The following is a 57,671-nucleotide window of genomic DNA, read 5'->3' as shown; positions in this document are numbered from 1 at the left end:
GTGTGCGCCGGGGGTTGCGGGCCCGGGCGTTCTAGCGTTCTGCGATGCGATCTGTCCCCACGTGGGCCCTGTTCTCCGCGGTGTGCGCGCCGGTCCTTCTCGTCGGGGGCTGGGCGGTGTCAGGACGGCTTCAGGGGCCCGGCTACGACCCGGCCTCGACCACGATCAGCGTCCTCGCCGCCGACGGGGCCGGCGGTTACTGGGTGATGACGTCGGCCCTGCTCGCCCTCGGCGCCTGCCACGTGGTCACCGCCTGCGGACTGCGTCCGGCCGCGCCCTTCGGACGGCTGGCGCTGGCGGGCGGGGGGCTCTCGGCGATACTGCTCGCGCTGTTCCCGGCGCCGCTGAGCGGCGGCTCGTTCGCGCACGGGACCGTGGTGGTGGTCGGATTCTCGCTGCTGGCGATGTGGCCGGTCCTGGCCGTGCGTCGCGGCGCCCGCGCCTTACGGCCGCTGCCCGGGCCAGCGGCCGTGCGTCGCGGCGCCCGCGCCTTGCCGCCGCTGCCCGGGCGAGCCGCTCCGCTCCCTGGCAGCACCGCACCGTGGGGCCTGCGGCCCGGGCCGTCCGCCGCTGCGACGGCACTGATGTGGGCCGGTGGCGCCTGGTTCCTGCTCGCCCTCTTCCTGTTCGGCACCGCCGGAGCGGCCGAGCGCGTCCTCACGTTCGCGCAGTCGTTCTGGCCTCTCGTCGTGGTGGTCTCCTGCGCCCGGGGCTGAGGCGGACCCCACGGCGACGGGGCATGCCCCCGCCCCGCGCAGGGCCGGACACCCGGCCCCGGCGGGCCGGGTCATCCGTCACCGGTGCCGCCTCACGGGGCGTACTGTCCGATGCCCCGCGGCACGTACACCCCGTGCCCCGGCTGCCCCGCGTACGCGCGGTTGTCGATCACGGGCACCCCACGTGACAGCACGGTCTCGACCCGCCCTCGCACGCGCTTGCCCTCGTACGCCGAGTAGTCGACGTTCATGTGGTGCGTACTGGCCGAGATGACCTGCTCGGCATGCGGGTCGTAGATGACGATGTCGGCGTCCGCGCCCGGCGCGATCGTGCCCTTCCTCGGATACAGGCCGAACATCCGGGCAGGCGCGGCGCACGCGATCTCGATCCAGCGGCGGCGGCTGATGTGCCCGTCGACGACGGCCTGGTGCAGCAGGTCCATGCGGTTCTCGACGCCCGGCATGCCGTTCGGGATCTTCGAGAAGTCACCCCGGCCCTTCTCCTTCTGCCCCTTGAAGCAGAACGGGCAGTGGTCCGTGGACACCACCTGCAGATCGTTCGTCCGCAGCCCGCGCCACAGTGCCTCCTGGTGCTCCCGGGGGCGCAGCGGCGTGGAGCAGACGTACTTGGCGCCTTCGAAGTCGGGTTCGGCAAGGTTGTCGGTCGACAGGAAGAGATACTGCGGGCACGTCTCACCGAAGACGGGAAGTCCCTCGTCCCGGGCTCGCGCCAGTTCCGCGACGGCCTCCTGGGCCGACACGTGCACCACGTACACGGGGCATTCCGCCACCTGGCTCAGTTTGATCACCCGGTGCGTCGCCTCGGCCTCCAGGAGCGCCTTGCGGACCTCGCCGTGGTAGCGCGGGTCCCTCTCCCCGCGCGCCAGCGCCTGCTCCACGAGCACGTCGATCGCGAGACCGTTCTCCGCGTGCGTCATGATCAGTCCGCCGTTCGATCCGGCGCGCTGCATGGCCCGAAGGATCTGGCCGTCGTCGGAGAGGAAGACGCCCGGGTACGCGGTGAAGAGTTTGAACGAGGTGACCCCGGCAGAGACGAGCCCGTCCATCTCCTTGAGCGAGGACTCGTTCACATCGGACATGATCATGTGGAAGGCGTAGTCGACGGCACACTTTCCGTCCGCCTTCTCGTGCCAGGTGTCGAGCCCTTCGGCGAGCGATCCGCCCTTGGACTGGATCGCGAAGTCGATGATGGTGGTCGTGCCGCCCCACGCCGCGGCCCGGGTGCCGGTCTCGAACGTGTCGGAGGCGAAGGTGCCGCCGAACGGCATCTCCATGTGGGTATGCGCGTCGACCCCGCCCGGGATGACGTACTTCCCGGTGGCGTCGATGGACCGGTCGGCGCTCCAGGCCGCTGCGGCATCGGTGCCGTGCGCGGCGAGTGCGACGACGCGGCCGCCGTCGACGAGTACGTCGGCGTGCATCTCGTCGGACGCGGTGACGACGAGGCCGCCGTGGATGACGGTGCGGCTCATGTGCCCCTCCTCACTGTGGCGGAATGGGTCTACGCACGTAGACGGGGTGCGTGGTGAAGACCGTAGAAGTGGGTTACCCACTGTGGCAATACCGCTGCCGCCCACCCCCGAAGACGTTCCCGTTTCACCCGCCCGGCACCCGCCCAGCCCAGCGCGGGCGCGGCGCCGTCCTCCGCGCGGGCACCCGCGCGGGCACCCGCGCGCGGAGGATGCGGGACGCCCGGCGTCGGGGTGCGGTGGCCCGGACCACCGCACCCCCGCCCTCACCCCACCGAGCGCAGCGCTTCGGCGAGGATCGCCGCGCCCTCCTCCGCCTCCGGGATGGACAGCGAGAGCGGCGGAGCGATGCGCAGCACGCTGGTGTCGTGGCCACCGCCCTTGCCGATGAGCAGGCCGCCCTCCCGGGCGGCTTCGAGCACGGCCGCGGCCGCTTCGGGGTTCGCTTCGTCCGTGCCCGGCTTCACCAGTTCGACGCCGATCATCAGGCCGCGCCCGCGCACCTCCCGTACGCACTCCGAGGCCGCGCCGATCGCGCGCAGCCGCTCGATGAGCAGACCGCCGACGCGGCGGGCGTTGCCCTGGAGGTCGTGTTCGAGGAGGTACGAGAGGTTGGCGAGGCCGGCGGCCATCGTGACCGGGGATCCGCCGAACGTCGAAATGGAGTTGGCGTCCAGGCAGTTCATGACGTCGGCCCGGGCCACGACACCGCCGATCGACATGCCGTTGCCGATCCCCTTGGCGAACGTGAGGATGTCCGGCGGTCCGTTCCGCCCGTGTGCCTGCCAGCCCCAGAAGTGTTCGCCGGAGCGTCCCCAGCCGGTCTGCACCTCGTCGGAGATCCACAGGATGCCGTGCCGGTTCAGGACTTCGCGGAACGCCGCGTACAGGCCGTCGGGCGGTGAGGTGAACCCGCCGACGCCCTGGATGGGTTCGGCGATCAGCGCGGCGGGCGACCGGGCGTGGCCGAGCAGGTCCTCCAGGTCCGCGACACAGGCGGCGATGAACTCCCCGTCGCCCAGGTGCGCGTACGGTCCACGGCTGCGGACGCCCCCGTGCACGTACAGCGTCTGGAGCGGCGACAGGCTGGTGGGCGACCAGGCGCTGTTGCCGGTGACGGAGACCGCGGAGAAGGACCGGCCGTGGTAGCTGTTGCGCATCGCGAGGATCTGGTTCGACCTGCGGTACGTGGTGGCGAGCAGCAGGGCCGTGTCGTTGGCCTCGGTGCCGGAGGTGGTGAAGAAGACCCGGGCGTCCGGAATGCCGGAGAGCGTCGCGATGCGCTCGGCGAGCTCGACCATCGGCCGGTTCAGATAGAGCGTGGAGGAGTGAATGATCCGCCCCGCCTGCTCACTGACCGCCTTGGTGACTTCGGGCAGGGCGTGGGCGGTCATCGTGGTGAGAATGCCGCCGAAGAAGTCGAGGTAGCGCCTGCCGTCGGCGTCCCAGACGTGGCGCCCCTCGCCGTGGGTGATCTCCAGTGGGTGCCGGTAGTAGAGCGCCAGCCAGTCGGGGCTGACGGCGAGGTGGCGGTGGTGCAGACTGCTCACGGCTCCACCAGTCCTTCGTACGCGTCGGGGCGGCGGTCCCGGTAGAACGCCCACTGCTGTCGGACTTCTTCGATGAGGCCGAAGTCCAGGTCGCGGACGAGGAGTTCCTCGGCCTTGTCACTGGCGACCTCACCGACGAACTGACCGCGCGGGTCGACGAAGTAGCTGGTGCCGTAGAAGTCGTTGTCGCCGTACTCCTCCTGGCCGACGCGGTTGATCGCGGCGATGAAGTACTCGTTGGCGACGGCGGACGCGGGCTGTTCCAGCTGCCAGAGGTAGCCGGAGAGGCCGCGCGAGGTCGCGGACGGGTTGTACACCAACTGTGCCCCGTTGAGGCCCAGTTGACGCCACCCTTCGGGGAAGTGCCGGTCGTAGCAGATGTAGACGCCGACCTTGCCCACCGCCGTGTCGAAGACCGGCCAGCCGACGTTGCCGGGCTTGAAGTAGTACTTCTCCCAGAACCCCTTGACCTGCGGGATGTGGTGCTTGCGGTACTTGCCGAGATACGAGCCGTCGGCATCGATCACGGCGGCGGTGTTGTAGTAGAAGCCGGACTGCTCGACCTCGAAGACCGGGACGACGATCACCATGCCGGTCTCACGGGCCAGCTCCCGCATCCGCCGCACGGTCGGGCCGTCGGGCACGGCCTCCGCCCAGCGGTAGTGCTCGGGCTCCTGCACCTGGCAGAAGTAGGGGGCGTTGAACACCTCCTGGAACCCGATGATCTTCGCCCCCTGCCGGGCGGCCTCGCGAGCGTGTTCCTCGTGCTTGGCGATCATGGATTCGGTGTCGCCGGTCCAGGTCGCCTGGACGAGTGCGGCGCGTACGACGTGGGACATGAGCTGCTCCTTCGACGCGGCGTCAGAGAGCCTCTTCGCGTTTCTACGCCCGTAGACACGTGCGTAGGTGAGAACGTAAGCCCCGTCACACAACGGGGCAAGACCATCGCCGTGAACCAGCTGAGTCGATCATGTTTCACACCCGTGCGGTCCAGCGCTCGGGGTGGGCCGGATGGCCTCCGGAGCCCCGCTCGCCTGGCGTGCTCCAGACGATCGCGCCCCAGGGCGCCTGACCCTTTCCGCCGGAGGTCGTGGGCGCGCGGCGCGCCGCCTCGTCGACCTCCTGGACGGGCGGGTGGGGGGCGCCCTTGCGCCGGGTGAGTCCGCCGATGGTTCGGCGGGCGCCGAACCATCCGGCCGGTAGCGTGCCCGGTCCGGCGCGGGAGAGTCCCGCGCCGGTGACGCAGGAGGCATACCGATGCCGGAGACAGACCTCGGGCGACAGCTCGCCGAGCGGTTCCGCGAAGTCAACGGCGACCATCCGATGACCGATGCCGACGACGCATACGTCAGCGCGCAGTTCGTGGCTCTGGAGGAACTGTGCACCGCCCAGGGCCGCGATGCCGATGCGGTGCGCCGACTGATGCTGGCGGGGCGTCTGCCACTTCCGGGATACCTGCGCTCCGACGGTGCGGAGATGGTGCCGGCCGACCTCTTCGCTCTCGCCGACACATCCGGCGGCGTGGAGCTGCTCGAAGCGTGGTTCACCGCGCACTGGGCGGACCCGGATACGGGAAGGGCGGAGTGGAACGCGTACGTCAGCGGACAGTACGTTTGCCTGCGCTCGGTGACCCCGGCCACCATCCAGCGCAAGGACCACCTCACGAGAGCGATCACTGCCGCGGCGAACGAGGCGGATGCCGGTTCCGCGCGGGGCTCCGGGCGGCTGCACGCCCTGATCGACGAACTCGACGCGCTGGAACCGGCGTTCACGGAATACGACCGCCTTCGGTTCGGCGGGCCCACGTCCCGGGACACCTGCATCGACGCCATGCGCGCTCGATTCCCCCGCCCCTGACCCGGTGCCGCGGCCGACATCCGCCGGACGGCCGAGGGCGTCGGCTGCGGAGCGCGGTCGGCGGAGCCCGGCGTGCGCCGCCTGAGGCCCGCGCGCAGGAAGGGGCCGGGGCGAGCGGGAGCAGGGCCTTTCGCCCACTTCGCCCCGTCGCCGTCGGACCGTGCGGCATGATGGCTGCCATGCGTGGAGGGCTGGCCGGGCTGCACCGACTGTGGTCATGGCGCGGGCGCGGGCAGGCGGCGCTCGCCAAGACCGATGTCGAGATCACCGATTTCGTCGGCCTCGCGCAGCCGGGCACGCGCGACCGGGTCCGCCCGCAGCCGCGCGAGGCCGGGCACCGCGCGCCGACGCCGGCGCGTGGACCCCAGCCGCAGATCAGCGGTGAGGACGGAAGCGGCGAGCAGACGCATCACCTGACAATGCCGCCGTACCGCCCGGCCGTGATGGTCTTCTCGACCCACGGGCGGGCACCGGTCGCCCTGCGTGTCGTGGGCAGGAAGGGACGCTCCTCACGCCTCTACCGGCTGTCGGGCGACGGCGCCCCCGTACCGCTGCCGGACGCGACCAAGACCATCGGGTTCCGCGTCTCCGCTGCCGGCGACCCGGAAGCGTGGACGGCGACCGCGGCCCCCCTGCGGGAAGTCCCGCGCTTCCACGACGAGATCAACGGCACCGGGTCGGATGTCGTCCACTACCGAGGGCAGGCGGGCCCGGGCACCCTCCACTACGCGGGCCCGGGCCAGATCCAGTTGGAGTCCCTCGACGACCGCCTTGCCTACGGGCTGACGGTGGTCGAGGGCCGCGCCGGGGAGCACACGTTCCGGTGGCCGGGCCGCGGCTACTACCAGGTGCGCTCCGCCGGGGCGTGGACGCTGTCCGCCGCGTGAGCCACTGAGGGGACGCCGCCGGCGCCCGAGGGACTGCCGGGGCCCCCTCAGGCCGGTGGCTATGAGTGTGACGGCGTGGGAGGCCGGTGCGGGGAGCGGAGGACGAGGAGGGTGATCTCGCTGGGGGCGAACACACGGAACGGCGGGCCCCAGAAGCCGGTGCCGCGACTGGTGTACAGGAGGGTGCGGGCGCCGTGGCGGCTGAGACCCGCGAGGGCGGGCTGGTCGATGCGGACAAGGTGGTGGAAGGGCCAGATCTGGCCGCCGTGGGTGTGGCCGGAGAGCTGGAGGTCGACGCCGTCGGCTGCGGCCCGGTCGACGAACTTCGGCTGGTGTGCCAGGAGCAGGACGGGCAGGTCGGGGTCGGCGCCGTTCAGGGCTCCGGCGAGGTGGGCGCGGTGGCCCGCCAGGCCCGACGACTCCGCGGTGACGTCGTCCACACCGGCGACCACCAGGGTGTCCCCGCCGCGTTCGAGCAGCAGATGGCGGTTGCGCAGCGGCTCCCAGCCCAGTTCGTCCATCAGGTCGACCCAGCCCTGGGCCTCGCTGTAGTACTCGTGGTTTCCGGTGACGTAGACCCGGGCCCGGGTTGCCCGCACGGTGCCGAGCGGAGCGGCCTGGGCGCGGCGGCGTTCGGCTGTGCCGTCCGCGATGTCGCCCGTGTGGCAGACCAGGTCGGCCTCCAGGCTGTTGACCTTCGCGCAGACCCGCTCCGACCAGCGGGCGCGGTCGAGCGGACCGTAGTGGGTGTCGGTGAGGAGGACGACGCGGGTGCCGTCCAAACCGGCGCCCAGGCGCGGGAGTTGCACGTCGAGTCGGCGCACTCGTGGCACGCGGCGGGCCTCGGCGTACCCCCAGGCGAGCAGCACGGCGCTCACGCCGAGGATCGCCCAGGTGACGATCCGGGCCCGGTCCTGCCCGTCGCCCGCCCCGGCCACGGTCAGGGCGAGGCGCAGCAGGACACCGAGCAGGACGGACCAGGTGAACAGTACCCAGCCGGCACCGAGGAGGGTGTCCCCGACGATCGCCGCCCGGTCCTGCTGCCGCCGGCCGTGGCCGCGCGCCATCGCGAGCGGCATGGCGATCAGACCGAGGGCGAACAGGGCGGTGCCCCCGAGCGCCACGGGCAGCGGCCAGTGCTGGCCGGCGTACAGCAGCACCCAGCAGGGCACGGTCCACAGCAGGACGGGGGCGATCAGGGGGATGTAGCGCATCAGGCGGCGCAGTCGACTCCGCTGGGTCGCATGCGCCGCACCGTCCGCGGATCGGGCTTCGCTGGTGTCGGTCACGCTTCCCCTCCTCAAGTGGCCAGACTGCTGACGCGCGCACTGTACCCGGCCGTCCTGGTAATACTCCGCGCGCGTTCGTGGAGGGCGGCCGGTTGAACGCCTGCACCCGCTCCGGCCTAGGGGTCACGCTGTTCGGATCAATGAGACGCCCCGTGCACGTGTGCCGAAAGCCCCGCCACCCGCAAGGCGTGCACGATGTCCCGTTCCCGCGCCTCGGACACCGCTCTCGCCGCCGCCAGCAGGGGCGGTACGAGGTGGCGCGGGTCGCTCTCCGCCATCCGCGCCGCGTCCTGAGGTGTCCGTACGCGGACGAAGGCGCCGAGCAACGCCTGTGCCTGAGGACCGCGGCCGGCCCGCCCCAGGGCGGTCACCGCGGCGGCGATCTCGGCGGCCGGCCGCGCCACGCCTTGACGCAACAGGTGCCCGCAGTCCTCCGCGCGCCCCGCCCCGGCGAGTGCGTCCGCCGCTGCCGCGAGCTCGGCCGGAGGCCGCGAGGACACCTCCCACAGCAGAGTCGACCAGTCCGCACCGAGCCCCGCCCGGTGCAGTTCGACGGCAAGGACCGGCAACAGCTCCGCGGGCCTGCCCGCCGCTTCGCAGAGCACTCCATGGGCCTCACCGCTGCGACCCTCGGCCCGGAGCCGGATCAGGGTCGCGACGGTGACCCGTGCGGACCGCGACGCGGCCGGGTCCTGCGCCACCACGGCAGGCTCGGCCGGGCCGCCCTCCGTGCCGGGAGCGCCCCCGAAGCGGGCTCCCCGGGGCAGGGCCGCCGGCGCGGACGGTTCGGGCACGGCGGCCACGGGGACCTGCTCCTCGGCCTCCAGCCCGGCGAACCGCGCGCCCCTCGGCTTCCTCCGGACGGGGACGGCCGGCAGTTCGGGGACGGGTTCCGGTTCGGCCTGCGGGGACGCGGCCGCGACCGGCCCGGCGGGCTGTCGCGCAGCCCGAACAGCCGGCTCCTCCTCCGTGCGGGGCCAGTCGGCCGGCGCCGCCGTCGCAGCCAGCCTTCCGCGCAGTTCGCTGCAGCGGGCAGATGCCCGGGCGTGGTCGTCGCGCGCCCAGTCGGCCGCCTCCGCGCCGACGGAGCCCGGTTCACCGCCCGCCCGGGCCATGCGGAGCCGATGGGCCGCGTCGGCCTGCTCCCGCAGCATCAGCTCCAGCCGCTCCACGAGTTGCTGCCGCCCGCCGGGGCGCCGGTCGTGGGCGACGGCGGAGGCGGCGTAGAGCGTCGCGGCGCGCGCCGACTCGCGCTCCGCGAACGCGGCTCCCCGCAGCGCGGCAAGGTCGATGAGGAGCGACTCCACCACGTCCCAGGGTGGGATCTCCGCCCCCGCCAGGCATGCCCGCATCCCTTCCGGGTCACGCCGGCAGAACAGTCCGTACCAACCCCCCGCGGGATCGAGCAACGCCGTCATCCCCCGCAGATAACGCGCGAACTCACTTACTGGTTCAGCATGCTGATGCACCGTCATCGTCGCCCTCGGCCGCCGTCGACTGGAACCTTCCGGTCCGCAGGCATTCGACCGCAGTCGTGTTACGGGACGGCTACGCGCAGTTTTCGCCCCGGGTCCGAGAGGCGCACACCCCACCCCGCGAGCACCCCCGCGACGCGCCGCCAGGGGCCAGAACGTGAGGGGGTCAGAACGTGAAGGGTCAGAACGTGATGGCGATCCCGGTCTGCGGCCGCTTGCCGAGGCGGACGATCATCGCCGGGTAGTCGAGCAGCCAGTACTTCCACGTGTACTTGCGGGCGATGGCCCGGCGCGCACCGTTCGTACCCTGCTCGTCGAGCAGCCTGCCGGTCCCCTCGGCGCTCGGGGCGCCCTCCGCGATCCGCCCGCGCACGTCGCAGACGGTGACGCGGACGCGGCTGTCGTTGCGCAGCCGCTTGACCTTCCACGAATCACTCTTGGTCCAGACGAACAGCTCGTTCCCCTCGACCGCGGCCCACACCGGTGTGGCGACGGGCGTGCCGTCCTTCCGGTAGGTGGTGAGACTGACGTACTCGCTGCGGGCGAAGTCCTGGAGGCTCATGCCCCCAACCCTACGTCGGACGATCACCCCCTCTCCCACTATCCAGCCAGCTGGACGGAGTTGGGCTCCGGCACGCAGCGCAGGAGCAGTTCGTCCATGGAAAGGCCGAGGGCCGCGGCGAGCGCCGCGACGGTGAAGAAGGCGGGGGTCGGGGCGCGACCGGTCTCGATCTTGCGCAGCGTCTCGGCCGAGATTCCGGCGCACGCCGCGATGTCGGCCATGCTGCGGCGACCGCGCGCCTCGCGGAGCAGCCGGCCGAGCCGTTCGCCTCGCAGGCGCTCTTCGGGGGTGAGGGGCGTTCGTACCATGCCGTCATTCTAATACCGCTCGGACCGGTATAGTAATTGGCATGGTGCAGCTCAAGACAGACACATCCATCGAAGCCATGCGCGAGGCCGGCCGGGTCGTCGCGCAGGTACTGACAGCCGCGCGCGAGGCGGCAGCGGTCGGCGTCACACCGCGCGATCTCGACGAGGTGGCCCGCGGGGTCCTGCGCGAGGCCGGCGCCGGATCACCGTTCCTGAACTACCGGCCGCACTTCGCGCCGACCCCCTTCCCCGGCGTGATCTGCGTATCGGTGAACGACGCGATCGTGCACGGCATCCCGAACGGCGTGCGGCTGCGCGACGGCGATCTGGTCAGCGTCGACGCGGGCGCCCTGCTCGACGGCTGGGCCGGGGACTCGGCGATCAGCTTCACCGTCGGCCGCGCCCGGCCGGCGGACACCCGGCTGATCGAGACGGCCTTCGAGGCGCTGGAGGCGGGCATCGCGGCGGCCGTCGTCGGCAACCGGATCGGCGACATCGCGCACGCGATCGGCACGGTCTGCCGCACGGCGGGTTACGGCATCCCGGAGGGCTTCGGCGGGCACGGCATCGGCCGGGCCATGCACGAGGACCCGGGCGTTCCCAACGAGGGGCGCCCCGGTCGCGGGATGCCGCTGCGGCACGGCATGGTGCTGGCCATCGAACCGATGCTCATCGGCGGCGGCAAAGACGCCTACCACCCGGACCCGGACGGATGGACCCTGCGTACGACCGACGGCAGCCGGGCCGCGCACGCCGAGCACACGGTGGCCATCACGAACGACGGCCCCCGGATCCTGACCGCCCTCTGACCGCCCTCCGACCGCCCCGTCGAGGCGCCCTCAGTTGTCCCGCAGGAACGTCCCGGCGAGGGCCTGACCGGCGGCGACCGCCGCGCTGCGGCTCTCGATCGGCGAGACGACGGAGTCCTTGAAGAGGATGTACGTGACGCCGGACCCGACGCCGCCGGTCCTCGGGTCCGGGTCGATCCCGAGCGCCTCGGCGGTGGCGTACGAGGCCTCACCGATGACGCCGGCAGGCCCGGTGTCACCGACGACGGCGTACACCACCTTTCCCGCGTGGACGACCGCGACGACGCCGCCGCCCTTGATGCCCGCGCTGCTGAAGTCCCAGAGGGAGCTGCGGCCGGGCACCACGACGTACGGGAGTTCCTCCGCGTTCAGCGGGCGGTCGTCGGAGGTGCGGAACGCGGTGTCGCCCTGGAACCACGGATCGGTGCGGCTGTTGCAGGCCTTGGTCACCTGTCCGTCGCAGTCGGTGTCCAGGTCGGCCCGCCAGAACACGGCTCCGTTCATCCCGCACACCGGCACGGAGGAAGGAGCCCCCGCGTCCGTACGGTAGAAGCCCTTCGAGACACGCTTGCAGACCGAGACCTTGGCCAGCAGCTCGCCCGCCCCGACCGCGCCTTCCTCGCCCTCGGCAGGGACAGGGGCAGGGGTGCGGACGGGGGCGGAGGCGGGTGTCGCGGCCGAGGGGGCGCCGGCCGGTCCGCCCTCGGGCGCCGTGCGGGCATAGGCGGCAGGAGTGAGGTGCGCCGGAGCAGGGCGCGCCTGACCCACCTGTGTGAACGCCTCGGCCCGGAAGGCGGAGCCGGCCCGGGCGGCGGGCGCGAGGGATCCCGCCGCGAGCAGGGCGGCGCCGGAGACCGTGGCCAGGGCAAGCGTTCGCGTACGCACCGTGGAGGTGCCCTTCTGTGAGGGGTCTCTTTCTTGCTGACATCAGCCAAGACACCCCCCCCATGCCTCCGTCGAGGCGGCGGGACCGGCCCGGGGCAGGGCGCGCCCGCGCCCGACCCGGCCCCTCCCGTACGGCTACTGACGTGCCGTCACCTGCGTCCGGCCGGCCACACCACCATGGCCGAGCCGCCGCCCCGCCGCTCCGTCTCTGCGGCCGCGAGCCACCGGCCGTCCGGCAGCCGCTGCACACCCGTCGCCGCCCCGATCTCCGGGTTGAGCTTGAAGACGTGCCCCAGGGCCTCCAGCCGGGCCCGTACCGGGCTGTTCCACAGCCCCGGTTCGAGCTCCGTGGCCGCCGCGTTGCGCTGGCTGGCACGGGGCGCCGCGATGGCGTCCACCAGCGGCAGGCCACGGTCGACCGTGCCGATCAGCGACTGGAGGACGGTCGTGATGATGGTGGCGCCGCCCGGCGACCCCAGGGCGAGCACCGGCTCCCCGTGCTTCAGCACGATGGTCGGGGAGATCGACGACCGCGGCCGCTTGCCCGGACCCGGCAGATTCGGGTCGTGGACGGCCGGGTTGGCCGGCGCGAACGAGAAGTCCGTCAGCTCGTTGTTGAGCAGGAAGCCGCGCCCCGGCACGGTGATGCCGCTGCCGCCCGTCTGCTCGATCGTCAGGGTGTACGCGACGACGTTGCCCCACTTGTCGGCGGTCGTCAGGTGCGTGGTGTTCTCGCCCTCGTACGTCGTCGGGGCGGCCGTCCCGGGGCCGGCGCAGTCGCCGGGGTGGCGCGGGTCCCCCGGGGCCAGCGGGCTGGTGAGCACCGCGTCGTCCTTGATCAGGCACTCCCGCGAGTCGGCGAACCGCTTGCTGAGGAGCTCCTTCGTCGGCACGTCCTCGAACGCCGGGTCGCCCACCCAGCGCCCCCGGTCCGCGAACGCGATGCGGCTCGCCTCGATGAAGCGGTGCAGGTACTGCGCCTCGCTCACCTTCGAAAGGTCCGTGGACTCGAGGATGTTGAGGGCCTCGCCCACCGTCGTACCACCGGACGAGGACGGTGCCATGCCGTAGACGTCGAGCCCGCGGTAGCCCACCTTCGTGGGCGCCTGCCGCAGCGTCCGGTAGGAGCGCAGGTCCTTCGTGGTGAGGTCGCCGGGACGGACCACCCGGGTCGCCGCCGGGTCGACGGGCGGATTGCGTACGGTCCGCACGATGTCCTCGGCCAGCTTGCCCCGGTAGAGCGTGTCGACCCCCTCGCGGCCGACCTCCTCGTAGGTGCGGGCCAGATCGGGGTTCTTGAACACCGAGCCGACCACCGGGAGTCCGCCGCCCGGCAGGAAGAGCTTCCGGGTGGCCGGGAAGTCGGCGAACCTGGCCTGGTTGCCCTCCGTCTGCGAGCGGAACGTGCTGTCGACGACGAAGCCGTCCCGGGCCAGGCGCTCGGCCGGCTTCAGGACCTGACGGAGCGACTTGCTGCCCCAGGCGTCGAGAGCCGCGTCCCAGGTCGCGGGGGTGCCTGGCGTGCCGACGCCGAGACCGCTGGTGACGGCGGAGTCGAAGGCGAGGGGCTTCCCGTTCTCCAGGAAGAGCGAGGAGTCCGCGCTGCGCGGCGCGGTCTCGCGGCCGTCGATCGTCTCCACCCGGTGGGTGCGGGCGTCGTAGTGGACGAAGTAGCCACCGCCGCCCAGCCCCGCCGAGTACGGCTCGGTCACTCCGAGGGCCGCCGCGGTGGCGACGGCCGCGTCCACCGCGTTGCCGCCCTTGCGGAGCACTTCGATGCCCGCGGCCGTCGCGTCGGCGTCGACACTGGAAACCGCTCCCCCGTACCCCACCGCCAAGGGCGACTTGGGCGGCGGCGAGGTCGGTGGCGCGGAGGACGACGGGGCGGCTGCCCCGACCGTCACCACGGCGGCGAGAACGACCGACAACGACCCGTTCCGCACAACGGAACGCCTCATGCGCACCTCCAGTGAAGGATTGTCCGCGCAGGGTAACGCCGCTCAGGCCGCCCCGTCAGGAGCGCCTCGAACTTGCGGCCGAATGCCCGCTAACATGCCCGCCCATGACTGACGACGTACGAAACATCGTGCTGGGCGTGATAGCCGCCGGTCTCAGCGCCGCCCTGGGCTGGCTCGCGCGCACCTATCTCTGGCGCCGCAAGCTCCGCCGCAAGCAGGCGTTCTTCGGGCTGCCGGGGAACTCGGAGTGCCTGCTCGTCGTCAACCGCGACGCGGGCGGCGACGGAGCCGTCCACCGCCACGACGTCTTCGCCCTGCTCGAACTGTCCGCGCTGATCAAGGACTGCTCGGCGCACGCCCAGATCCTGTCGCACGACATCGCCCAGCAGGGCTTCGGGAAGCGCACCGAATTCTGCGTCGGCGGCCCGGTCTCGAACCGCCGGATGGCCGCCCACCTGCAGTCCCTGCTGCCCGGGGTCCGGGTCAACACCGACCCCGAGCCGGGCCCGGACCGCAACGCCTTCCAGATCGGCTCGGAACGGTACCGGGTGGAGAAGGGCGTCGCCGAGTACGTGCTGCTGGCGCGCCTGACGGCCGGTCAGGATGCCCGGCCGGTCTTCCTGTTCTGCGGCCAGCAGGCCATCACCAACCAGGCGGCGTCCCGCTACCTGGCCCGCAACCACGAGCGGCTGGCGCGCAAGCACGGCAACAGCACCTTCTGCCTGCTGCTGAAGGTGGTCAACTCCCAGGCGTACGGCCCCGACGTGGTCGAGCTGGTAGGAGACGTGACCCGGGCCGCGCAGTCCCCGGCCCCCGCCCCGCGCACCTCGCACCGCGCCTCCGGCTGAGCGCGGCCGGGGTGAGCCGGCGCCGTCGCACGGGCGCCGGGCGGCCGACGGCCTCGCGGCCCCGGGGCGAGCGCGTCGGCGCTCGTCGTCCGGGTGCACGCGCGGCCGCCGGATCCCGCGGCCGGCTACCGCACGGTCACGGTGACCGGTGAGTGCACGGACCGGCTGGGGAGCGTGACGGTGAGGACTCCGGTGCCGGCGTCCCAGTGGTAGGCGTCCGGGGCGAGCCGCACCCCGCGCGCGGTGACCTCGGTGGGTGCGTGCGTGGTGCCCAGCAGGGAGAGCGTCCACCGGCGGTTCTTCACCTGGCCGTCGAAGGATCCCTTGGCCCCGCCGATCGACACGGTCCGGCGCGAGCCCTTCTCCTGGTACGTCACGGTCGTGGTGGCGCTCCGGTCCTTCCGCGTCGTGGTGCCGTCGTCCTCGTACAGGCGGTACGAGCCCGGGGCGCCGCCGGCGATGGACAGGCTGACGTCGGTGAGGGGATTGCGGTCGTTGTCGGTGACGTCCTGGGTACGGGTGGGCATGATGCCGCCCGCCTTGATGAAGACGGGCATCGTGTCGAGGGTGGTGGTGACGGACTGCGTGGTGCCGCCCTGGTAGGTCTTGCCGGTGAAGTAGTCGGTCCACTGCCCCGGCGGGAACCACACGGAGGTGGTGGCGGTGTCGCCGGGCGTGGTCACCGGGGCGACCAGCACGTCGGAACCGTAGAAGTACTCACCGCCGGCCGCCGCGTACGCCGCCGGCTCGTCGGGGTATTCAAGGTAGGTCGGGCGGACGATCGGCACGCCGGTGCGGTTGGCCTCCTCGGCCAGGGTGTAGGTGTAAGGCACCAGGTTCTCGCGGAGGTTGAGGAAGGCGTCCGCCGACTTGCGCGCCGACGGGCCGTACTGCCACGGGAGCCGGTCGCTGTGGTTGCTGTGCAGGCGGTCGATGGGCTGGAAGGTGCCGAACTGGACCCAGCGGGCGTACAGGTCGTCGGGGAGCTTGTGCGTGCCCTCCTCCGAACCGGGTATCCCCGTGGTGTCGTTGTGGCCGCCGATGTCGTGGGTGATGGACGCCATGCCGGTCGCGGCGGACTCGCCCGGGGTGTATCCGACCTCCAGACGGAGGGTGCCCCAGGTGGAGGCGGTGTCGCCGGTGAAGTGGACGGTGCTGCGCTTGTCCGCCCAGGGGCCGGTCGGCAGGGCCTGCTGGCCGCTGTACCCGCCGGCCTGGAGCGAGCCGTAGGCGCGGGAGAGGACGAAGCCCCGGCCGATGGCCTCGGCGGACTTGTCGGCGTAACTCTGGTTGATCCACGCGTCGGGCGTCACGCCCTTCAGCGAGGACTGCGAGGAGTCGCAGCACCAGTCCAGCCACCAGAAGTCGTTGCCCTGCTGGTCCATGGTCCGGTGCAGGTCCATATACGCCTTGAGCTGGTCCGGGTCGCCGAAGTCGAAGACGTAGCAGTCGTCGCCGCAGCCCCCCTTGACCAGCTTGCCCTTGGCGGTGGACTGCGCCTGGGCGAACTGGGGATCGGAGGCCCGGATGCTCGGGTGCACGTTGAGCGTGTTGTGCAGGCCCTGAGCCTGCGACCAGTCGAAGAAGCCCTCGGGGTCGGGGAACTTGGCCCGGTCGATCTCCCAGCCCCGCCAGGTGTCACCGGCCTTGAAGTCGGTGTCGGTCACCAGGACGTCGAGGGGCACGCCCTCCGCGCGGAACGCCGGCAGGATCTCGTCCTGGTAGTCGGCGGCCGTCCGGTCGATGTACTCGGAGTACCAGACGCCGTACGCCCAGGTGGGCAGGAGTGCGGGCGGCCCGGTGAGAGTGGCGAGGTCGGTGAGGCCCTGCTTGTAATCGTGGCCGTAGCCGAAGACGTATCCGTCCTGGTAGGGGGCGCCGCCGTGACCGGGGCGGGGGCGCACCTTCTTCGCCCGGGTGTCGTAGAGGGCCGACGGGGAGTCGTCGAGCAGGTACCAGCCGTCCTGGCTGAGCAGGCCCGGTGTGGTGACGGGGGCGGCGCCCTGGCCGGTCACGCCGTCCAGGCCGCGGCGGTATCCGCCGAGCGCGAGGTGCGGTTGCGGAGCGGCGTCCTTCGGGGCGGCCAGGGAGAGGGTGTCCGCGTTGATGTGACAACTGTCCGGGTCGGGGCAGCCGAGGGAGACGTCGTTCGCGCCCGCCTTGAGGGTGACGGGGACGGCGGCCGTCTGCCAGTCGTCCCAGTCCTTCGTCGCGGGGAGTTCGAGGGTGGTGGCCGGTGCTCCGGCCGCGGTCGTCACGGTGGCGGTGCGCGTCCGGTGGAGGCCGTCGCCCCCCTGCCCGTTGGCGTAGCGCACCCGGAGCGTGTAGGTGCCGTCGGCGGGCACGCCTACCAGGTGGGCCGTCAGGCTCGCACCCCTGTTGAGCTCGGCGACGAAGCCGTTGCCCGCGTACCCGGGGTGGTCCAGGGCGCCGGTGGCCGTGCCGCCGATCCGCGCCGCCTCCGCCTCGCAACTCGTCCCGAAGAGGCAGTCCTTGATCGCGGTGTCGGCGGCGGACGGGTACGTGTCGTCGTCGGGCCGGAGCAGGGCGACGCTGTCGACGTTCACCGATCCCGAGTCCGAGGCGGTCCGGGTCAGCGCGAGGGTGTGCGGCCCCTTGCCGAGTTTCACCTCCGCCGAGGCCTTCGCCCAGGTGTCCCAGTCCGCCGTGGCCGGCAGGTTCACCTTCTGCGGAGCGCCGCCGTCCACCGAGAGGGACAGCGTGCGGGTCTCCGTCTTGCCGTCCCCGCCACGGGAGTTGGCGTAACGCAGGGCGAACCGGTAGGTGCCCTCAGCTTTGACATCGATGTCAGTGGACAGCGAGCTGCCGGTGGCCTCGAAGCCGGCGGCGAAGGCCGCCCCGGTGTGGTCCCGGTGGTCGGAGGCCGTGCCGAGCCCGTCGAGCCGGAGGTCCTCCGCCTCGCACAGCGCGCCGAGCGCGCAGACGAGCCGCTGCCAGGGGGCCGCGGTCACCGGCGCCTTTCCTGCGGCGAGCCGGACGGAGAGGTTCTGCGCGTCGAAGGGTCCTGAGCCGACCCGGTAGCGCAGGGTCATCGCACTCGTGGAGACGGTCAGCCAGCCGTCCTTCGTCCGCGCGGTGTAGGCGGTCGGAGTGAACCCCTCCCGCCCGATCGCGTTGAACGTCGGGTCGTCGGTGAACGTGCCGTCGCCGGCGTACTCGGTGCGGATGAGGGTCGGCGAGAGGATCTCGAAGCGGGCGTCCCCGGAGGTGACGGTCGGGATCCGATGGCCGTGACCGCTTCCGGCGGAAGCGGTACCGACGCCGGTGAGGGTCGTCGAGGCGGCCACCGCGAGGGCGGCGGCGACGCCCACTCTCCGGCGCACACGTCGGGGATTCCTGCCACGGCTCATCGCTGCGGGTTTCACACGCAACTCCGTTCTCCTGTACGCCGGCCGGCGGCGGTGCTCTGCCGACAGGCTTCTTCCAACGTTGCAAATCACCTGCTCGGCACGTAGGAGACCACGCCGTCTCGCCCGGTGTCCATAACGGTGCGGGAAACGAGGCCGGTTCGGTGATCGCGACGAACGCCCCGTGCCCGGGAAGCGGGCCGCCGCCCGCGCGAAGCGTCGGGGTCGCGCCCGCCCCGGCTCGTGGGCGGGTGACCTGCCCGGCGACGGCACACGCGTCGGCACACGTTAGGCGGTGGCCTTTGCGGGTACCGATGACCGGTCGGTGCAGCGGGCGCCGCCGGGTGCTGATCGGGAGGTACGCGTGGAGACTTCGGTCGACCGGATCGCGCAGCCGTGGGGAAGCCGTACTCCGTACGCCCGGGGCGGGACATGGCCGTCCCGGGCCGACACCCATCTGGCGGAGGGTGTGGCACCCGAGGGCGTGGAGCGGTGGGTGCAGGCCGCCTCGATCCTGCATTCCGACGGGGACGCCATGGACATCGCGGTCAAGGACGGCCGGATGGTGGGGGTGCGCGGCCGGGTGGTGGACCGGGTCAACCGTGGCCGGCTGGGGCCGAAGGACGTCTTCGGCTGGCAGGCCAACGCCTCCGCGGACCGGTTGACCAGGCCCCTGGTCCGCCGTGACGGGCAGCTGACCGAAACGGACTGGGACACCGCGATGGAGCTGGTCGCCGCCCGTTCGCGAGACCTGCTGGAGCAACGCGGGCCCGGATCGATCGGCTTCTACACCTCGGGGCAGCTGTTCCTGGAGGAGTACTACACGCTGGCGGTGGCGGCACGGGCCGGGATCGGCACCAGCCATCTGGACGGCAACACACGGCTGTGCACGTCCACGGCGGCCGAGGCGCTCAAGGAGTCCTTCGGCTGTGACGGGCAGCCAGGTACGTACGACGACATCGACCACGCCGACGTGATCGCGCTGTTCGGCCACAACCTCGCCGAGACGCAGCCCGTGCAGTGGATGCGCATCCTCGACCGGCTGGAGGGAGGAGATCCGCCGCGGCTCGTCTGTGTGGATCCCCGGCCCACACGGGTCGCCCGGGCCGCCGCCGTGCACCTTGCTCCGCGCATCGGGACCAATGTGGCGCTGCTCAACGCGCTCCTGCACGAGATCATCCGTACCGACCGCGTCGACCACGCCTACATCACGGCTCACACCGTGGGCTTCGACGAACTGGCGCAGCAGGTCGCGGACTGCACCCCCGAGTGGGCGGCGCGGATCTGCGACGTCCCCGCCGCGCGCATCGTGGAGGCCGCCGAGGTGCTCGGCACGGCCGACCGGCTCCTGTCCACCGTCCTGCAGGGCGTCTACCAGTCCCACCAGGCCACGGCCGCCGCCGTGCAGGTCAACAACCTGCACCTGCTGCGCGGCATGTTGGGGCGGCCGGGCGCCGGTGTGCTGCAGATGAACGGGCAGCCCACCGCGCAGAACACCCGGGAGTGCGGCGCCGACGGGGACCTGCCCGGCTTCCGGAACTGGCAGAACGACCAGCACGTGGCCGACCTGGCCCGGGTGTGGAACGTCGACCCCCTGACGATCCCGCACTACGCACCGCCCACCCACGCCATGCAGATCTTCCGCTACGCGGAGCAGGGCTCGGTCCGCATGCTGTGGATCAGCGGCACCAACCCCGCCGTCTCCCTGCCCGAGCTGTCACGCATCCGCTCGATCCTCTCCCAGGAGCGGCTCTTCGTCGTGGTGCAGGACCTGTTCCTGACGGAGACCGCGCAGCTGGCGGACGTCGTCCTGCCGGCGGCGACCTGGGGCGAGAAGACGGGCACCTTCACGAACGCCGACCGCACCGTGCATCTCTCCGACAAGGCCGTCGAGCCGCCGGGAGAGGCCCGGCCGGACCTCGACATCTTCCTCGACTACGCCCGGCGCATGGACTTCCGGGACAAGGACGGCGGACCGCTGGTCTCCTGGCACGACCCGGAGTCCGCGTTCGAGGCGTGGAAACGCTGCAGCGAGGGCCGTCCCTGCGACTACACCGGCCTCAGTTACGGAAAGCTCCGCGGGGGCAGCGGGATCCAGTGGCCGTGCCACGAGCGGGCCCCGGAGGGAACCGACCGGCTGTACGCCGACGGTATCGCCTGGGCGGCCCCCGACGTGTGCGAGACGTACGGCAAGGACCTCGTCACCGGCGCGGCGGTCCCGGCGGTCGAGTACCGCTCGCTCAATCCGGAGGGCAAGGCCATGCTCAAAGCCGCCGAGTTCCTCCCGCTCCACGAAGCGCCGAGCGACGCCTATCCGTTCCAGCTGACGACCGGCCGCACCCTGTACCACTTCCACACCCGCACCAAGACCGGCCGCACCCCCCAGCTGAACGCCGCGGCCCCCGACGTGTGGGTGGAGATGTCCACCTCCGACGCGGGGGCCCGAGGACTCGACGAGGGCGACCTCGTGGAGGTCGCCACCCCGCGCGGCGCCCTCCGGGGCCGGCTGCGGATCACCGACATCCGGCCCGGGCTGCTGTTCGTCCCCTTCCACTACGGCTACTGGGACACGGCCTCGGGCTCCGGCCCGGACGCCACGACCCCGCCGAGGGCGGCGAACGAGACGACGGTCACCGACTGGGATCCGGTGTCCAAACAGCCCCTGTTCAAAACGGCGGCGGCCGCGGTCGCCCTCGTGGAGAAGAGCGGGGGAAAGCCCGCGCCGGCCCCCACGACCACCGCGTCCGCGCCCTCCCGCGCGGGCGGCATCCGGCCCACCGAGGGCGGCGCCGCGGCCAGGGTCCTGGAGTCGACCGGCACGTACGGGGACGACACCGTGGGAGGCACCCGGTGAACGGCATCACTCTCACCCTGCGCGCGCTGCACCACGGAGAGCGGCAACTGGCGAGGGAACTGGTCGTCATCGCCGAGCGCCACAGCACCGAGCACGAGGTCCACCACGTCGCCAAGGACCTGGTCACCTGGTCGAACGAGCACTGCCTGCGCCTGGCCGAGGCTGCCGGCCACTACGGCCTGGACCTCGACGGGCCCTCGCAAAAGTCCGCGCCGGGGCTCATGCCGACGATCCAGGAGAAGGCCGCCGAAGCCTTGGGCAACCGACCGGAACCAGGTCTCCTCCTGCTGCGGGACCTGCGGGAACTGCACCTGGGCGCGGTCGGCAATTCCCTGTACTGGGAAATGCTCGCCCAGGCCGGACAAGCGGCGAAGGACGCCCGCCTGCTGGAGCTTGCCGCCTCCTGCCACCCGCAGACGCTGCGGCAGATGCGCTGGACCAACACCATGATCAAGAACTTGTCGCCCCAGGTGATCACGAGCCTGTGACACGGCCCGGCGGACAGGGAGAGCACATGACGGCGCTGGGCGAGCGGACGGGGGCGGCGCAGGAGGAGGGAGGAGGAGAGCGGGAGGGGACGGAGCGGCGGCTGCGCCAGGGCAGGAAGCTGCTGGGCCTGTTGTCGACCACCGATCACAAGGTGATCGGGAACATGTATCTGGTCACCGCGTTCGGGTTCTTCCTGTTCGCCGGGCTGCTCGCGATGCTGATGCGCGCCGAGCTGGCCCGCCCGGGCCTGCAGATCGTCTCGCAGGAGCAGTACAACCAGTTGTTCACGGTGCACGGCACGGTCATGATGCTGCTGTTCGCCACCCCGACGTTCACGGGCTTCGCCAATGCCGTCATGCCCTTGCAGATCGGCGCGCCCGACGTGGCGTTCCCCCGGCTGAACGCCTTCACCTACTGGGTCTACCTGTTCGGCGGACTGCTGGTCGTCTCCGGGTTCCTCACGACGAACGGCGCGGCGTCGTTCGGCTGGTTCGCGTACGCGCCGCTGAACAGCGCCGTGCACTCCCCGGGGACCGGCGCCGATCTGTGGGTGATGGGTCTGGTGGTCTCCGGGCTGAGCACCATTCTCGGGTCGGTCAACTTCATCGCCACCATCGTCTGCCTGCGTGCTCCCGGCATGACCTTGTTCCGCATGCCGATCTTCACCTGGAACGTGCTGTTCACGTCCATCCTCGCGCTGCTGGCCTTCCCGGTGCTGACCGCGGCGCTGCTCGCGCTGGAGGCCGACAGGAAATTCGGTGCGCACGTCTTCGACGCCGCCAACGGCGGCGCGCTGCTGTGGCAGCACCTGTTCTGGTTCTTCGGGCATCCGGAGGTGTACATCGTGGCGCTGCCGTTCTTCGGTGTCGTCAGCGAGATCCTGCCGGTCTTCAGCCGCAAGCCGATCTTCGGCTACCTCGGCCTGGTCGGCGCCACGATCGCCATCACCGGCCTGTCCGCCACCGTCTGGGCGCACCACATGTTCGCCACCGGCGGGGTGCTGCTGCCGTTCTTCTCCCTGATGTCGTTCCTGATCGCGGTGCCCACGGGGGTGAAGTTCTTCAACTGGATCGGGACCATGTGGCACGGTTCCCTCTCGTTCGAGACGCCGATGCTGTGGTGCGTCGGGTTCCTGGTGACCTTCCTGCTCGGTGGCCTCACGGGGGTGCTGGTCGCCTCGCCGCCGCTGGACTTCCACCTGACGGACAGCTACTTCGTCGTCGCGCACCTGCATTACGTCCTGTTCGGCACCATCGTGTTCGCCACGTTCGCCGGGTTCTACTTCTGGTGGCCCAAACTGACCGGCCGGATGCTCGACGAGCGGCTCGGGAAGATCCACTTCTGGACGCTGTTCGTGGGCTTCCAGATCACCTTCCTCGTCCAGCACTGGCTCGGCGAGCAGGGCATGCCCCGCCGGTACGCGGACTACCTGGCCGCGGACGGCTTCACCGCGCTCAACACCGTCTCCTCCGTCGGGGCGTTCCTGCTGGGCCTGTCGACGCTGCCGTTCCTGTTCAACGTCTGGAAGACGCACCGGTACGGCGAGAGGGTCACCACGGACGACCCGTGGGGCTGGGGCCGGTCGCTGGAGTGGGCGACGAGCTGTCCGCCGCCCCGGCACAACTTCCACGCCCTGCCGCGCATCCGCAGCGACTCCCCCGCCTTCGACCTGCACCATCCCGAGGTGCGGGTCGAAGGGACGCACCCGGACAGGTCGGCGGGCCATCACACCACCGCGGACCCCGGGACCACGCGGGAGGTGACGGGATGAAGGGCGAGGCCTGGCTGTTCACCGGTGTGGCCCTCTTCTTCGCGGTGACCTGCGCCGTGTACGCGGCCTTCGCGCCCGATCCCGCGGGCTTCGCGGCCCTCGCGGTGTCCGGTCTGATGTCCGCGCTGATCGCCGCCTACCTCTGGTGGGGTTACGGACGTGTCGGGCGCCGTCCGGAGGACCGCCGGGACGCGCGGGTACGGGAAGCCGGCGGGACACGGACGTTCTTCCCCGCGCGCAGCTACTTCCCCGTCCTCACCGCGGCCGGGGCCGCGCTGCTCGCCCTGGGTGTCGTCCAGGGGCTGTGGCTCTTCCTCATCGGGGTCGGTGTGCTGATCCCCGGCGTGTACGGCTTCGCCTTCCAGAACGCCGGCCGCGAGGACTGACGCGCGACGGCGACCGGGCGCCCCGTCAGTTCGCGTCGTCCGTGCGGTCCGGGGCCCTTCCCGGCTCGTCCGGGCCGGCCAGGACCGCCTCGATCTCACGCCGCTGTTCCGCGCTCGTGGGCGGCTGTACCCGGTCCCGGTAGTACCAGTGGCTGAGCGAGGACCGCAGCCGCGCGGCGAACCGCCTGTGGGCCGGGGCACGCCGGTCCGTACGGTCCTCCAGCGGCCGGGGCAGGTCCCGCGCCAGCAGCTCGTACCGCTTCTGGAGGGGCAGCCGTTCGTGCTCCGGGTGGTAGCCGCCCTGAACCGACTGGCGTACGTCGCCGGTCTCCTCGCCCTCCTCCAGCAGGTCGCGGTCGCGCGCCTGCAACGCCAGGCAGAGCCGTCCCGTCAGCCAGCAGGCCGCGCACGGCAACGCGAAGAGCGCGATGCGGAACGTCCAGGTCAGCGCGTGTACGGGGACGTCGAAGGTGTACGCGATCACATCCTGGGCACCGGCGAGCAGCAGCACCGCGTACGCCGTCAGCGCCCCGGTACCCAGCCCGGTGCGCAGCGGCCGGTCGCGCGGACGGTCGCACAGGTGGTGCTCGCCGGAGCCCCGGGTGATCCAGCGTTCGAAGAAGGGGTAGGCGTACAGCACCAGGAAGAGCGCACCCGGCAGCAGCACGCCGGGGACCAGCGGGTTCCACATCACGGTGTGGCCCCACAGCCGGGTCTCCACGCCGGGCATCAGGCGCAGCGCACCCTCCAGGAAGCCGACGTACCAGTCGGGCTGGGCGCCCGTGGAGACCTGGTCGGTGCGGTACGGGCCGTAGTCCCACACCGGGTTGATCTGCGCGAGTGCCCCCAGCACGGCGAGGGCGCCGGAGACCATGAAGAACAGCCCGGCCGATTTCGCGGCGTACTGGGGGAAGAACGGCTTGCCGGCCACATTGCGGCCCGTTCTGCCGGGGCCGGCCCACTGCGTGTGCTTCAGGTGGACGATGAGCATGAGGTGGAGGCTGATCAGGGCGAGAAGGAGCCCGGGGACCAGCAGGATGTGCACCGGGTACAGCCGGGAGACGATGTCGTCGCCCGGGTACTGACCGCCGAACACGAAGAAGCTCAGATACGTGCCGATGACCGGCAGGGACAGCATGATGCCCTGGGCGGTGCGCAGGCCGGTACCGGACAGCAGGTCGTCGGGGAGCGAGTAGCCGGCGAAGCCCTCCACCAGAGCGAGCAGGAACATCGTCACCCCCACCATCCAGTTCGCCTCCCGCGGCCTGCGGAACGCTCCGGTGAAGAAGACCCGCAGCATGTGCGCGCCGATCGAGGCCATGAACACCAGCGCGGCCCAGTGGTGGATCTGGCGGACCAGCAGTCCGCCGCGCACGTCGAAGCTGATGCGCAGGGTGCTGGCGTACGCCTCGGACGTGCGGATCCCCCGCAGCGGAGCGTACGAACCGAGGTACACCGACTCGGTCATCGACGGCTGGAAGAACAGCGTCAGGTAGGCCCCGGTCAGCATCAGCACGACGAAGCCGTAGAGCGCGAGCTCGCCCAGGAGGAAGGACCAGTGGTCGGGGAAGGCCTTGCGGAGCAGGGCCCGGCCGGACTCGGCCAGGGGGAGCCGCGCGTCGACGGCGTCCGCCGCTCGGCCTGCCGCGCGCCGCGTCCTGCCCTTCGGGCGCGCCTTCTTCTTCGCCAGCAGCATCGGTGTGCTCGCTCCCATCGGCCGGTCGTCGAAGAGTCGGAAGTGCGGGCTGCGCCTGCCACGGTGACGGTCCCGCAGCGTGGTTCCCCCGTGCCCTCGGCTCGGCGGGGAGCGGCCGCGAACCCCCCGGGCGGCGGAGTCAGCGTCCGGTCAGCCGCCTGGCCGCCCAGGTGCCGCCGAGGGCGGCCCCGGTCAGGAGGGCCCCCGCGAGGGCCGAGTGGTGGGAGAACCACAGTTGGGGGGCGCGGGCGTGGGACCGGTCGTCGAAGGCCCCGTGGGCGCCGTGGTCGTGCTCGTCGTCCACGGGCTCCCAGAGATTGTGGCGGCGGTCGTGGTGGTCGGGCCGGTCGGTCTGCTGGGAGTCGTATCCGGTGCGCGCGAGATAGCGGTCGAGGAGGCCGGGGGCGATCTTGTTACCCAGGATGGTCGCGACGGTGCTGGCGCCGACGTAGTACTGCTTGCGCCCGGGGTGGTCGGCCGCGTACAGGACGCCCCGGGCCGCGATCTCCGGCTGGTAGATCGGCGGCACCGGCTGCGGGCTTCTGCCGAGGCGGGAGAGGACCCACGAGAACTGGGGGGTGTTGACGGCCGGCATCTGGGCGAGGGTGATCCGCACCTTGCTGCCCTGGTGCATGAGTTCCGTGCGCACCGACGAGGTGAAGCCGTTGACGGCGTGCTTGGCGCCGCAGTACACGGACTGCAGGGGGACGGACCGCGAACCGAGGGCGGAGCCGACCTGGACGATCGTGCCCCGGTCGTGGGGCAGCATGTGGGCGAGCGCGGTCCGGGTGCCGTTGACGAAACCGAGGTACGTCACGTGCGTGACGCGCTCGTACTCCTCGGGGGTGATCTCGGTGAAGGGTGCGAAGACCGAGGTGAAGGCGCAGTTGACCCACACGTCGATCCGTCCGAACGCCGCGGCCGCGGTGTCGGCGGCGGCTTCGACCTGCTGGTGGTCGGACACGTCGGTGGACAGGACCAGGGGGTTGCCCCCGGCCGCCTCGACCTCGCGGGCTGCGGCTTCGAGCCCGGCGCTGCCGCGGGCGAGCAAGGCGACGTTGGCGCCTCGGGCGGCGAACGCCCTGGCGGTCGCGCGGCCGATGCCCGCGCTGGCTCCGGTGATGACGACCGTTTCGGGCGATGTCTCAGGCATGTGTTCCTCTTTCAGGGCCGGGGGGCGGGTGGGGGCGCGTCGCTGAGCCGCGTGGCGGTTTCGAGCATCAAGGCGTGCACGAAGGCCTGCGGCAGGTTGCCGCGCAGCTGGCGCTGCCCGATGTCGTACTCCTCGGTGTAGAGGCCCGGGGGACCGCAGGCGGCGCGGTTGCGCTCGAACCAGCGCAACGCCTCCTCCTGGTTGCCCTGCTGGTGCTCGGCCAGGGCCATCACGTAGCCGCACAGCAGGAAGGCGCCTTCCGCCTCGCCCAGCGGGCGTTCGTCGTGGCGGAAGCGGTAGGCGTAGTGGTCGTCGGTCAGTTCCCGGGTGTAGGCGTCCAGGGTGCGCAGCGTTCTGGGGTCGTCGGCCGGCAGGGCTCCGCGCAGCGGGGGCAGCAGCAGGGCGGCGTCCAGGCCCGGGTCGTGCGGGGAGCGCTGCCACCGGCCGCTGGGGTGGGTGCTGGTGGCCGCGGTCTCGGCGACGAGGGAGTCCGCGAGCTCGGTCCACGCGCGGGCGCGTCGCGCGGGGGCGGCCGGGGCGAGTGAGCGCAGTCCGGCCGCGCAGATGAGCCGGCTGTGGGTCCAGGCGCGGTTGTCCAGTTCCCAGATGCCGGCGTCGGGTTCGTGCCGGCGCCGGGCGATGGCGTCGGCGGCAATCGCGGCGGCGCGCCGGCCCTCGGCGTCCAGCCGGCCGTGCCGGTGCGCCGCGGTGAAGAGCAGCAGTGCCTCGCCGAACGCGTCGAGCTGGAACTGCCGGTTGACCCAGTTGCCGATGCGGTCGTAGCCGCCCGGGTAGCCGGGCAGGTCCAGCGTGCTCTGGTCGGGGACCGGGCCGCCGGTGGCCGTGTAGGCGGGGGCCATGTGCGGGCCGTCCTGGTGCAGGCGTGCGGAGACGAACCGCACCGCGTCGTCGAGCAGCGGGTGGGGCCCGGCGGTGGCCACGGCCTGACCGGCGTAGCACTGATCGCGTACCCACACGTACCGGTAGTCGTAGTTGCGGCCCGCTTCCGCGCGTTCGGGCAGGCTCGTGGTGACCGCGCCGACCATGCCGCCGGTGGAGCTCGTCAGCCCGCGCAGCACGGTGTACGCGTGCCGGGAGTCGCCGGGAGCGAGGTTGTTCTCCAGGGCGGGCACCTCGCGGCGCCATGCCTCTTCGGTGGCGCTCCACTCACGGGAGGCGTCCGGCTTCCCGGGCAGCGGGTCCGTCGTCAGTTCGAGGACCAGGTCGTGGGACTCCCCCGGGTCCAGGCTGAGCTCCGTGGTCAGGCCGGTGACGTGGCCGGCGTGGTGCCGGGGGCGGGCGGCGGGCGCTCCGGACCAGCGCCACCGCAGGTCCCCGCTGCGGCCGCACCAGGCCCCGTCCTCGTCGCGCCGCACGTCCCGGGGGCTCGCGGAACCGTAGTCACCGTGCGGCTCCAGGCGGACCGTGAGGCCGGCCCCGCCTTCGACGGCGGTGATGCGTCGCAGCAGCACGGCGCGGCGCGGGTCGCCGGGGAAGGCGAGGGCCTCCCGGCTCTCCACGATGCCGCTCCCGGTGATCCAGCGGTTGCGCCAGATCAGGGTGCCGTCCTCGTAGGAGCCGCCCCAGACGAACCGGCCTCGGGGGGTGACCGTGTAGTGGCCGCGGCCTCCGATGAGGGAGGAGAAGAGGGAACCGGAGTCCCAGCGTGGGGCGCAGAGCCAGACGATGTCTCCGCGCGGGCCGACGAGGGCGCCGCGCTCTCCGTCGGCGATGAGCGCGTACTCCCGCAGAACGTGTGGAAGGGGCTCGTCGGGTCGCGCGGGGGGACGGGTCACTCGGTTCCCCTTCCGGTCGCGGGTGGCTGCCGGAGCCGGACGCGGTAGCGTTCGGCTGCTTCCGCGCGGAAGGTGAGGCCCAGGCCGGGGGCGCCCGACGCTCCGGGCCGGACGACGCCGCCCGCGGGATCGAGAACGCCGTCGAACAGGAGCCGCTCGACGCGTACGTGGTCGTGGAACCATTCCAGGTGACGGAGGTTGGGCACGGCGGCGGCCGCGTGGGCGTGGACGTGCGGAGCGCAGTGGCCCGAGATCTGCAGTCCGGCCGCTTCGGCGAGCGCGGCGGCGCGCAGCCACACGGTGATGCCTCCGCACCGTGTGGCGTCGGCCTGCGGACAGTCCACCGCGTCGGCGTCGAGCAGCTGCCGGAAGTAGGGCAGGGAGTACCCGTACTCGCCGGCGGCCACGTCGGCGGTGACCGCGGCCCGGACCTGTGCCAGGCCCGTCAGGTCGTCGGAGGAGACGGGCTCCTCGAACCAGGTGACGTCCTGCTCCTGGAGGTGTGCTGCGAGGCGGACGGCCTGTTTGCGGGTGTAGGCGCCGTTGGCGTCGACGTACAGTTCCGTCCGCGCTCCGACGCTGCGGCGGGCGCGGGCGATCCGGTCGCGGTCGCGGGGTTCGGCCCGTCCCCAGGACTCCCCGATCTTGATCTTGACCCGGGGGATGCCCTGCTCTTCCACCCATCCGCGCAGCTGACGGTCCTGCTGCGCGTCGTCGTACGGGGTGAAGCCGCCGCTGCCGTAGACGGGCACGTCACCGCGGCACGCTCCGAGCAGCCGCACGAGGGGGAGGCCCAGCAGCCGTGCCTTGAGGTCCCACAACGCGATGTCGACCGCCGAGAGCGCCCCGGCGACCAGACCGGGGCGGCCGGCGTTGCGGACCGCCCGGCTCATCGCCTCGTTGGCCGCCGGTACGTCCCAGGCGCTCCGGCCGGTCACGACGCCGGCGAGCTGCCGCTCGACGACCTGGGCGGCGGCCGCCGCGCCGTACGTCCAGCCCAGCCCCGTGGTGGCGCCCGACCGCGCCCGGACGAGCACCAGGGTGGTGGACTGCCACGTCAGCGTGCCGTCGCCCTCCGGTGCGTCGGTGGGGACGGTGTACGCGGTCGCCTCGACCGTGTCCACGAGGGGCTCCGCCCCTGACGCGGCGGGTGGGGTCACTTCTTGCCCGGGGCGTCGTGGCCGTGGTGCCCGGGGAGGAACTCCTGCACCTTGGCCTTGATCCCCTGCTTGATCATGCCGCCGCGGTCGCTGTCCCCCTTGAGGATCGAGGACACCACGGCCTCCGCCTGCTCGCGCGTGGCGTGCGGGGGGATGGGCGGGACGGCCGGGTCGGTGCGGAAGTCGATCACGAAGGGCCGGTCGGCCGCGAGCGCCTGCCGCCAGGCCGCTTCCACCTGGTCGGGCTTCTCCACCCGGATGCCGCCGAGCCCGATGGAGCGGGCGAAGTCGGCGTAGGGGACGTCCGGGATCGCCTGGGAGGGCAGGAACTGCGGGGCGCCGGACATGGCGCGCATCTCCCAGGTGACCTGGTTGAGGTCCTGGTTGTTCAGTACGGCGACGATCAGGCGCGGGTCCTGCCACTCCTGCCAGTACTTGGCCGCGGTGATGAGTTCGGCCAGGCCGTTCATCTGCATCGCCCCGTCCCCGACGAGCGCGAGGGCCGGGCGGCCCGGGTGGGCGAACTTGGCCCCGATGACGTACGGCACTCCGGGGCCCATCGTCGCCAGCGTGCCGGACAGGGAGCCGCGCATCGCCCCGCGCATGCGCAGGTGACGGGCGTACCAGTTGGCGGCGGAGCCGGAGTCCGCGGCCAGGATCACGTCGTCGGGCAACAGCGCGTCGAGGCTGTGCACGACGTACTCGGGGTTGATCGGGTCGGCCTCCACGGCGGCGCGGCGTTCCATGACGTCCCACCAGCGGGCGGTGTCCTTCTCGATCTTCTTGCGCCAGGCGCCGTGCTTCTTCCGCTTCAGCAGGGGCAGCAGCGCCTCGAGGGTCGCCTTCGCGTCCCCCACGAGGTTGACCTCGAAGGGGTAGCGCATGCCGATGTTGTGCGGATCGATGTCGATCTGGACGGCGCGCGCCTGGTCGAACTCGGGCAGGAACTGGGTGTAGGGGAAGCTGGAGCCGACCACGAGGAGGGTGTCGCAGTCCATCATCAGCTCGTACGAGGGCCGGGTTCCGAGGAGGCCGATCGAGCCGGTCACGTACGGCAGGTCGTCGGGCAGGGCGTCCTTGCCGAGAAGGGCCTTGGCGACTCCGGCGCCGAGCAGGTCGGCGAGTTGCCGCACCTGCGCCTGGGCGCCTCGCGCGCCCTGGCCGATGAGGACGGCGACCTTCTCGCCCGCGTTCAGCACGTCCGCCGCGCGGGCGAGGTCCGGGCCGGCCGGGAGGGGTGCGTAGGAGGACATGCCGAGGCTGGAGGGCACCATCTTGAAGGCGTGCGCGGGCGGCGAGTAGTCGAGTTCCTGCACGTCGGCGGGGATGATGACGGCCGTCACCGTCCGCCGGGCGTAGGCGGTGCGCAGGGCCCGGTCGATGACGTTGGGCAGTTGTTCCGGGACGGTCACCATCTCGCAGAAGTCGGAGGCCACGTCCTTGTACAGGCTCAGCAGGTCGACCTCCTGCTGGTAGGAGCCGCCCATGGCGCTGCGGTTGGTCTGGCCGACGATCGCGACCACGGGGACGCGGTCCAGTTTCGCGTCGTAGAGGCCGTTGAGCAGATGGATCGCTCCGGGGCCCGAGGTCGCCGCGCACACGCCCACCTTCCCGGAGAACTTCGCGTAGCCCACGGCCTCGAACGCCGCCATCTCCTCATGGCGGGCCTGGACGAACCTGGGCTTGTCCTCGGCACGGCCCCACGCCGCGAGAAGACCGTTGATGCCGTCGCCCGCATAGGCGAAGACATGGTCGACCTCCCACTCGCGCAGGCGCTGCAGGACGTAGTCGGACACCTTCATCGACACGGGGATTCCTCTCGGTTCGACCGATGTGCTGGGCATGGCGTGACTGCTGTCGTTCGTGCGCCGGAGGGCGGTCCGGCCGTGGGCGGAGCGCGGGTGCGACCGCTCCGCCCGCCCCCGGCCGCTCAGTTCCGGTTCGTCCGCCGCAAGGCGGCGTACGTGGTCGCGGCCGTCGCGCAGGCGGCCGCGGCCACGGCGGCGGTGACCAGGCGCGCGTCGCGCTTCGGGGGCGCGGGACGGTCGGCGGCCTTCTCCGGGTGCTCGGCGGCCAGGGCACCGTCCAGACCGAGGGCCAGGGCCTCGGCCACGTGCATGGCGCGGCGGCCGGTGTCCCCCTGCTCGATCTGCGTACGGCAGCTGAACCCGTCGGCGAGGACCATCGAGCTGGGTGCGGCGTCCCGTACGGCGGGCAGGACGCCCTGCTCACCGATGGTCATGGATACGTCGTAGTGCCCGCGTTCGAAGCCGAAGTTGCCGGCGAGACCGCAGCATCCGGCGTCCAGGACGTCGGCGTCGATGCCCGCGCGGCGCATCAGTTCCCGGTCGGCGTCGTACTTCATCACCGCGTGCTGGTGGCAGTGGGTCTGCACGGTCGCCGCCCGGGCGAGCCGGGGTGGTCGCCAGCCCTCCGGCGCGTCGTTCAGCAGCAGCTCGGAGAAGGTGCGGAACTGTGCGGACAGCCGCTTGACGTCCTGGTCCTCGGGCATCAGCTCCGGGGCGTCGCTGCGGAAGACGGCGGTGCAGGAGGGTTCCAGGCCGACGACCGGGGTCCCGGCCTCGATCCAGGGGCGCAGGACGTCCAGGGTGCGCCGCAGCACCCTCTTCGCGGTGGCCAGCTGGCCGGTGGAGATCCAGGTCAGGCCGCAGCACACGGCGTCCAGCGGTACGGCGACCCGGAAGCCGGCGTCCTCCATCACCCGCACCGCCGCCCTGGCGACGGCGGGGTGGAAGTAGGTGCTGAAGGTGTCGGGCCACAGCACGACCGTGCGCGGGTCGGCCGGATCGGGCTCCGGCAGTCCGCGCGCCGCCCACCACTGGACGAAGGACTCCTCGGCGAAGACCGGAGCGTCCCGTTTCCCGGCCACACCCGCCAGCCGCTTCCCCGCACGGGCGAGCCCCGGTGCCCCGAGCGCGGCGTTGACCAGGCGGGGGGCGACGCGCGACAGGCGTGCCCACAACGGCAGCCAGCCCATCGAGTAGTGGGCCGCGGGGCGCAGGCGGCGTGCGTAGTGGTGGGAGAGGAACTCGGCCTTGTACGTGGCCATGTCCACGCCGACCGGGCAGTCGGACTTGCAGCCCTTGCAGGACAGGCACAGGTCGAGGGCGTCCCTGACCTCGGTGGAACGCCATCCGTCGGTGACGGCCGAGTCGGCATGGCCTCGGAGCATCTCGAACAGCAGCCGTGAGCGTCCGCGGGTGGAGTGCTCCTCCTCGCCGGTGGCCCGGTAGGAGGGGCACATGACGCCCCCTTCGAGGGTCCGGCAGTTGCCGATGCCGACGCAGCGCATGACCGCCCGGGTGAAGGAGTGGTCGTCCTCGGGATAACCGAACTCGGTGTCGTGGCCCCGGGGGCGCCACAGCGGTCCGAGCCGGAGGTTGTCGTCCACTCGGTGAGGGGCCACGACCTTCCCGGGGTTCATCCGGTCGTCCGGGTCGAAGAGCGCCTTCACCTCGCCGAACGCGGCGACCACGGTCTCGCCGAACATGCGCGTCAGCAGTTCCCCGCGGGCCTGACCGTCACCGTGCTCCCCCGAGAGGGACCCCCCGTAGGAGACGACCAGGTCGGCCGCGCGGAACAGGAACGTCCGGAACTGCTCCACCCCCGCGGCCGTCCTCAGGGCGAACGGGATACGGGTGTGCACGCAGCCCTGGCCGAAGTGCCCGTAGAGCGAGGGGTGGTCGTACCCGAACTCCGCGAAGAGCTTCCGCAGGTCACGCAGGTAGTCACCGAGCCGTTCCGGGGGTACCGCGGAGTCCTCCCAGCCCTCCCAGGTCTCCCGGCCGTCCGGGGGCCGCGCGGTCACACCGAGCCCCGCCTCCCGTGCCCGGAGCATCGACCGCTCGCGCCGCGGGTCGTCCGAGAACGCCACCGTGCCGTCGTCCTCGCTGCGGCCGAGAGCGCGCAGCAGGTCGTGCGCCTGCGCGTCGACCGCCTCCTGGGTGTCGCCGCTGAACTGCACCAGCAGCCAGCTCTCGCCCTCAGGGAACCGGTCGAGCGAGGAGAGGTAGGCGCCTTCCTCCCGCATGAGCTGCGCCATCCGCCCGTCGATGGCCTCCAGCAGCTCCGGCCGGCCGTGCTCGAGCAGGCGCGGCACGTCGTCCGCCGCGCTGCAGATGTCGCTGTATCCGAGCACGACCATGGCTTCGCACGGCGGGACCGGCACCAGGTCCAGCTCCGCGCGGAGCACCGTGACGAGCGTGCCCTCGCTGCCGACGAGCGCCCGGGCCAGGTCGAATCCGTTCTCCGGCAGCAGCGAGTCGAGGTTGTAGCCGGAGACCCGCCTCGGAATGTCGGGGTAACGGCGCCTGATGTCACCCATGGAGCGGTCCACGATGTCCTTGAGCCCCTGGTACAGCTCGGCCCGGCGGCCGCCCTCCGCCACGACGGCCTCGAACTCCTCCCGGGAGGTGGGCCCGACCCAGCAGCGTGTCCCGTCGTAGGTCAGGATCTCCAGGCGCCGCACGTTGTCCACGGTCTTGCCGTAGGCCTGGGCGGAGGCACCGCAGGAGTTGTTGCCGATCATCCCGCCCAGCGAGCAATGGCTGTGGGTGGACGGCCTGGGCCCGAACTTCAGCCGCTCGCGGGACAGCCGCCGGTTGAGTTCGTCCAGCACGATGCCCGGCTCCACCACGCAGACCCGGCGCTCGGCGTCGACGGACACCAGGCGGTTGCAGTACTTGGTCCAGTCGATGACGACCGCGGCGTTCGTGCACTGCCCGCCCAGACTGGTGCCGCCGCCACGGGACAGCACCGGCGCCCCGAACTCCGCGCAGACGGCGACGGCCTCCGCCGCGGCGTCGGCGTCGCGGGGCACCACCACCCCGATCGGCACCTGCCGGTAGTTCGAACCGTCCGTGGAGTAGGCGCCCCGGCTCCCCGCGTCGAACCGGACCTCGCCGCGCACCCGGGCACGCAGAGCCTCCTCAAGGGCGCTGACGTCCACCCGGGCAGGAGGTGCGGCCCCCTCGCCGCGCCGCGCGGCCTCCGGCGCTGGTTCCGGACTCATGGGCTCCTCCTTCGGTCGCACGTACCGCGCCCACCTGGCCGGTGGAGCACGGGCGGCGTACGGTGCCGGGCGCTCCCGGCGCCGGGACCCGCGCGTGATGTCATCCGGTCCCGTCAGCTGTGCTTCGCGACTTCCCTTCGAGGTCGCACCCGTGACGAGAAGCGCGTGAGTCCCGCCTGACCGTCGAGCGCGCGGGGAAACGCGGGCGGCGGGTAATAAGGTGGCCAAAACCTTCGCCCCGGGCCCCGGCGGTCGCGGACGGGCTGTCCGGGCACGCCTGCGACCGTCGCGCCCCACGCACCTCGTGGGGAGACGCTCCGGGGCGCGCTCGCACCTTCGCGCCCGCTGCCTTTCCGCGCGGGAGAGATAGCCGGACGGCCGACGGATGAAACATCGCGCACGCCCGTTCGGCGGCCCGCCGATGGAGGCAGGCGGGCGCGGACCGCGACCGGGTCCGACGGCCGGTCACGGCGCCGCCCACCACGCCCGCGGCCCGGTAGGGCGGGGCGGCGACGCGGTCAGAGGGAGCAGTGGGCCGGTCCGATGACGCCGTCGGTGCCGGTCACCGTCACGGCCTCGGTCCGGTCGGCGGTCCGGGCCTGGGCGGCGGTGCAGAAGAGCTGCTGGCGGGCCGGCTCGGACAGCCGGGTGACGGGGACGTCGACCTCGACCCGAACCCCCTGCGCACTCAGCTCGATGCCCATCTTCACCCGCGTCTCGGGCAGTTCGGAGCGCAGTCCGGCCTCCCGCTCCATGCGGGTGGGACCGGCGAAGAGCAGGTCGAGGGCTCTGACCGCTCCACCGCCCGTCTTCTCCCCGTCGGAGGCGGCGCCACTGCCCTCCTGCCCGTACTCGGTGTGGCGCACGACCGGCATCAGCCGGGCCGCCGCCGACGAGGACACGAAGTACAGCACCGTGCCGAGCTGTCCCCGAGGCTCGACCGCCACGATCGCCGGTTCGCCGGCCTCGACGACGTCCGTCGCCCGGATGCCGCAACCGGTCGCCAGCAGCACCACGGGCAGGAGAGCGCCGATCGCGCGCCCGCCCCTCACCGCCCCTCCAGCGGCAGTTCCACGGTGAAGACAGCGCCGCCCGACGGGCCGTTCGCGGCGTGGACCGTGCCACCGTGCAGCCGGACGTTCTCCCGGGTGATCGCGAGACCGAGCCCGCTCCCCGCCGACCGGGTGCGGGCCGCGTCGGCCTTGAAGAACCGGTCGAAGATGTGCGGGAGCACGGCGGCGTCGATGCCCGGGCCACTGTCCTCCACCTCCGTCACCAGCCGGGCCGCCCCGTCCCGCTGCCCGGTCCGCACCCGTACGACGACGGGCTCGGCGCCGTGTCGCAGGGCGTTGCCGACCAGGTTGGCGACGACCACGTCGAAGCGGCGCGGGTCGAGGGCCGCCCGCACGCCGTCGGGGAGTTCGGTGCGTACCCGGTCGTCCCAGTGACGGGCCTGGAGCGTCTTGCGGATGGTCTCGGCCACGTCGACCTCGTCGCTGTGGAGATCGACGGCCCCCGCGTCGAAGCGGGAGATCTCCATCAGGTCCTCGACGAGCGTGGCGAGCTTGCCGGTCTCCGCGCTGATCAGCCGGACGGCCGCCGCCGTGTCGGGGCGCAGCCCGGCGGCGTCCTCGTCGAGCACCTCCGTGACGGCGAGCATGCCGGCGAGCGGGGTGCGCAGTTCGTGCGAGACGTCCGAGGCGAAGCGCCGGGCCCGCTCCTCGGCCCGGCGGAGCTCCTCGACCGACTCCTGCAGCTTGGTCGACGACTCGTTGAACGTCCAGGCCAGTTCGGCGATCTCGTCGGAGCCGCGCACGGTGATCCGGGTGTCGAGTTCGCCCCGTCCGATGCCCGCGGCGGCGCGGCGCAGATCGCGAACCGGTCGAAGGACGCTGCGCGCGGCGAGCAGCGCGGGGACGAGGGCGATGAGCAGGGCGGGCAGGGCTCCGTCGCGGGCGGCGGTGACCATGGCGGCGACGTTCGCCTCCTCGGTGGTCAACGGCATGACGGCGTAGAGGACGAGGCCGGTGGGCTGGCGTCCGTCGCCGCGGTCGAAGAAGGTCGGCATGCCGACGGTCAGCCAGGGCTTGCCGTCCTTGACCACACGCTGGAACGAGCCGTGGCCGTTGTTGCGCGCCGCCGCGCGCAGCGAGGACGTGACCACGGTGGAGGTCGGCCGGTCCGAGGAGGAGACCCGCAGGTCCCCGTATTCGGCGAAGACGGTCCAGGTACGCGCTTTGCCCTCGCGGGCCAGCGAGAGACAGATGTCCCTCAGCCAGGTCCGGTCCAGCGGGAGGGTGACGCCCTGTGCGCTGACCCGGTCCCGGAACTGGGCGACGGCGGTGTCCTGCGCCTGCTGCAGGATCGCCGAGCGGGCCTCGCGGTAGGTCAGCGCCGCGGTGGTGGCGGCGCTGACCGCGGCGACGAAGAGGAAGGCGGCGATGAGCCGGGTGCGCAGGCCGAACCGGGCGCCGGGCAGCTTCATCCGAGGGGCCCGAAGCGGTAGCCGAAACCACGGACGGTCTGGATGTAGCGGGGGTTTCCCGCCACGTCCTCCACCTTCTGCCGCAGCCTGCGCACACAGGCGTCGACCAGCCGGGCGTCGCCGTGGTAGCTGTGCTCCCACACGTATTCGAGGAGCTGCTGCCGGCTGAAGACCTGTTCGGGCGAGGCCGACAGATGCAGCAGCAGCTTGAGCTCGGAGGGGGCGAGCAGCAGCCGCTCCCCCGCCTTGGCGACGGTGAGGCCGACGCGGTCGACCGTGAGCGCGCCGTGGGTCTCGACGCCGCTGCGCCCGGCGGGTTCGGCGAGCCGGCGCAGTACCGCGCGGATCCTGGCCTCGATGACCTCGGTCCGGGCGGGCTTGACGATGTAGTCGTCCGCGCCCGCCTCCAGTCCCACGACCACGTCGAAGTCGTCGCCGCGCGCGGTGAGCATGATGATCGGCAGCTGGCTGGTCTCCCGGATGCGGCGGCAGACCTGGACGCCGTTCATTCCGGGCAGCATGAGGTCGAGCAGGACGAGTTCGGGCCGGAACTCGTCCAGCGCGGCCAGCCCCGCCTCGCCCGTGCCGACGGTCCGCATGTCGTGCCCGCGCCTGCGCAGCCCCAGCTCGACCCCTTCCCGTACGGAGGGGTCGTCTTCGATCAGAAGCACGCGAGGCATGGCGTCAGTATCCCAGCGATCAAGGAGTGGATTCGGAAGTGTGCGCGAACGGTGCCGCCTCAGTTACGCCGCAACTTGCGCCGGACGGCGCTCAGCGCGGTACCGACCTCGGTCAGCCGCAGGGGGCGGGCCAGCAGGGCCACCACCAGGAAGAGGACCAGTACTCCGGCCCCGGCCGCGGCGAAGTCGCCGAGTCCCCGGCCGTCCGTGTCGACGGCGCGGGCCGCCGCGTACGCCAGCAGCCCCGCCGGCACGCAGGCGGTCACCAGCCGGGCCTGCGCCCCCACCCCCGGCGAGCGCAGCAACGAGGGCCTTCGGGCACCGGATGCAAAGAGCCTGCGGTGCAGTACGCACGCGGTGACGGCGAACCCCGCGAACAGGGCCACGGAGTACGCCCCCGCCATCCCCGTCACGGCCCAGCGCGCGGGCAGCAGCAGATAGGCGGCGACGCAGAGCCCGGCGTTGAGCGCGGCGATGACCAGGTTGAGCAGGAAGGGCGTGCGGGTGTCACTCATCGCGTAGAAGCCGCGGGAGAGCACGTACTGTCCGGAGTAGGCGATGAGCCCCGGCGCGAAGGCGGCCATCATGCCGGCCATCACCGTGATGTCCGCGGGGCCGGTCCGTCCGTAGCCGAAGACCGACCCCATCACCCACGGGGCGAGCGCGAACAGGGCGGCGGCGGCCGGGATCACGACGGCGGCGGACGTCCGCAGCGCGTACGAGACGTCCCGCCGCACCCCGGACAGATCGCCCTCGGCGGCGGCCCTGCTCATCCGCGGCATCAGCGCGGTGACGAGGCTGACGGTCACGATGCCCTGCGGCACCACCCACAGCTGGAAGGCGTAGCTGTACGCGGTGTAGCCGGCGCCGCCCGCGACGTGCTGCTCCGCAGCGTGCTGGCCGGTGGCGGTGGAGAGCCGGGTCACCACCCAGTAGGCGGCCTGGTTGGTGAGCACCAGCATGACGAGCCAGCCGGCCGCCCGCAGCGGCCGGGTGAGTCCGCTGCCGCGCCAGTCGAACCGCGGCCGCCAGCGGAACTTCGCGGCGCGCAGGGCGGGCACCAGCGCGAGTGTCTGCACGGCGATCCCGGCGGTGGTCCCCCAGCCGAGCCATCGCGCCTGCGCGGAGGTCAGTTCACCGCCCGAGCCGGCGGCCGTCCAGAGGTACAGCCCGAACACCGCGATGATCACGAGGTTGTTGAGGACGGGGGTCCACATCATGGCCCCGAACCGGTTGCGGGCGTTGAGCACCTGGCCGAGGAGGGTGAAGAGCCCGTAGAAGAGGATCTGGGGCAGGCAGTACCGGGCGAGGGCGATCGTGAGTTCGGCCTGGCCGTCGTCGTAGGTGGGCGCGTACACCGAGATGATCAGCGGGGCGCCGACGACGGCGAGCGCGGTGAGGGCGAGCAGCCCGGCGGTGCAGAGGGTGAGCAGCCGGTCGGTGTAGGCGGCGCCGCCGTCGGCGTGTTCGCGGGCGGCCCGGACGAGTTCGGGGACGAAGACGGCGTTGAGGGCGCCGCCGATCAGCAGCATGTACAGGATGTTGGGGACGGTGTTGGCGACCGTGTAGCCGTCGGCCCGCAGTCCGGTGCCGAGCGCGGCGACGACGACCGCCGAGCGTATGAACCCCGTCGCCCGCGAGACGACGGAACCGGCCGCCATGACCGCGCCGCTGCGCAGCACCGAGCCGGAACTCCGCTGCCCGCGCTCCTGCGTGGCGACCGGACCGGTGGTCGCGTCCGCCGCCGTCACCGGTGCGCCAAGTAGGCCTGGAACGCCCGGTACAGCGTCTTGTTGGCGGCTCCGCCCACCGATGTCTCCCACTCTCCGAGGGTCTCCACGACCTGCCCTCCGGTGCCGAACTTCCAGCGCAGCAAACCGAAGGGGCGGTCGTCGGGATCGAGGGTGGAGGATACCCCGCGCATGTCGTACACCTCCGCGCCCTGGGCCTGGGCGTCGAGCAGCATCTGCCACTGCAGGGCGTTGCTCGGGCGGACCTCGCGGCGGTGGTCGGCGGACGCGCCCGTCTGGTACCAGACCCGGCGCCCGGTGCTGATCATCGTGTGGGCGGCGAGTATCTCGCCCTCGTGCACCGCGAGGCACAGCTTCATCCGGCCGGGCCGTTCGGCGTTGAGCACGGCGTACTGGCGCTGGTAGTAGGCCAGGGAGCGGCCGAGGCGGAAGCCGTCGCGTTCCTCGGTGATCCGTAGCAGCCGGTGGAACTCGGGGAGTTCGGCCGCGCTGCCGGTGACGACGCGCACCCCCGCCCTGCCCGCCTTGCGGACGTTGCGGCGCCACTCCTGGTTGAGTCCCGCCCACAGGTCGTCGGGGGTCCGCCCGGTGAGCGGCACCCGGAACACGTACCGGGGCTGCGCGTCGGCGTCGTCACCCTCCCCACCGCAGCGACGCCAGCCGCGGGCCCGCAGCCGGTCGGCCACGGCCGCGCCGAGCGGGTCGACCTCGCTCGCCAGTACGTCACCGACGGTGCGGCCGGGGCCGGTGGCGGCCTTGAGGCGGGCGGTGTCCCAGCGGCGGTAGGCCGGGGACGGCCCGATGCGTACGGCGAAGGCCCCCGCCCCGCGCAGATGGGCCATGAGCGGCCGCAGCCAGCGGTCGATGCCGGGATCGGCCCAGTCGGCCACCGGTCCTTCCGGTATGTAGGCGAAGTATTTCCGCGTGCCCGGGAATTGCCGGTAGAGGATCAACGCGCTGCCGGCCAATTCACCGTGGTCACCGAGCCAGCCGACCCTTTCCGATGTCCACTGGTCTTTCACCTCGGCCCAGGACGGGTACTGGAGAAAGCTCGCGTCCGCGTGCGTGGCCACGTGCGCCCCGTGCTCGGCGGCGGTCAGGCCGCGTATCCGTAGTTCTTGGTCACGGCTGCGGTCTCCGGTCGCGAGCAGCGCTGACATGTCCGTGGCCCTCCCTCGTCTGCCCCGCGGCGTCTCTGCGGGGCTGCACAGGATGCTCACAGCGGTCCGTGACCGGGCCGCGCGCCGGATGTGACCGGACGATGACCGTTGCGCTGCGCTTCTTGTCACACGCCGCATTCCCGCTTTTCCGTGGAATTACGGAACTTAGGCTCCGGTCAATGCCTCTTCCTCGACGACAGAGCACGGCCAGGAGGTTTTTCCGTTGATCCCCGCCCTTTTCATATCCGCCGCCCGGCGCAGCCCTCGTTCCGCGTCGCCCGCCCGGCCCGCCCGGGTCGCCCTGATCGCCGGCACGGCGGTCCTGGGCGTCACGCTCACCGCCTGCTCCGGCGGCGCCGCGGCCTCGGGTCACGACGCGGACCGGGGGCGGGACGCCGGTCCCTCGCGGGCCGCGGACACCCGGATCTCGGTGAACCTCAGCGGCACCGCGGCCGCCGCGGGCAGGCCGGTGACGGTGACGCTGGCCGCCGGGAAGCTGCGCGCCGTCACGGTCTCGGCGGACGGCGGCGAAGCCCTCACCGGCCGGCTGTCCCCCGACGGCAGGACCTGGACGTCGGACCGGGTGGCCGCGCCCGGCACCACGTACCGCGTCGAGGCGAAGGACACCGGGGGCGGCAGTGACACCGCCGGGTTCACCACGGCGGCGGCCGGCAAGGTGAACAAGCTGACCCTCGCCCCCGGCAAGAACACCACGGTCGGCATCGCCCAGCCGCTGTCCATCGTGTTCGACCACCCGGTGAAGAACAAGGCGGCGGTCGAGAAGGCGCTCAAGGTCTCCACCTCGAACGACACCGAGGGCTCCTGGGGCTGGCTGCGGGACTACTCGGGCCGGGACCGCGTCGACTGGCGGCCCAGGGAGTACTGGAAGTCCGGCACGCGCATCACGCTCGACGCCGATCTCGACGGTATCGACTCGGGCCCCTCGGGCGGCTGGTTCGTACGCGACTACGCGACGACGTTCACCGTCGGAAGCAGTCAGGTGGTCAAGGTCGACCTGGACCGGCACCGGCTGGCGCTGAAGCGGGACGGCAGGACGGTCATGGACGTGCCCATGTCCGCGGGCACGCCGGGCGGCGACAAGGCGTCCTGGCGGGGCACGGCCGTCCTGATGGCGAAGGAGGGCACCATCAACATGCGCTCGGAGACCGTGGGCCTCGGGGACGCGTACGACAAGATGGTCGACTTCTCGATGCGGCTGACCTGGTCGGGCATGTACGCCCACGCGGCGCCGTGGAACGCCGCGTTCTTCGGGGTGGCCAACCACAGCTCGGGCTGCGTCGGGATGAGCGACGCCGACGCCGCCACCCTCTACCGCCAGGCCCGCGTCGGTGATCCCTTCGAGATCACCGGCGCGGACGCCAAGGGCACGGTCGCGGAGGGCAACGGCTACGGGGCGTGGAACGTCTCCTGGGCCGACTGGCGGACCAGGAGCGCCCTCGGCTGAGGGCACGGCCGGCACACAGCTGACCTTCTCCCCGCCCGGCACGGACCCTTGCCGGCATCCGTGCCGTGTACGCGAAGTGATCACCGGCTGCTGCCGGACGGGGGCGCCGCAGCCCGGGACCCCGGGCCTCGCACGGCGGGTCCCGGCTACCGCGCTCCCGGCATCAGCGTCCCCGGCTGGGCCTGGCCGACGCCCGTCGCCTCCGTCTTCGGGTTGCGCCGCTCCCGCTTCGCCACCCAGGTGGCGAACCAGGAGAGCAGCATGCACATCCCGATGTAGATCGGCGAGATCACCATCACCACGGGGATGAAGGGGAGGTCGTAGTCGAGGTTGGAGGCGATGAGCTTCCCGGCGTGGAGGAACTCCTCGTAGGTGATCAGGTATCCCAGCGAGGTGTCCTTCAGCGCCACCACCAGCTGGCTGATGATGGTGGGGAGCATCGCGCGCACCGCCTGCGGGGCCAGGACGAAGGTGGTGACCTGCGTCTTGCGCATGCCCAGGGCGGACGCCGCCTCCCCCTGGCCGCGCTCCACCGAGTTGACGCCGGTACGGAACACCTCGGCGAGCACCGAGCCGTTGTACAGGGTCAGTCCGGCGACCAGGGCCGGCAGCGGCTGCACCTTCAGCGCGACGAAGATGAAGAAGATCATCACCAGCACGGGCATGGCACGGAAGAACTCGACGAGGACGGTCGCCACCCAGCGCACCGGCCGGTGGTCGGACAGGCGCCCGACCGCGAGAACGGCCCCGAGCGCCAGCGAGAGCACCGCGGCGTACGCGAACGCCTTGAGGGTGTTGCCGAGCCCGCGCAGCAGCAGTTCCTGAATGCCCTTGTACTCGAAGGGCGTCCACTTGGCGCTGGTGAACTGGTCGGTGTCGAAGAGCAGGTAGACGACCCAGCCGACCAGGGCGAGGATGAGGATCGTCGAGACGACCCCGTACATGCGGTGCCGCTTGCGGGTCTGCGGCCCCGGGATGTCGTAGAGCACGGTCGCACCGGGGGCGGAGTGGGCGGTCATCGGGCGACTCCCCAGCGCTTCTCCAGCACGTTGAAGATCGCGCTGATGGTCAGAGTGATGATCAGGTATCCCACGGCGATCCAGACGAAGGTCCAGATGATGTTGTAGCCCAGTTCGTTGAGGGTCTTGTAGGTGCCGAGCAGTTCGGTGACGCTGAACGCCCCGGCGATCGCCGAGTTCTTGGCGAGTGCGATGAGCGTCGAGCCGATCGGCGGGATCACCGAGCGGAAGGCCTGCGGAAGCACCACGTTGCCGAGCGTCTGGCCGAACGTCATGCCGAGGCTCCGCGCCGCCTCTCCCTGCCCCGTGGGCACGGTGTTGATGCCGGAGCGGAGCACCTCGCAGATGAACGCGGAGGTGTAGCAGCCGAGGGCGAGGACCGCGAAGACGTTGAACGGCAGGACCAGGCCGAAGCGCGGCAGGCCGAGCAGTACGGCGAAGAAGAGCAGGGTCAGCGGGGTGTTGCGCAGCACGGTCACCCAGACCGTGCCGATCACCCGGAGCGAGCCGACGGGCGCCACCCGGAAGGACGCCATGACGAAACCGAGGACCATGGCCAGGACCGAGGCGTAGAAGGTCAGCTCGACGGTCCCGAGGAACCCCTTGCCGTAGAGCGAGAAGTTGTCGGTGAGTACGTCCATGTGTCGTGGCCGTCCTCTCAGGTCGCCGGGTAGTTGTCGATGGGCGGCGGTTTCGGCGCGGGCACCCCGGAGAGCCCGAGCGTCGCCTCGAAGGCCTTCTTCCAGTTGCCGTTCTTCTCGTTCTCCTCCAGTGCGTCGTTGAGCGCGAACCGCAGCGCGTTGTCGCTGCGCGGGACCCCGATGCCGTACGGCTCCTCCGAGAAGGGCTTGCCGACGACCTTCATCTCGTCGGGCGCCTTCGCGGCGAAGCCCAGCAGGATCGCGTCGTCGGTGGTGACGACGTCGACCTGGTACGTCAGCAGGTTGTCGACGCAGATCGAGTACGTGTCGTAGGCGACCAGCTTCGCCTCCGGGTAGTCGGCGGCGATCCGCTGGTACGGGGTGGAGCCGGCCGCTGAACAGACCGTCTTGCCGGCCAGGTCCTGCGGGCCGTGGATGTCGTCCTCGTCGGTGCGGACCAGCAGCCCCTGGCCGGCCATGAAGTACGGGCCGGCGAACCCGACGAGCTTCTTGCGCATGTCGTTGATGGTGTAGGTGCCGACGTAGTAGTCGATCTGCCCGTTCTGCAGGGCGGTCTCGCGGTTGGCGGAGGCGATCGTCTTGAACCGGATCGTGTCCGGGTCGAAGCCCAGCGAGGCCGCCATCATGCGGGCGATCTCGATGTCGAAACCGGAGTAGATGCCCGTGGCCGGGTCCTTCTCGCCCAGGTAGGGCTGGTCCTCCTTGGCGCCCACCCGCAGATATCCGCGCTTCTTCGCGCTGGTCCACGTCCGGGAGTCCGGCAGGCTGAAGGAGGTGTCGACCTTGTAGACCGGCAACGCCTCGGCCTGCGGCCCCTTCACCGGCGGGCTGCCGTCCTTGCCGCAGCCCGCGGCGAGGACGGCCAGCAGGAGGCCGGCACAGGCGGCCAGTACTTTTCTCGTACGCAACACAGGGCCTCCCGTCAGTGCTTGAGGATCTTGGACAGGAAGTCCTTGGCGCGGTCGCTCTCCGGGGCGGTGAAGAAGTCCTCCGGGGTGCGGTCCTCGATGATGCGGCCGTCCGCCATGAAGACGACGCGGTTGGCCGCGGAGCGGGCGAAACCCATCTCATGGGTGACGACGACCATGGTCATGCCCTCGCGGGCGAGCTGCTGCATCACCTCCAGCACCTCGTTGATCATCTCCGGGTCGAGAGCCGAGGTGGGCTCGTCGAACAGGAGCGCCTTCGGGTCCATGGCGAGGGCGCGGGCGATGGCCACGCGCTGCTGCTGGCCGCCGGAGAGCTGGGCCGGATACTTGTCGGCCTGGTCGACGAGCCCCACGCGCTCCAGGAGTTCCCGGGACCGCCGGTCGGCCTCGTCCTTCTTCCGCTTGCGGACCTTGAGCTGGGCCAGGGAGACGTTGGCCAGCACGGTCTTGTGCGCGAACAGATTGAACGACTGGAAGACCATTCCGACTTCGGCCCTGAGCTGCGCCAGGCCCTTGCCCTCCTCGGGGAGGGGTCTGCCGTCGATGGCGATGCGGCCCGACTCGATCGTCTCGAGGCGGTTGACGGTCCGGCAGAGCGTGGATTTCCCGGAGCCGGAGGGGCCGATGACCACTACCACCTCCCCGCGGCCGACGGTGAGATTGATGTCCTGCAGTACGTGCAACTTTCCGTAGAACTTATTGACGTCACGCAGCTCGATCAACGGATCGACGGCCATACGCTGCCCTACCCACTTATCGCTATGTCGAGGTCAGCGCAAACTATCCACCCTGGAAAGGGACTTCACACCCGACACGCGCAAATGGTGCATAAGGCTTTTTATCTCGTCGCGGCTCGTACGCGACCGCGCGTCACCCCTCGGCCGACTCCGAGTACACCTGTGACAGCTCGGGGCTGCCCGTCATCGCCCAGTCCAGGCCGGCCTCGACCACGTCGATCTCGCGCCCCGAAGCGAGCCGCACGACGGGCTGGCCACTCGGCCAGATGTGCCAGAGCGCACCGGCGACGTTGCGCACCAGGACCGTACCCAGATAGAGCCCCGCGTCGTTGCCCAGCCAGGGCAGCTCCTCGGGATCGTCGCGCCAGCGCGGCGGCAGCTGATCCAGCGCCGCCAACGAGGCCGGGCTGTCGTCGAGTTCGAGCCCTCGCTCCCCCACCCGGACGCGGAGCAGCTCACATTCGGCGAGCAGCGCGGCCACGCCTTCCGGATCGGCCTCGACGGCGGCCGCGAGCCCCGCCCCCCGCGTTCCGTCGTGACGCTTACGCCAGTTGTCCAAGAAAGGGATGTTCATACAGATCAGGATCCCATCCCGGCCGGGATCCGCACCACAGGGCGCGCGGCTTGTCGTTCGAGCGCTGAACACCACGTGTACGCCCCGCGTTCACCCAGGCCCGCGTTCGCCCAGGCCCGCTTCCTCCGGTCCGCCTCCTCCGGTCCGCTCCATGCTGGTAAGTTGCCCTCCCATGAGCAGCCCCGAGTCCGACAGACGCTAGCCACCGGTCCCCGGTGGCTTCCCGCGTCCGCGCCCGGACGACCGCTCGTCGTCACCGCTGCCGCGCCGCCGCCCTCCGGACCCATGCGGATACGGGTCGCGCCCGGCCTCGCGTACGGGCAAAGCTCTTCCCGGCACCTCACCGCTCCGCTGTCGCTGTGCCGTTCCTCCGCGTTGCCGCTCGTCGTCACGAGCGGGCGCGGCCCGCATCCCCGACCGGTTCTGTCCATCAGCCGTCCATGGGGTTGTTCATGCCGTTTTCCGTCTACGCTCTCGGGCTCGCCGTCTTCGCCCAGGGCACCTCCGAGTTCATGCTGTCCGGTCTGCTGTCGGGTATCGCCGACGATCTGCACGTCTCCCTCCCCGCCGCCGGTCTGCTGACCTCGGCGTTCGCCGTGGGCATGGTCCTCGGCGCTCCCGCGATGGCGATCCTCGGCCGCAACTGGCCGCGCCGGCGCGCCCTGTTGTCCTTCCTCTGCGTCTTCGCGGCCGCGCACGTCATCGGTGCGGTCACCTCCAGTTACGGGGTGCTGCTGGCGACACGGGTCGTCGCGGCCGTGGCCAATGCCGGGTTCTGGGCCGTCGCCCTGGTCACCGCGCTCGCCCTCGCCGGCCCGACCGCACGGGCCCGGGCGCGGGCCACGTCCGTGGTGGTCGGCGGTGTCACCGTCGCCTGTGTGGCGGGGGTGCCGGCCGGGGCGTGGCTGGGGGGTGAGTGGGGGTGGCGTGCGGCGTTCCGGGCCGTGGCCGTGGTCACCCTGGTGGCGATCGGCGTGATCGCGGCGACGATTCCGGCGGGGCGGCCCGCCGTCACCCTGCCGAGCGCGCACTCCGAACTGCGGACCCTGGCCGGGCCCCGGCTGCTGCTGACCCTGCTGACGAGCGCGCTGGTGCAGGGAGCGACCTTCTGCGCGTTCTCCTACCTCGAACCGGTCGCCCGGCACGTCACGGGACTCGGCGCCGCCTGGGTGCCGGTCCTGCTCGCCCTGTTCGGTGTGGGCTCGTTCATCGGGGTCGCCGTCTGCGGCCGGATCATCGGCTCCCGCCCCGTCGCCCTGACCGCGGCCGGTCTGGTGGCCCTGACCACCGGCTGGACCCTGTTCGCGTCGGCCGCCGACAGCCCCGTGGCGGTGGTCGCGCTCGTCCTCGTCCAGGGCATGCTCGCGTTCGGCACGGGGACCGCGCTGATCTCGCACGTGTTCCGGCTGGCGAGCGGCGCTCCGACCCTGGCCGGGGCGTTCTCCACTGCCGCGTTCAACGTGGGCGGTGCGCTCGGGCCCTGGCTCGGCGGACTGGCGATCGGCGCGGGATACGGCTTCCGGTCGCCGTTGTGGGTGAGCGCGCTGCTCATGGTGCTGGCGCTCGGGACCGCCGCGGCCGCGCTGGAGGGCGTACGGGCTCAGGCGCCGCAGACGGACGCCTGAGCACGGCCCCTGCTGCTCAGAGGTCGAGGTCGACGACCACCGGGGCGTGGTCGGAGGCGCCCTTGCCCTTGCGCTCCTCCCGGTCCACGTAGCTGTCCTTGACGGAGGAGGTGAACGGGGCGTTGCCGTAGACGAGGTCGATGCGCATGCCCTTGTTCTTCGGGAAGCGCAGCTCGCGGTAGTCCCAGAAGGTGTACGGGCGGTCGTACTTCAGGGGGCGGGGCATCACGTCGGTGAGGCCCTCCGCGCGCAGGGTGGCGAGGGCGGCCCGCTCGGCGGGGGTGACATGGGTGGCCCCCTCGAAGAGGGCCGGATCCCAGACGTCCTCATCGGTCGGGGCCACGTTGAAGTCACCGAGCACGGCGAACGGCCGCGCTCCCGCGGCGTCCGCCACGACCGCCTCCTGCAGCGCCTCGAGCCAGCGCAGCTTGTACGCGTAGTGCTCGTGCGCGACCTCGCGGCCGTTGGGTACGTAGACCGACCAGAGGCGGACCGGGCCGCAGGTCGCGCTGATCGCCCGGGGCTCCTGCACGCCCTCGTAGGCGGGGCCGCCGGGCAGCCCCGTCACGACGTCGTCCAGGCCGACGCGGGAGATCAGCGCCACCCCGTTCCACCGGCCCGTGGCGTTGACCACGGACTCGTAGCCGAGCTCGCGAAGCGCTTCGGCCGGGAACTGCTCGGCCGTGCACTTGGTCTCCTGGACGCACAGCACGTCCGTGCCGGTGCTCTCCAGCCAGGCCAGCAGCCTCGGCAGACGGGCGGTGATCGAATTGACGTTCCAGGTGGCGATGCGCATGTACGTAAACCTATCGGCTCCCTCTGACAGTCGCCGGGACGGCGCCCGTCACAGGCCGGCCGACTCCCCCGGGCTCAGCCGGGCATGGTCGGCGCCGCCGAGGTTGCCGAGGTGGGTGTCGTAGATCGGGCGGGCCAGATCGGTGAGCAGCGCGTCGTGGATGTCGATGGCACGGCGCGGCTTGACCTCACGGACGTACTCGATGACTTCGGAGATCTTGTTCCACGGCGCCATCACCGGAAGCATCAGCGTGTCGACCGGCCGCCCGGGGAGGGTGAGTGCGTCGCCCGGGTGGAAGAGGGACCCGTCCACCAGGAAGCCGATGTTCGTGACCCGCGGGAGATCCGGGTGGATCACCGCGTGGAGCTCGCCGTGCACCTGGACGTCGAACCCGGCGGCCGAGAAGGTGTCGCCGTTCCCGACGGTGTGGACGCGGCCCGGGAACGCCGCCGCGAGCTTGTCGGCCACGCTGCGCAGGGTCCAGATCTCGGCGGCCGGATCGGCCTCCATGCCCGCCCGCAGCCGCTCCTCGTCGAAGTGGTCGGGGTGCTCGTGCGTCACGAGGATCGCCTCCGCGCCGATCGCCGCGTCCCGCTCCGAGAACCCGCCCGGGTCGATGACGAGCGTGCGCCCGTCCTTCTCCAGACGGATGCAGGAGTGGGACTGCTTGGTCAGCGTGAGCGCGAGCGGCTCGGGGTTCTGGGCGTTCATACAGATCATCCTGCTACGACGGAGGCGTCGTTTCCGCCTGAATCACTGACCGGGCGATGGTGAAGGCTGCGCTCGCGGCCGGAATCCCGCAGTACACGGCGGTCTGCAGCAGCACTTCCCTGATCTCGGCGGGGGTGAGGCCGTTGCGCAGGGCGGCGCTGACATGGGCGGCCAGGCCCTCCAGGTGCCCGGAGGCGACCAGAGCGGTGAGGGTGACACTGCTGCGGGTGCGCCGGTCCAGCCCCTCCCGGCCCCAGACCTCGCCCCAGGCGTAGCGGGTGACGAGTTCCTGGAAGTCGCCGGTGAAGTCGTCGGCGGCGGCCATGACCCGGTCGACATGGGCGTCACCGAGCACCTCGCGGCGGATCTTCATGCCCGGCTCGTACGGATCGGGGCGCCCACCGGTGACGGCCTCGGGCTGCGCGGTGGCGGCGGTGAGCTCCGCGACGGGCAGCACGGGGGCGGAGAGGCTGGGCACGAAGGAGGGCACGGGAATGGCTGCCTGGGTGTCCTGCCAGGTCGTGGAGAAGTGGGTGAGCAGGAGGTCGGTGACGGCGCCCGGCTGCTCCACCGGCGCCAGGTGGGAGGCGCCCGGGACGACCGCGAGCCGCGCGTCGGGTATGCCCGCGACCAGGGTCCGGGCGTCGCCGGGACCGGTGACCTGGTCCTCGGCGCCGACCAGGACGAGCGTGGGAACACCGATCCGGCCGAGCTCACCGCGGATGTCGAAGGCGGCCAGGGCCTCGCAGGCGGCGATGTAGCAGCCCGGATCGGTGGCGCGGACCATCTGGACCGCCCATTCGACGATGGCCGGCTGCGCGGCGGCGAAGCCCGGCGTGAACCAGCGCTCCGGCGCGGTGCGGGCCATCGGCTCCAGCCCGTTGGTGCGGACGATCACCCCGCGCTGACGGAACTCGTCGGCGCTGCCGAACCGGGGCGAGGAGGCGACCAGAGCCAGCGAGGCGACCTTCTGCGGATGACGCAGCGCGAGGTCGGCGCCGATCGCGCCGCCGATGGAGCAGCCCGCGTAGCCGAAACGCCGCACCCCGAGCCCGTCCAGGGTGGTCACCAGCCGGTCGGCGAGCTCCCCGACGGCGGTGGCGGGGTGCGCGGGCGCGCCGCCGTGTCCCGGGAGGTCGTAGCGGAAAACTCTCCAGTGCTGGGTGAGCTCGGGTATCTGCCGGTCCCACATGTGCCATGTAGCACCGAGCGAAGTGCCTATGACGAGGACCGGGGCGTCTTCCGGCCCGTCGAAGCGGTATTGCAGGGTCTTAACGTTCTCGTCACTCACCCACTCACGCTCCCACATCTCGCATCCGCCGCGGAAACGGGGGCGGAGTCACTCGCCGGACCTCCCCACAACTCCGCCACCGGCCGAAGAACCTCCACATCCGGCTTCACGTATTCGCCGGACGACGGTGCGCACATCGGCGCGCCCGGCCCAGCGGGCGAGAAGGTGATCAGGTACTCCGTTGTTCGCCGAGCAGGTGAGACGGCTCGCGCGCGCCGTAAGGACGGACCCGCCGCAGCCTGGGCTGCCGCCGTTCGCCTCGTAGCCGGCCACCGCCGGCGCCCGGTACGCGGCGTGCTCGGCGGCCGGGCCGCGCCGGCTCACGCGTGGCGGCCGGCAGTCAACGCCGGCCTTCGCCGCGTCGTGTTCACCCACTGCGCCGCGCGCACCCGACCCCGGCAGGATCCGGGACGCTCGGTCCCCGGCCGCCCCGGTCGCCCCCTGCTCATGCCTTGTGCGCCCTCCAGCGCATCACCCGGCCGTCGCAAGAGACGGTGCCGGCCTGAACCCCTACCGGTCACCCCCGCACCGCAATCATTCCCGTCTGATCATCGAGGCGACGCTGCCCGTGATCACGCGCAGCGACTCGGCCACCGTCCGCGCGGACCTGCGCCGTTTCGTGGAACTGGCCCGGACCCGGAGGGCCAACCCCGGTCAACTCGCCCTCATCGACGCGTCGGCCGCCCGTGCGGTCACCTGGCAGTCGCGATCGGCTGACAGTACGCACAGGTCTGAGCACTGTGCAATCGCTCCACCCCCAACGACACAGCCCCACAACACCCCACCCCTGCAAAAGATGTGTGGACCGACCCCAGCCAGGGGCGCGCTTGAAGTCCAGATGCGCTCGAAAAGGGTTATCAGCACCTCAAGGAGCGAGGAGTCGTGGATCAGCAGGGCACTACGGAGCACGTTGCGTCAGACGGAGCTGCACACGTGCCGTGTGAATGTCGATGATGAACATATGCAACGGACGCTCGCGTGTGACCCGGCATTCCTCGCAGCGCGTACTGACGTCACGGACGTGCTGCAACCATGCTGGAACATGCAGGCACGCCTGTTCGTACACCCCCTGGTAGCTCACGGTGCGCTGCTTCAGATGAGCATTCTCGACCGAATAATGGGGTCTGTGGACGACGGGCAGCTTGACGAAGGCCTTGATCTAGTCGCGCGCACGGGATTGAATTTCGGTGAGAGGCGTCCGGATGCCGGCTCCCCCGTGAACGAGATGCCCGGAAGCGCTCAGTTCACCATTCTCTTGCACGGCTAGACGCGCCAGTGCTTTGATCTCGATCCGGATACTTCGAGTTCGCGTGGGCACCATCCGGGATTCCACCGCGCATTCCGGTGGGGCGGCAACATACCGGCCCGGATCTGTTGGGGTACGGCGTCCCGTGAGTGAGCCGCACCGGCTGCTCTCCTCCTGATTCTGTCGGAGATCTCGCGGCGGACCCAGCATGTGCCGCCCCGCACGACCACTGCCCCGACATGCCCGGAATCCCTCAGCCGCCACGGCCGCCACCTCCGTGCACGAGCTGCCGTCCCGCATCACACCGAAAGAGGATCGAAAGTTTTCGAGATTCCGAATGTTTCGATGTCGTCGTATCGATGGCATCCCGGCCTCCCATTCTCACTTCCTCCCCCGAACCCGCGCTGACCAGCGAAGAGGTAATCCGAAGTGACGCCCGAGTTTCGGAAAGGTTACGTAAACCGTTGACAACTCCTGTGCCAGGCCCGACTGTTGTGTCGCTCCCCGGCCGTGCCACGGATGTGCACGACCGGGCTGTGTCACCTCATCGATGAACGCCGACGTGCGCTCGGCGTCTCTTTTGGTCATTGACCGCGCTATTCGCGAGGAGGAAACAACGCATGAGCGACACTGCCCCCCACTCCGAACCACGTCAGATCAGCCGCAGGAAACTCGTCTTCGGCGGTGCCGGGGCGCTGGTGGCGGCCGGGACGGCGGGGCTGCTGCTGCCCGGCACGGCGCGCGCCGCGACGGTCCTCACCAGCAACGCGACCGGTACGCTCAACGGCTACTACTACTCGTTCTGGACGGACACCCCGGGCACCGTCAGCATGACGCTGTCGGACACGGCCGGCTCGTACAGCAGCCAGTGGAGCGGCACCAACAACTGGGTCGGCGGTCTCGGCTGGAGCAACGGCGGCCGCCGGGAGGTCACTTACTCCGGCTCGTTCAACCCGGGCAGCAACGGCTACCTGGCGCTGTACGGGTGGACCGCCAACCCGCTGGTCGAGTACTACATCGTGGAGAACTTCGGCCCGTACAACCCCGGCTCCGCCGGCACGCGGCGTGGCACGGTCACGGACGGCGGCGGTACGTACGACATCTACGAGTCCACCCGGACCAACCAGCCCTCCGTGGAAGGCACCAAGACCTTCCAGCAGTACTGGAGCATCCGGCAGAGCAAGCGCAGCAGCGGCACCATCAACACCGGCGCCCACTTCGACGCCTGGCAAGCCGCCGGGATGCCGATGGGGGCGTTCAACTACTACATGATCATGGCCACGGAGGGCTACCAGAGCACCGGCAGCTCCAGCGTCAGCCTGGGAGGCGTCGGGACCACGCCCACCACTCCGCCTCCGGGCGGGAGCACCACTCCTCCTCCGGGCACGGGCGCCTGCAGCGCCACCTACCGCACCACCAGCTCGTGGACCAACGGCTTCAACGGTGAGGTGACCATCAAGGCGGGCAGCAACGGTGTCACGGACTGGAAGGTCCCGGTGACGCTCGCCGGCGGCCAGACGGTCACCTCGCTCTGGAACGGCACCTCGACCCGGAACGGGAACGTGCTGACCGTGACCCCGGTCAGTCACAACCGCGTTCTGGGCGCGGGGCAGTCGGCGACCTTCGGGTTCACGGCCAGCGGACCCAGCAGCCCCAGCCCGACCGTCGGCAGCTGCGGCGTGGGCTGACCCGCCCCGGCGTCCCGCGTACCCACACGCTCCGGCGCGGTGCCCCGACCGGCACCGCGCCGTTGCCTGTCCCGGGGCCGGGGCTTGGTGCGCCGCCCGGGCCCGCCGCCGGGCGCGGGAAGCCGTTCACAACCCGGCAACCGTGGTGGCGCATCCACCCGCGAACGACCCCCGAACGCGCGACGATCGATCGCCCGGATGCGCGCCCCGGCATGCTGGATGCGCCCGGCGCACTACCCCCGTTCGGACATCGGTACCCGCATTCCCGCAGGTCAGCGCCTTCCTGAACTCCATGAATTGCGCATTCAATTGAATGGCAAAACTCCCTGTCCGGCCCATCTGGATTGCGGCTTCGCATGCCATGCATTCCACTCGGAACGTACGGCAACCCCACTTCTCAACAGGACGGGGCAACACCCATGTACACCACCGAATCCACTGCCACCGACATCGAGCTCGACCTCGACGAGGCGCTCAACCCGGGCGAGGCCGAAGGCTTCTACCGCGACTCCCGCGAGTGCGCGTACCTCGCCCTCCTCGGAGGCGGCTCCGCGCTGCTGCTCTCCCCGCCGACCCCCCGCCCGAAGAAGGGCTAGTCGGCAGCACATGGACCAGTCACATGCTTCGTCCCCCCTCGCGGGTGCCGTGCATGACCTGGCAACAGAGGTGGTCCTCGCTCTTCGGAGCGAGGACCACCTCGCCACGGTTTGCGGCGCGGCCGGAATCGACGAGGACAACCGGACGGGAATCGCCGCGGTACGCGTCATCGGAGCCGATCTGCTTCTGCCCAGTGTGCTGTACGGGCGCCATCCGCACCCCGGAGACATCGCCGTACTCCACCGTGCCGTGCGGGAGTTCCCACCCCGGCCCGAGGCGTCCGACGCCGCGGTCTGGAGCCACTGGGGCATGATGTCCGCCCTGCACCGGACGGCGCCGGCCCCCGGCTCACCGGCTGCCGGGCCCGGCACCGACGAGCCGAATGCGGCATGGCTCGAAGGGGCCCCCTGGCAGGCCTTCACGCATCAGCTCTCCGTGCTCGCCCCGCTCGCCGTCCCCGCCGCCTCGTCGGCGGTGCACCGGGCCGCCGCCCACCGGGTCGTCGACCTGTCCCGGGGGTTCGTCCGCGCGGTACGGCGGCGCGACTGGCTGCAGGCGGCGGGAGCCGGCCGCTGGCTGGCCGCGCTGGACGGCCGGCCCGACAGCCTGGGCCTGGAGCGCGGACTCGACTTCGTCGAGCTCATGGGTGGCGCGGACCCCCGGGTCACGCTGCACGTACGGGCAGCCCGGCTGATGGCCGAGGGGCGGGCGCGGTGACGGCATCGGTGGCCACCGCCCCCGGCGGTACGACGGGCGCGGCGCTGTCCGTCCTGCCCGCCGTGCTGCGCGGGGCGCTCGGCTGGGCCGACGCCCACCGTTCGGGCTTCGTGCTCCCCGCGGACGTCCTGGAGCCGCACACCGAGGTCAACCGCACCCTCAAGCCCCTCGGTGAACTGGCCCAGCTCTGCACCACGATCCGCCGCAGCACCGCCCCGGGCACTCCGGAACACGGGACGGCCGGGGACCTCATCAAGTTCGCGTGGGACCAGGTGCACGCGGGCGACCTGCTGCTGGAGCTGCTGCGCGGCGAGCCCTTCGCCGCGTACCCGTACGAGATCTACGCCGCCTTCGCCGGACACGGACTGCGCAGCGAGGGCTTCGAGCGGCTGGCCGGAACGCTCTCCTCGACCAGGGGCTGGGCCCACACCGAGCAGCAGGCCAACCGGGAGCTGGGCCTCATCAACTCGGAGCGCAGGGTCGGCGCCGCCCCGCACGCCGAGGCCGGTGAGGTCCTCGCGCGCACCTGGCTCGGCGGGCTGTCCGAACCCTGGATGTTCGAGGGGCCTTCCGGCTACGCGCTGACCCACACCGTCTTCCACATCACGGACTGGTGCTGTGTCCCCGAGCGCATGCCCGCCGACATCGACGCCTATCTGCGGGCCTGGCTGCCGCCCTGGATCGACGGCTGTCTGGAGAGCCGGCAGTGGGACCTGACCGGCGAACTCCTCGCGGTCGCCGCGGCCCTGCCGGGGCCGCCGCCCACGGACCTGCTGGACGCGGCCTGGCCGGCGCTCGCCACCGCGCAGGCCCCTGGCGGAGCCGTACCGGAGACGGGGCCCACCGTCTCCCCGGCGCGGACGCCGCACGGGGACGACCCGCCGCAGACCGTCGGACCGGACGGCGCGGGCCCGGAGCCGGACCCGTACCCCTTCCTCGCCTGCTACCACTCCACCCTGGTGACCGCGTTCGCCGCCGCGCTGTCCCTCGAGCGGCTCACCACCCACCGGGCGGACACCGCCGCCACCGGGGCCGCCGTATGAGCCGCACCGGCCTCCGCAGCAGCTGTACGAAGGGAGTCGCCGCATGAGCGGCATGCAGCAGATCCATGACGTGGGCGCGCGGGCCCTGGGGTGGCTGTACGAGCACCGGGCAGGGTTCCGGCTGGACGACGACCCGCCTCCCGAGGTGGGGGTCCTGGACCGGTTCAAGCCGCTCGGTGAACTGGCGCTCATCAGCAAGGTCATCTTCCGGGAAGGGGTCGCCGGATCCCGGCAGGCCGACCTGGCGCACAAGCTCCTCGAACACGCCTGGCACGAACTGCTGGGCTCGGGGAGCCGCCTGCTCGACGGCCAGCGGCGGGAACCTCTCTGTCCCGTACCGATGGAGGTCTACGTCCCGTTCCGGGAACTGGGGTTCCGCGAGCCGTCCCTGGAGGCGGCGGTCCGGCTGAACCACCGGCTGGGCAGCTGGGGCGCGCTGGAGGTCGTCCCGGTGCGCCGGCTCGGGCTCAGCGCCATGGAGCGTCGCTTCGGGCTGGAGCCGAGCATGCCGCTCGACGAGGCGTACCGGCGCACCTGGCTGTCCCGGCGGCCCGAGCCCTGGACGGTCGAGGGGAACATCGGCTACGACATCACCCACACGGTCTTCCATCTGACCGACTGGGGCGCCGACCCGGCCGGGCTGCCTGCCGAGCTGGCGGACTACCTCGCCCTCTGGCTGCCGGTGTGGCTCGACGACTGGCTCGACCTCGGGCGCTGGGACCTGCTCGGCGAACTGCTCGTCGTCGACGCCTGCCTCCCGGAACCGACCCTGGACGCGGCGGCCTGGGAGGGATTCGCCGGGGCCCAGCAGCCGGACGGCGCGATGCCGGTGATGGGCGGCATGCCGGAGGGCGACGAGGAGTCCGTCTTCGACCTCGTCTACCACCCCACGCTGGTGGCGGCGTTCGCCTCGGCGCTCGCCCTGTCCCGGGCGCTGTCGGACCTCGCCGCCCCGGCCCCCGCGTGACGGCCCCGCAGGAGGTCCGGCGGACCTCGGCCGGCCATCCGTCCCAGGGCGACGGCGAGAGGGCCCGGCTGCTGGCCGAGGCAGCCCGGACCATCGGCGCACCCGGCCTCGTGATCGCGCTCAGCCACCGGGCCCGGCGCACCTACCAGCTCGCCGGGGGCGTGCGGCCGGACGAGGCGCCCCGTTACGAGCTCGGTTCCGCGTCCAAGCCCTTCACCGGGCTGCTCCTGGCCGCGCTCGTCGCGGCGGGCCGCCTGCGGTACGAGGACTCGGCGGCCGGACTGCTGGCCCCCGGCCACCCGGTGCACCCCTCCCTGCGCGCCGTCACCCTGCGCCATCTGATCACGCACACCTCGGGCCTCCCCGCGCTGCCGGCCGATTTCTACCCGCAGGCGCTGCCCCGGTGGTCGACCGCCCCGTACAGCCACTACCCGGCCGACCGCGTCGTCCGCGCCTTCCTCCGTGCCCGCCCGCGCCACCGGCCGGGCACCCGCTGGCGCTACTCCAACTTCGCGGTGTCCGTGCTCGGCCACACCCTGACCGCCGCCACCGGCACGCCCTGGGAAACGCTGCTGCGGCAGGAGGTGCTGGACCCGCTCGGCCTGCACGGCACGCGGCTGCGCCCGGGCCCGCCGGCCGGCGACGCCGTGGGGCACCGGCGCGACGGGGCACCCCTGCCCGCGCTGGACACCGGCGGCTTCGACGCCGCCGGAGCGGTCCGGGCGACGCCCCCCGACCTGCTCACGTTCCTGGAGGCGCACCTTCCGGCGACCGCCGCGCCCACGCGCCCGCTGGCCGCCGCGTTCGCGGACGTACGGCGTCCGGTGCTGCGGCGCGGACTGCGGCACGCCCATACGCACACGCTCACCTGGTTCCGCCATCCGTCACCGCGCGGGCCGGTCTGCTTCCACGCGGGAGCCACGCTCGGACAGCAGATGTTCCTCGGCTTCCGCCCGGACACCGGTACCGCGGTGGCGGCGATGTGCACCCGGCGGGTGCACCGGACGGACCCGTTCATCGCGACGATGCACGAGCTGCTGCTGGAGAAGCTCTGACCGTACGGATCCGGACCGGAGCGCCGGCGGTCGGGGCGGGTGCCGGACACGGACGTGGGCGGGGAGCGGCCGCAGATCGGAAGACCCACCGCAACGGACCGAGGGGGGGGGGGGGCGGGGAGCACACCCTCCGC

The 57,671-nt window shown here is 71.8% G+C and carries 46 protein-coding genes; 17 read left to right on the top strand and 29 right to left on the bottom strand.

All coding sequences use genetic code 11. From position 1 onward, the window contains the following. The first annotated feature begins 44 nt into the window (after positions 1-44). The gene (locus ABZ454_RS36180) at positions 45-716 is read left to right on the top strand and encodes a DUF998 domain-containing protein (protein WP_359543743.1); all 672 of its coding nucleotides are present in this window, start codon (positions 45-47) and stop codon (positions 714-716) included. Positions 717-808: 92 nt separating this feature from the next. On the opposite strand, the gene hydA is transcribed toward ABZ454_RS36180, so the two are convergent. The 3 genes from hydA to ABZ454_RS36165 form a co-directional block, all read right to left on the bottom strand. Then, entirely contained in the window at positions 809-2,209 is a 1,401-nt protein-coding gene (gene hydA / locus ABZ454_RS36175) for a dihydropyrimidinase (protein ID WP_359543742.1), read from the bottom strand. A 263-nt stretch (positions 2,210-2,472) separates the two neighbouring features. Continuing rightward, a complete protein-coding gene (locus tag ABZ454_RS36170; protein WP_359543741.1) occupies positions 2,473-3,756 on the bottom strand; it encodes an aspartate aminotransferase family protein in 1,284 nt (427 codons plus the stop codon). Beyond that, positions 3,753-4,595 (bottom strand): nitrilase-related carbon-nitrogen hydrolase, encoded by an 843-nt coding sequence (locus tag ABZ454_RS36165; protein ID WP_356317189.1) that lies wholly within the window; start codon positions 4,593-4,595, stop codon positions 3,753-3,755. Before ABZ454_RS36165 ends, ABZ454_RS36170 begins: the two co-directional genes overlap by 4 nt. 418 nt (positions 4,596-5,013) lie before the next feature. On the opposite strand from ABZ454_RS36165, the gene ABZ454_RS36160 reads away from it, so the two are divergent. Continuing rightward, on the top strand, positions 5,014-5,613 hold the full coding sequence (locus ABZ454_RS36160) for a DUF6058 family natural product biosynthesis protein (protein WP_359543740.1): 600 nt from the start codon (positions 5,014-5,016) through the stop codon (positions 5,611-5,613). Positions 5,614-5,792: 179 nt separating this feature from the next. After that, positions 5,793-6,500, top strand: a complete 708-nt coding sequence (locus ABZ454_RS36155; protein ID WP_359543739.1) for a hypothetical protein — start codon at positions 5,793-5,795, stop codon at positions 6,498-6,500. Between the two features lie 59 nt (positions 6,501-6,559). Here the strand turns inward: ABZ454_RS36155 and ABZ454_RS36150 are convergent, their stop codons facing one another. The 4 genes from ABZ454_RS36150 to ABZ454_RS36135 all read right to left on the bottom strand — a co-directional run bounded on the left by ABZ454_RS36150 (position 6,560) and on the right by ABZ454_RS36135 (position 10,134). Then, positions 6,560-7,789, bottom strand: a complete 1,230-nt coding sequence (locus ABZ454_RS36150; RefSeq protein ID WP_356317183.1) for a metallophosphoesterase — start codon at positions 7,787-7,789, stop codon at positions 6,560-6,562. Positions 7,790-7,926: 137 nt separating this feature from the next. Beyond that, the gene (locus ABZ454_RS36145) at positions 7,927-9,264 is read right to left on the bottom strand and encodes a hypothetical protein (protein ID WP_359543738.1); all 1,338 of its coding nucleotides are present in this window, start codon (positions 9,262-9,264) and stop codon (positions 7,927-7,929) included. A gap of 181 nt (positions 9,265-9,445) precedes the next feature. After that, the gene (locus tag ABZ454_RS36140) at positions 9,446-9,826 is read right to left on the bottom strand and encodes a PPOX class F420-dependent oxidoreductase (protein WP_356317179.1); all 381 of its coding nucleotides are present in this window, start codon (positions 9,824-9,826) and stop codon (positions 9,446-9,448) included. A 38-nt stretch (positions 9,827-9,864) separates the two neighbouring features. Further along, positions 9,865-10,134: a helix-turn-helix transcriptional regulator gene (locus tag ABZ454_RS36135; protein ID WP_356317177.1), complete on the bottom strand. Its 270-nt coding sequence runs from the start codon at positions 10,132-10,134 to the stop codon at positions 9,865-9,867. A 41-nt stretch (positions 10,135-10,175) separates the two neighbouring features. Between ABZ454_RS36135 and map the strand changes: the two genes are divergently transcribed. After that, the gene (map, locus tag ABZ454_RS36130) at positions 10,176-10,943 is read left to right on the top strand and encodes a type I methionyl aminopeptidase (RefSeq protein ID WP_356317175.1); all 768 of its coding nucleotides are present in this window, start codon (positions 10,176-10,178) and stop codon (positions 10,941-10,943) included. A 30-nt stretch (positions 10,944-10,973) separates the two neighbouring features. Here the strand turns inward: map and ABZ454_RS36125 are convergent, their stop codons facing one another. Then, on the bottom strand, positions 10,974-11,828 hold the full coding sequence (locus ABZ454_RS36125; protein ID WP_359543737.1) for a glycoside hydrolase family 75 protein: 855 nt from the start codon (positions 11,826-11,828) through the stop codon (positions 10,974-10,976). A 149-nt stretch (positions 11,829-11,977) separates the two neighbouring features. Beyond that, positions 11,978-13,786, bottom strand: coding sequence for a gamma-glutamyltransferase (ggt, locus tag ABZ454_RS36120; RefSeq protein WP_359543736.1), 1,809 nt, complete (start codon positions 13,784-13,786; stop codon positions 11,978-11,980). A gap of 104 nt (positions 13,787-13,890) precedes the next feature. On the opposite strand from ggt, the gene ABZ454_RS36115 reads away from it, so the two are divergent. Further along, positions 13,891-14,634 (top strand): hypothetical protein, encoded by a 744-nt coding sequence (locus tag ABZ454_RS36115; protein ID WP_359543735.1) that lies wholly within the window; start codon positions 13,891-13,893, stop codon positions 14,632-14,634. A 125-nt stretch (positions 14,635-14,759) separates the two neighbouring features. Here the strand turns inward: ABZ454_RS36115 and ABZ454_RS36110 are convergent, their stop codons facing one another. Then, a complete protein-coding gene (locus tag ABZ454_RS36110; RefSeq protein ID WP_359543734.1) occupies positions 14,760-17,978 on the bottom strand; it encodes a TIM-barrel domain-containing protein in 3,219 nt (1,072 codons plus the stop codon). 388 nt (positions 17,979-18,366) lie between these two features. Here ABZ454_RS36110 and ABZ454_RS36105 point away from each other — a divergent pair, with 388 nt between their 5' ends. The 4 genes from ABZ454_RS36105 to ABZ454_RS36090 are packed head-to-tail and all read left to right on the top strand — an operon-like array spanning position 18,367 to position 23,502. Beyond that, complete coding sequence (locus ABZ454_RS36105; RefSeq protein WP_359543733.1) at positions 18,367-20,856, top strand: nitrate reductase; 2,490 nt, start codon at positions 18,367-18,369, stop codon at positions 20,854-20,856. Continuing rightward, positions 20,853-21,344: a hypothetical protein gene (locus tag ABZ454_RS36100; RefSeq protein ID WP_359543732.1), complete on the top strand. Its 492-nt coding sequence runs from the start codon at positions 20,853-20,855 to the stop codon at positions 21,342-21,344. The genes ABZ454_RS36105 and ABZ454_RS36100 overlap by 4 nt, the downstream gene beginning before the upstream one ends. A 26-nt stretch (positions 21,345-21,370) precedes the next feature. Next, entirely contained in the window at positions 21,371-23,116 is a 1,746-nt protein-coding gene (gene ctaD, locus ABZ454_RS36095; RefSeq protein WP_359543731.1) for a cytochrome c oxidase subunit I, read from the top strand. Then, the gene (locus ABZ454_RS36090; RefSeq protein WP_359543730.1) at positions 23,113-23,502 is read left to right on the top strand and encodes a cytochrome c oxidase subunit 4; all 390 of its coding nucleotides are present in this window, start codon (positions 23,113-23,115) and stop codon (positions 23,500-23,502) included. Before ctaD ends, ABZ454_RS36090 begins: the two co-directional genes overlap by 4 nt. Positions 23,503-23,527: 25 nt before the next feature. Here ABZ454_RS36090 and ABZ454_RS36085 read toward each other — a convergent pair whose 3' ends face one another. The 11 genes from ABZ454_RS36085 to ABZ454_RS36035 all read right to left on the bottom strand — a co-directional run bounded on the left by ABZ454_RS36085 (position 23,528) and on the right by ABZ454_RS36035 (position 40,415). Next, positions 23,528-25,198: a ubiquinol-cytochrome c reductase cytochrome b subunit gene (locus ABZ454_RS36085; protein ID WP_359543745.1), complete on the bottom strand. Its 1,671-nt coding sequence runs from the start codon at positions 25,196-25,198 to the stop codon at positions 23,528-23,530. Positions 25,199-25,337: 139 nt separating this feature from the next. Continuing rightward, a complete protein-coding gene (locus ABZ454_RS36080; RefSeq protein WP_359543729.1) occupies positions 25,338-26,351 on the bottom strand; it encodes an SDR family oxidoreductase in 1,014 nt (337 codons plus the stop codon). Between the two features lie 11 nt (positions 26,352-26,362). Continuing rightward, positions 26,363-28,147: a glycoside hydrolase family 15 protein gene (locus ABZ454_RS36075; protein ID WP_359543728.1), complete on the bottom strand. Its 1,785-nt coding sequence runs from the start codon at positions 28,145-28,147 to the stop codon at positions 26,363-26,365. Further along, positions 28,144-29,271: an enolase C-terminal domain-like protein gene (locus tag ABZ454_RS36070; protein ID WP_359543727.1), complete on the bottom strand. Its 1,128-nt coding sequence runs from the start codon at positions 29,269-29,271 to the stop codon at positions 28,144-28,146. Before ABZ454_RS36070 ends, ABZ454_RS36075 begins: the two co-directional genes overlap by 4 nt. A gap of 32 nt (positions 29,272-29,303) precedes the next feature. Next, positions 29,304-31,109, bottom strand: a complete 1,806-nt coding sequence (locus ABZ454_RS36065; protein ID WP_356317236.1) for a thiamine pyrophosphate-requiring protein — start codon at positions 31,107-31,109, stop codon at positions 29,304-29,306. A gap of 128 nt (positions 31,110-31,237) precedes the next feature. After that, a complete protein-coding gene (locus tag ABZ454_RS36060) occupies positions 31,238-34,339 on the bottom strand; it encodes an FAD-linked oxidase C-terminal domain-containing protein (protein ID WP_359543726.1) in 3,102 nt (1,033 codons plus the stop codon). A 518-nt stretch (positions 34,340-34,857) separates the two neighbouring features. After that, a complete protein-coding gene (locus ABZ454_RS36055) occupies positions 34,858-35,391 on the bottom strand; it encodes a hypothetical protein (RefSeq protein ID WP_359543725.1) in 534 nt (177 codons plus the stop codon). Further along, positions 35,388-36,824 carry a HAMP domain-containing sensor histidine kinase gene (locus ABZ454_RS36050; protein WP_359543724.1) on the bottom strand — a complete coding sequence of 479 codons (1,437 nt, stop codon included), beginning with the start codon at positions 36,822-36,824 and terminating at the stop codon, positions 35,388-35,390. Before ABZ454_RS36050 ends, ABZ454_RS36055 begins: the two co-directional genes overlap by 4 nt. Further along, entirely contained in the window at positions 36,821-37,504 is a 684-nt protein-coding gene (locus ABZ454_RS36045) for a response regulator transcription factor (RefSeq protein ID WP_359543723.1), read from the bottom strand. The genes ABZ454_RS36050 and ABZ454_RS36045 overlap by 4 nt, the downstream gene beginning before the upstream one ends. 59 nt (positions 37,505-37,563) lie before the next feature. Beyond that, a complete protein-coding gene (murJ, locus tag ABZ454_RS36040) occupies positions 37,564-39,255 on the bottom strand; it encodes a murein biosynthesis integral membrane protein MurJ (protein ID WP_359543722.1) in 1,692 nt (563 codons plus the stop codon). Continuing rightward, positions 39,252-40,415: a peptidoglycan bridge formation glycyltransferase FemA/FemB family protein gene (locus ABZ454_RS36035; protein ID WP_359543721.1), complete on the bottom strand. Its 1,164-nt coding sequence runs from the start codon at positions 40,413-40,415 to the stop codon at positions 39,252-39,254. The genes murJ and ABZ454_RS36035 overlap by 4 nt, the downstream gene beginning before the upstream one ends. Positions 40,416-40,656: 241 nt before the next feature. Here ABZ454_RS36035 and ABZ454_RS36030 point away from each other — a divergent pair, with 241 nt between their 5' ends. Beyond that, a complete protein-coding gene (locus ABZ454_RS36030) occupies positions 40,657-41,880 on the top strand; it encodes an Ig-like domain-containing protein (protein WP_356317234.1) in 1,224 nt (407 codons plus the stop codon). 146 nt (positions 41,881-42,026) lie between these two features. On the opposite strand, the gene ABZ454_RS36025 is transcribed toward ABZ454_RS36030, so the two are convergent. The 5 genes from ABZ454_RS36025 to ABZ454_RS36005 all read right to left on the bottom strand — a co-directional run bounded on the left by ABZ454_RS36025 (position 42,027) and on the right by ABZ454_RS36005 (position 45,801). After that, entirely contained in the window at positions 42,027-42,899 is an 873-nt protein-coding gene (locus tag ABZ454_RS36025) for an amino acid ABC transporter permease (protein ID WP_359543720.1), read from the bottom strand. Further along, positions 42,896-43,540, bottom strand: a complete 645-nt coding sequence (locus tag ABZ454_RS36020) for an amino acid ABC transporter permease (protein ID WP_359543719.1) — start codon at positions 43,538-43,540, stop codon at positions 42,896-42,898. The genes ABZ454_RS36025 and ABZ454_RS36020 overlap by 4 nt, the downstream gene beginning before the upstream one ends. Before the next feature lie 17 nt (positions 43,541-43,557). Then, on the bottom strand, positions 43,558-44,469 hold the full coding sequence (locus ABZ454_RS36015; RefSeq protein WP_356317138.1) for a glutamate ABC transporter substrate-binding protein: 912 nt from the start codon (positions 44,467-44,469) through the stop codon (positions 43,558-43,560). A 14-nt stretch (positions 44,470-44,483) separates the two neighbouring features. Then, positions 44,484-45,227, bottom strand: coding sequence for an amino acid ABC transporter ATP-binding protein (locus ABZ454_RS36010; RefSeq protein ID WP_359543718.1), 744 nt, complete (start codon positions 45,225-45,227; stop codon positions 44,484-44,486). A 133-nt stretch (positions 45,228-45,360) separates the two neighbouring features. Beyond that, positions 45,361-45,801 carry a DUF6278 family protein gene (locus tag ABZ454_RS36005; RefSeq protein ID WP_356317134.1) on the bottom strand — a complete coding sequence of 147 codons (441 nt, stop codon included), beginning with the start codon at positions 45,799-45,801 and terminating at the stop codon, positions 45,361-45,363. 452 nt (positions 45,802-46,253) lie between these two features. On the opposite strand from ABZ454_RS36005, the gene ABZ454_RS36000 reads away from it, so the two are divergent. Continuing rightward, positions 46,254-47,426, top strand: a complete 1,173-nt coding sequence (locus ABZ454_RS36000; protein ID WP_359543717.1) for a Cmx/CmrA family chloramphenicol efflux MFS transporter — start codon at positions 46,254-46,256, stop codon at positions 47,424-47,426. A 16-nt stretch (positions 47,427-47,442) separates the two neighbouring features. Here the strand turns inward: ABZ454_RS36000 and ABZ454_RS35995 are convergent, their stop codons facing one another. The 3 genes from ABZ454_RS35995 to ABZ454_RS35985 are packed head-to-tail and all read right to left on the bottom strand — an operon-like array spanning position 47,443 to position 50,242. Next, the gene (locus ABZ454_RS35995) at positions 47,443-48,222 is read right to left on the bottom strand and encodes an exodeoxyribonuclease III (protein WP_359543716.1); all 780 of its coding nucleotides are present in this window, start codon (positions 48,220-48,222) and stop codon (positions 47,443-47,445) included. Between the two features lie 48 nt (positions 48,223-48,270). Continuing rightward, positions 48,271-48,933 (bottom strand): MBL fold metallo-hydrolase, encoded by a 663-nt coding sequence (locus tag ABZ454_RS35990; protein ID WP_359543715.1) that lies wholly within the window; start codon positions 48,931-48,933, stop codon positions 48,271-48,273. Positions 48,934-48,946: 13 nt separating this feature from the next. Further along, complete coding sequence (locus ABZ454_RS35985; RefSeq protein WP_356317126.1) at positions 48,947-50,242, bottom strand: alpha/beta fold hydrolase; 1,296 nt, start codon at positions 50,240-50,242, stop codon at positions 48,947-48,949. A 1,848-nt stretch (positions 50,243-52,090) separates the two neighbouring features. On the opposite strand from ABZ454_RS35985, the gene ABZ454_RS35980 reads away from it, so the two are divergent. The 6 genes from ABZ454_RS35980 to ABZ454_RS35955 all read left to right on the top strand — a co-directional run bounded on the left by ABZ454_RS35980 (position 52,091) and on the right by ABZ454_RS35955 (position 57,537). After that, the gene (locus ABZ454_RS35980) at positions 52,091-53,158 is read left to right on the top strand and encodes a glycoside hydrolase family 11 protein (RefSeq protein WP_359543714.1); all 1,068 of its coding nucleotides are present in this window, start codon (positions 52,091-52,093) and stop codon (positions 53,156-53,158) included. Positions 53,159-53,577: 419 nt separating this feature from the next. Further along, positions 53,578-53,754, top strand: a complete 177-nt coding sequence (locus tag ABZ454_RS35975; protein WP_187285003.1) for a hypothetical protein — start codon at positions 53,578-53,580, stop codon at positions 53,752-53,754. A 10-nt stretch (positions 53,755-53,764) separates the two neighbouring features. Beyond that, positions 53,765-54,472, top strand: a complete 708-nt coding sequence (locus tag ABZ454_RS35970) for a hypothetical protein (protein WP_359543713.1) — start codon at positions 53,765-53,767, stop codon at positions 54,470-54,472. Next, a complete protein-coding gene (locus tag ABZ454_RS35965) occupies positions 54,469-55,515 on the top strand; it encodes a hypothetical protein (RefSeq protein ID WP_359543712.1) in 1,047 nt (348 codons plus the stop codon). Before ABZ454_RS35970 ends, ABZ454_RS35965 begins: the two co-directional genes overlap by 4 nt. Before the next feature lie 43 nt (positions 55,516-55,558). Then, positions 55,559-56,482 carry a hypothetical protein gene (locus ABZ454_RS35960; protein WP_359543711.1) on the top strand — a complete coding sequence of 308 codons (924 nt, stop codon included), beginning with the start codon at positions 55,559-55,561 and terminating at the stop codon, positions 56,480-56,482. Positions 56,483-56,550: 68 nt separating this feature from the next. Beyond that, on the top strand, positions 56,551-57,537 hold the full coding sequence (locus ABZ454_RS35955; RefSeq protein WP_359543744.1) for a serine hydrolase domain-containing protein: 987 nt from the start codon (positions 56,551-56,553) through the stop codon (positions 57,535-57,537). The last annotated feature ends 134 nt before the right edge of the window (positions 57,538-57,671 follow it).

This window comes from Streptomyces sp. NPDC005803 (assembly GCF_040630435.1).
Classification (GTDB): Bacteria; Actinomycetota; Actinomycetes; order Streptomycetales; family Streptomycetaceae; genus Streptomyces.
This window is presented reverse-complemented; position numbering and strand designations above follow the sequence as displayed.

What these genes read in the sequence shown, in the direction of transcription:
- ABZ454_RS35980 (WP_359543714.1), top strand. Translation starts at nt 52,091, where the DNA reads ATGAGCGACACTGCCCCCCACTCCGAACCACGTCAGATCAGCCGCAGG.
- ABZ454_RS36090 (WP_359543730.1), top strand. Translation starts at nt 23,113, where the DNA reads ATGAAGGGCGAGGCCTGGCTGTTCACCGGTGTGGCCCTCTTCTTCGCG.
- ctaD (WP_359543731.1), top strand. Translation starts at nt 21,371, where the DNA reads ATGACGGCGCTGGGCGAGCGGACGGGGGCGGCGCAGGAGGAGGGAGGA.
- hydA (WP_359543742.1), bottom strand. Translation starts at nt 2,209, where the DNA reads ATGAGCCGCACCGTCATCCACGGCGGCCTCGTCGTCACCGCGTCCGAC.
- ABZ454_RS36010 (WP_359543718.1), bottom strand. Translation starts at nt 45,227, where the DNA reads ATGGCCGTCGATCCGTTGATCGAGCTGCGTGACGTCAATAAGTTCTAC.
- ABZ454_RS36115 (WP_359543735.1), top strand. Translation starts at nt 13,891, where the DNA reads ATGACTGACGACGTACGAAACATCGTGCTGGGCGTGATAGCCGCCGGT.
- ABZ454_RS36045 (WP_359543723.1), bottom strand. Translation starts at nt 37,504, where the DNA reads ATGCCTCGCGTGCTTCTGATCGAAGACGACCCCTCCGTACGGGAAGGG.
- ABZ454_RS36035 (WP_359543721.1), bottom strand. Translation starts at nt 40,415, where the DNA reads ATGTCAGCGCTGCTCGCGACCGGAGACCGCAGCCGTGACCAAGAACTA.
- map (WP_356317175.1), top strand. Translation starts at nt 10,176, where the DNA reads ATGGTGCAGCTCAAGACAGACACATCCATCGAAGCCATGCGCGAGGCC.
- ABZ454_RS36145 (WP_359543738.1), bottom strand. Translation starts at nt 9,264, where the DNA reads ATGACGGTGCATCAGCATGCTGAACCAGTAAGTGAGTTCGCGCGTTAT.
- ABZ454_RS36135 (WP_356317177.1), bottom strand. Translation starts at nt 10,134, where the DNA reads ATGGTACGAACGCCCCTCACCCCCGAAGAGCGCCTGCGAGGCGAACGG.
- ABZ454_RS36080 (WP_359543729.1), bottom strand. Translation starts at nt 26,351, where the DNA reads ATGCCTGAGACATCGCCCGAAACGGTCGTCATCACCGGAGCCAGCGCG.
- ABZ454_RS36020 (WP_359543719.1), bottom strand. Translation starts at nt 43,540, where the DNA reads ATGGACGTACTCACCGACAACTTCTCGCTCTACGGCAAGGGGTTCCTC.
- ABZ454_RS36000 (WP_359543717.1), top strand. Translation starts at nt 46,254, where the DNA reads ATGCCGTTTTCCGTCTACGCTCTCGGGCTCGCCGTCTTCGCCCAGGGC.
- ABZ454_RS35975 (WP_187285003.1), top strand. Translation starts at nt 53,578, where the DNA reads ATGTACACCACCGAATCCACTGCCACCGACATCGAGCTCGACCTCGAC.
- ABZ454_RS35995 (WP_359543716.1), bottom strand. Translation starts at nt 48,222, where the DNA reads ATGCGCATCGCCACCTGGAACGTCAATTCGATCACCGCCCGTCTGCCG.
- ABZ454_RS35985 (WP_356317126.1), bottom strand. Translation starts at nt 50,242, where the DNA reads ATGTGGGAGCGTGAGTGGGTGAGTGACGAGAACGTTAAGACCCTGCAA.
- ABZ454_RS36180 (WP_359543743.1), top strand. Translation starts at nt 45, where the DNA reads ATGCGATCTGTCCCCACGTGGGCCCTGTTCTCCGCGGTGTGCGCGCCG.
- ABZ454_RS36085 (WP_359543745.1), bottom strand. Translation starts at nt 25,198, where the DNA reads ATGCTGCTGGCGAAGAAGAAGGCGCGCCCGAAGGGCAGGACGCGGCGC.
- ggt (WP_359543736.1), bottom strand. Translation starts at nt 13,786, where the DNA reads ATGAGGCGTTCCGTTGTGCGGAACGGGTCGTTGTCGGTCGTTCTCGCC.
- ABZ454_RS36025 (WP_359543720.1), bottom strand. Translation starts at nt 42,899, where the DNA reads ATGACCGCCCACTCCGCCCCCGGTGCGACCGTGCTCTACGACATCCCG.
- ABZ454_RS35970 (WP_359543713.1), top strand. Translation starts at nt 53,765, where the DNA reads ATGGACCAGTCACATGCTTCGTCCCCCCTCGCGGGTGCCGTGCATGAC.
- ABZ454_RS36160 (WP_359543740.1), top strand. Translation starts at nt 5,014, where the DNA reads ATGCCGGAGACAGACCTCGGGCGACAGCTCGCCGAGCGGTTCCGCGAA.
- ABZ454_RS35990 (WP_359543715.1), bottom strand. Translation starts at nt 48,933, where the DNA reads ATGAACGCCCAGAACCCCGAGCCGCTCGCGCTCACGCTGACCAAGCAG.
- ABZ454_RS36050 (WP_359543724.1), bottom strand. Translation starts at nt 36,824, where the DNA reads ATGAAGCTGCCCGGCGCCCGGTTCGGCCTGCGCACCCGGCTCATCGCC.
- ABZ454_RS36060 (WP_359543726.1), bottom strand. Translation starts at nt 34,339, where the DNA reads ATGAGTCCGGAACCAGCGCCGGAGGCCGCGCGGCGCGGCGAGGGGGCC.
- ABZ454_RS35960 (WP_359543711.1), top strand. Translation starts at nt 55,559, where the DNA reads ATGAGCGGCATGCAGCAGATCCATGACGTGGGCGCGCGGGCCCTGGGG.
- ABZ454_RS36065 (WP_356317236.1), bottom strand. Translation starts at nt 31,109, where the DNA reads ATGAAGGTGTCCGACTACGTCCTGCAGCGCCTGCGCGAGTGGGAGGTC.
- ABZ454_RS36155 (WP_359543739.1), top strand. Translation starts at nt 5,793, where the DNA reads ATGCGTGGAGGGCTGGCCGGGCTGCACCGACTGTGGTCATGGCGCGGG.
- ABZ454_RS36140 (WP_356317179.1), bottom strand. Translation starts at nt 9,826, where the DNA reads ATGAGCCTCCAGGACTTCGCCCGCAGCGAGTACGTCAGTCTCACCACC.
- ABZ454_RS36005 (WP_356317134.1), bottom strand. Translation starts at nt 45,801, where the DNA reads ATGAACATCCCTTTCTTGGACAACTGGCGTAAGCGTCACGACGGAACG.
- ABZ454_RS36165 (WP_356317189.1), bottom strand. Translation starts at nt 4,595, where the DNA reads ATGTCCCACGTCGTACGCGCCGCACTCGTCCAGGCGACCTGGACCGGC.